Source organism: Chitinophaga sp. W2I13 (assembly GCF_050434005.1).
GTDB lineage: Bacteria > Bacteroidota > Bacteroidia > Chitinophagales > Chitinophagaceae > Chitinophaga.
Genome location: NZ_JBNPWD010000001.1, coordinates 5,287,990 through 5,345,660 on the forward strand (window position 1 = coordinate 5,287,990; position 57,671 = coordinate 5,345,660).

At 48.8% G+C, this 57,671-nt stretch carries 53 protein-coding genes and 1 tRNA gene (2 of these 54 only partly in view); 27 read left to right on the forward strand and 27 right to left on the reverse strand.

Annotation, left to right across the window (positions count from 1 at the left end):
- From QFZ48_RS21840 to QFZ48_RS21875, 8 genes are all read left to right on the forward strand, one after another.
- Window positions 1–912: the final stretch of a SusC/RagA family TonB-linked outer membrane protein gene (locus QFZ48_RS21840; RefSeq protein WP_429063617.1), read on the forward strand. The gene continues 2,046 nt to the left of window position 1, outside the view; 912 of the gene's 2,958 nt are visible here — the last part of the coding sequence; its start codon lies off the left edge, out of view; its stop codon occupies window positions 910–912.
- 18 nt (window positions 913–930) lie between these two features.
- Window positions 931–2,571: a RagB/SusD family nutrient uptake outer membrane protein gene (locus tag QFZ48_RS21845; protein WP_429063619.1), complete on the forward strand. Its 1,641-nt coding sequence runs from the start codon at window positions 931–933 to the stop codon at window positions 2,569–2,571.
- Window positions 2,571–4,802 (forward strand): glycosyl hydrolase family 28 protein, encoded by a 2,232-nt coding sequence (locus QFZ48_RS21850; protein WP_429063620.1) that lies wholly within the window; start codon window positions 2,571–2,573, stop codon window positions 4,800–4,802. The genes QFZ48_RS21845 and QFZ48_RS21850 overlap by 1 nt, the downstream gene beginning before the upstream one ends.
- Window positions 4,792–5,964: a glycoside hydrolase family 88/105 protein gene (locus QFZ48_RS21855; protein ID WP_429049772.1), complete on the forward strand. Its 1,173-nt coding sequence runs from the start codon at window positions 4,792–4,794 to the stop codon at window positions 5,962–5,964. Before QFZ48_RS21850 ends, QFZ48_RS21855 begins: the two co-directional genes overlap by 11 nt.
- Before the next feature lie 7 nt (window positions 5,965–5,971).
- The gene (locus tag QFZ48_RS21860) at window positions 5,972–7,435 is read left to right on the forward strand and encodes a tagaturonate reductase (RefSeq protein WP_429063622.1); all 1,464 of its coding nucleotides are present in this window, start codon (window positions 5,972–5,974) and stop codon (window positions 7,433–7,435) included.
- Window positions 7,436–7,454: 19 nt separating this feature from the next.
- The gene (locus QFZ48_RS21865; RefSeq protein WP_429063623.1) at window positions 7,455–9,110 is read left to right on the forward strand and encodes a UxaA family hydrolase; all 1,656 of its coding nucleotides are present in this window, start codon (window positions 7,455–7,457) and stop codon (window positions 9,108–9,110) included.
- Window positions 9,111–9,129: 19 nt separating this feature from the next.
- Window positions 9,130–10,533 (forward strand): glucuronate isomerase, encoded by a 1,404-nt coding sequence (uxaC, locus tag QFZ48_RS21870; RefSeq protein WP_429063625.1) that lies wholly within the window; start codon window positions 9,130–9,132, stop codon window positions 10,531–10,533.
- A 104-nt stretch (window positions 10,534–10,637) separates the two neighbouring features.
- Window positions 10,638–11,165: a DinB family protein gene (locus tag QFZ48_RS21875; RefSeq protein ID WP_429063627.1), complete on the forward strand. Its 528-nt coding sequence runs from the start codon at window positions 10,638–10,640 to the stop codon at window positions 11,163–11,165.
- Here the strand turns inward: QFZ48_RS21875 and QFZ48_RS21880 are convergent.
- Window positions 11,160–12,134 (reverse strand): GlxA family transcriptional regulator, encoded by a 975-nt coding sequence (locus QFZ48_RS21880; protein WP_429049759.1) that lies wholly within the window; start codon window positions 12,132–12,134, stop codon window positions 11,160–11,162. The genes QFZ48_RS21875 and QFZ48_RS21880 overlap by 6 nt on opposite strands.
- A gap of 142 nt (window positions 12,135–12,276) precedes the next feature.
- Here QFZ48_RS21880 and QFZ48_RS21885 point away from each other — a divergent pair, with 142 nt between their 5' ends.
- From QFZ48_RS21885 to QFZ48_RS21905, 5 genes are all read left to right on the forward strand, one after another.
- Window positions 12,277–12,765: a DinB family protein gene (locus tag QFZ48_RS21885; RefSeq protein WP_429049757.1), complete on the forward strand. Its 489-nt coding sequence runs from the start codon at window positions 12,277–12,279 to the stop codon at window positions 12,763–12,765.
- A 14-nt stretch (window positions 12,766–12,779) separates the two neighbouring features.
- Window positions 12,780–12,992 carry a hypothetical protein gene (locus QFZ48_RS21890; protein ID WP_142688030.1) on the forward strand — a complete coding sequence of 71 codons (213 nt, stop codon included), beginning with the start codon at window positions 12,780–12,782 and terminating at the stop codon, window positions 12,990–12,992.
- Window positions 12,993–13,121: 129 nt separating this feature from the next.
- Window positions 13,122–13,592, forward strand: coding sequence for a RidA family protein (locus QFZ48_RS21895; RefSeq protein WP_429049754.1), 471 nt, complete (start codon window positions 13,122–13,124; stop codon window positions 13,590–13,592).
- A gap of 21 nt (window positions 13,593–13,613) precedes the next feature.
- A complete protein-coding gene (locus tag QFZ48_RS21900) occupies window positions 13,614–14,687 on the forward strand; it encodes a dipeptidase (protein ID WP_429049752.1) in 1,074 nt (357 codons plus the stop codon).
- A gap of 236 nt (window positions 14,688–14,923) precedes the next feature.
- Window positions 14,924–15,907: an ABC transporter ATP-binding protein gene (locus QFZ48_RS21905; RefSeq protein WP_429049749.1), complete on the forward strand. Its 984-nt coding sequence runs from the start codon at window positions 14,924–14,926 to the stop codon at window positions 15,905–15,907.
- On the opposite strand, the gene QFZ48_RS21910 is transcribed toward QFZ48_RS21905, so the two are convergent.
- Window positions 15,904–16,311, reverse strand: coding sequence for a YrdB family protein (locus QFZ48_RS21910; RefSeq protein ID WP_429049746.1), 408 nt, complete (start codon window positions 16,309–16,311; stop codon window positions 15,904–15,906). The genes QFZ48_RS21905 and QFZ48_RS21910 overlap by 4 nt on opposite strands.
- Window positions 16,312–16,377: 66 nt before the next feature.
- Here QFZ48_RS21910 and QFZ48_RS21915 point away from each other — a divergent pair, with 66 nt between their 5' ends.
- The 3 genes from QFZ48_RS21915 to QFZ48_RS21925 all read left to right on the forward strand — a co-directional run bounded on the left by QFZ48_RS21915 (window position 16,378) and on the right by QFZ48_RS21925 (window position 18,728).
- On the forward strand, window positions 16,378–17,043 hold the full coding sequence (locus QFZ48_RS21915) for a GDSL-type esterase/lipase family protein (RefSeq protein WP_429049744.1): 666 nt from the start codon (window positions 16,378–16,380) through the stop codon (window positions 17,041–17,043).
- A gap of 71 nt (window positions 17,044–17,114) precedes the next feature.
- Window positions 17,115–17,573 carry a YhcH/YjgK/YiaL family protein gene (locus QFZ48_RS21920; protein WP_429049742.1) on the forward strand — a complete coding sequence of 153 codons (459 nt, stop codon included), beginning with the start codon at window positions 17,115–17,117 and terminating at the stop codon, window positions 17,571–17,573.
- A 69-nt stretch (window positions 17,574–17,642) separates the two neighbouring features.
- Window positions 17,643–18,728 carry a Gfo/Idh/MocA family protein gene (locus QFZ48_RS21925; RefSeq protein ID WP_429063628.1) on the forward strand — a complete coding sequence of 362 codons (1,086 nt, stop codon included), beginning with the start codon at window positions 17,643–17,645 and terminating at the stop codon, window positions 18,726–18,728.
- On the opposite strand, the gene QFZ48_RS21930 is transcribed toward QFZ48_RS21925, so the two are convergent.
- The gene (locus tag QFZ48_RS21930; RefSeq protein WP_429049737.1) at window positions 18,729–18,938 is read right to left on the reverse strand and encodes a hypothetical protein; all 210 of its coding nucleotides are present in this window, start codon (window positions 18,936–18,938) and stop codon (window positions 18,729–18,731) included.
- 114 nt (window positions 18,939–19,052) lie between these two features.
- Here QFZ48_RS21930 and QFZ48_RS21935 point away from each other — a divergent pair, with 114 nt between their 5' ends.
- Window positions 19,053–19,538 (forward strand): hypothetical protein, encoded by a 486-nt coding sequence (locus QFZ48_RS21935; protein WP_429063629.1) that lies wholly within the window; start codon window positions 19,053–19,055, stop codon window positions 19,536–19,538.
- On the opposite strand, the gene QFZ48_RS21940 is transcribed toward QFZ48_RS21935, so the two are convergent.
- The gene (locus tag QFZ48_RS21940) at window positions 19,506–19,916 is read right to left on the reverse strand and encodes a helix-turn-helix domain-containing protein (RefSeq protein WP_370907509.1); all 411 of its coding nucleotides are present in this window, start codon (window positions 19,914–19,916) and stop codon (window positions 19,506–19,508) included. The genes QFZ48_RS21935 and QFZ48_RS21940 overlap by 33 nt on opposite strands.
- Before the next feature lie 123 nt (window positions 19,917–20,039).
- Between QFZ48_RS21940 and QFZ48_RS21945 the strand changes: the two genes are divergently transcribed.
- The gene (locus QFZ48_RS21945; protein WP_429049732.1) at window positions 20,040–20,906 is read left to right on the forward strand and encodes a DUF4349 domain-containing protein; all 867 of its coding nucleotides are present in this window, start codon (window positions 20,040–20,042) and stop codon (window positions 20,904–20,906) included.
- On the opposite strand, the gene QFZ48_RS21950 is transcribed toward QFZ48_RS21945, so the two are convergent.
- The 4 genes from QFZ48_RS21950 to QFZ48_RS21965 all read right to left on the reverse strand — a co-directional run bounded on the left by QFZ48_RS21950 (window position 20,903) and on the right by QFZ48_RS21965 (window position 23,763).
- Window positions 20,903–21,604 (reverse strand): alpha/beta fold hydrolase, encoded by a 702-nt coding sequence (locus tag QFZ48_RS21950; protein ID WP_429063631.1) that lies wholly within the window; start codon window positions 21,602–21,604, stop codon window positions 20,903–20,905. The two genes, QFZ48_RS21945 and QFZ48_RS21950, sit on opposite strands and share 4 nt — an antisense overlap.
- 49 nt (window positions 21,605–21,653) lie before the next feature.
- Window positions 21,654–22,262 carry a Crp/Fnr family transcriptional regulator gene (locus QFZ48_RS21955; protein ID WP_429049728.1) on the reverse strand — a complete coding sequence of 203 codons (609 nt, stop codon included), beginning with the start codon at window positions 22,260–22,262 and terminating at the stop codon, window positions 21,654–21,656.
- Between the two features lie 107 nt (window positions 22,263–22,369).
- Window positions 22,370–22,831 carry a PA2169 family four-helix-bundle protein gene (locus QFZ48_RS21960; protein WP_429049725.1) on the reverse strand — a complete coding sequence of 154 codons (462 nt, stop codon included), beginning with the start codon at window positions 22,829–22,831 and terminating at the stop codon, window positions 22,370–22,372.
- 131 nt (window positions 22,832–22,962) lie between these two features.
- Window positions 22,963–23,763 carry an MBL fold metallo-hydrolase gene (locus tag QFZ48_RS21965; protein WP_429063633.1) on the reverse strand — a complete coding sequence of 267 codons (801 nt, stop codon included), beginning with the start codon at window positions 23,761–23,763 and terminating at the stop codon, window positions 22,963–22,965.
- Between the two features lie 102 nt (window positions 23,764–23,865).
- Between QFZ48_RS21965 and lgt the strand changes: the two genes are divergently transcribed.
- Genes lgt through QFZ48_RS21980 form a run of 3 tightly spaced genes read left to right on the forward strand, consistent with a single transcriptional unit; the run spans window position 23,866 to window position 26,580 of the window.
- On the forward strand, window positions 23,866–24,696 hold the full coding sequence (gene lgt, locus QFZ48_RS21970) for a prolipoprotein diacylglyceryl transferase (RefSeq protein WP_429063635.1): 831 nt from the start codon (window positions 23,866–23,868) through the stop codon (window positions 24,694–24,696).
- Window positions 24,689–25,630, forward strand: coding sequence for a CobW family GTP-binding protein (locus tag QFZ48_RS21975; protein WP_429049717.1), 942 nt, complete (start codon window positions 24,689–24,691; stop codon window positions 25,628–25,630). The genes lgt and QFZ48_RS21975 overlap by 8 nt, the downstream gene beginning before the upstream one ends.
- Window positions 25,631–25,677: 47 nt before the next feature.
- Window positions 25,678–26,580, forward strand: a complete 903-nt coding sequence (locus tag QFZ48_RS21980; protein ID WP_429063637.1) for a DUF4846 domain-containing protein — start codon at window positions 25,678–25,680, stop codon at window positions 26,578–26,580.
- A gap of 25 nt (window positions 26,581–26,605) precedes the next feature.
- Here QFZ48_RS21980 and QFZ48_RS21985 read toward each other — a convergent pair whose 3' ends face one another.
- The 5 genes from QFZ48_RS21985 to QFZ48_RS22005 all read right to left on the reverse strand — a co-directional run bounded on the left by QFZ48_RS21985 (window position 26,606) and on the right by QFZ48_RS22005 (window position 34,828).
- Entirely contained in the window at window positions 26,606–27,499 is an 894-nt protein-coding gene (locus QFZ48_RS21985) for a metallophosphoesterase family protein (protein ID WP_429063638.1), read from the reverse strand.
- An 8-nt stretch (window positions 27,500–27,507) separates the two neighbouring features.
- Window positions 27,508–29,304 (reverse strand): RagB/SusD family nutrient uptake outer membrane protein, encoded by a 1,797-nt coding sequence (locus QFZ48_RS21990; protein WP_429049709.1) that lies wholly within the window; start codon window positions 29,302–29,304, stop codon window positions 27,508–27,510.
- Between the two features lie 24 nt (window positions 29,305–29,328).
- Window positions 29,329–32,799: a TonB-dependent receptor gene (locus tag QFZ48_RS21995; RefSeq protein ID WP_429063640.1), complete on the reverse strand. Its 3,471-nt coding sequence runs from the start codon at window positions 32,797–32,799 to the stop codon at window positions 29,329–29,331.
- A 254-nt stretch (window positions 32,800–33,053) separates the two neighbouring features.
- Entirely contained in the window at window positions 33,054–34,118 is a 1,065-nt protein-coding gene (locus QFZ48_RS22000) for a FecR family protein (protein ID WP_429049703.1), read from the reverse strand.
- A 116-nt stretch (window positions 34,119–34,234) separates the two neighbouring features.
- Window positions 34,235–34,828, reverse strand: a complete 594-nt coding sequence (locus QFZ48_RS22005) for an RNA polymerase sigma-70 factor (RefSeq protein ID WP_370907496.1) — start codon at window positions 34,826–34,828, stop codon at window positions 34,235–34,237.
- A gap of 166 nt (window positions 34,829–34,994) precedes the next feature.
- Here QFZ48_RS22005 and xseA point away from each other — a divergent pair, with 166 nt between their 5' ends.
- Window positions 34,995–36,434 carry an exodeoxyribonuclease VII large subunit gene (xseA, locus tag QFZ48_RS22010; protein ID WP_429049699.1) on the forward strand — a complete coding sequence of 480 codons (1,440 nt, stop codon included), beginning with the start codon at window positions 34,995–34,997 and terminating at the stop codon, window positions 36,432–36,434.
- Window positions 36,412–36,615: an exodeoxyribonuclease VII small subunit gene (xseB, locus tag QFZ48_RS22015; RefSeq protein ID WP_370907494.1), complete on the forward strand. Its 204-nt coding sequence runs from the start codon at window positions 36,412–36,414 to the stop codon at window positions 36,613–36,615. Before xseA ends, xseB begins: the two co-directional genes overlap by 23 nt.
- A gap of 191 nt (window positions 36,616–36,806) precedes the next feature.
- On the opposite strand, the gene QFZ48_RS22020 is transcribed toward xseB, so the two are convergent.
- From QFZ48_RS22020 to QFZ48_RS22030, 3 genes are all read right to left on the reverse strand, one after another.
- Window positions 36,807–37,961: a BamA/TamA family outer membrane protein gene (locus QFZ48_RS22020; RefSeq protein WP_429049696.1), complete on the reverse strand. Its 1,155-nt coding sequence runs from the start codon at window positions 37,959–37,961 to the stop codon at window positions 36,807–36,809.
- Between the two features lie 134 nt (window positions 37,962–38,095).
- Window positions 38,096–40,324, reverse strand: a complete 2,229-nt coding sequence (locus QFZ48_RS22025) for a hypothetical protein (RefSeq protein WP_429063641.1) — start codon at window positions 40,322–40,324, stop codon at window positions 38,096–38,098.
- Window positions 40,325–40,402: 78 nt separating this feature from the next.
- Window positions 40,403–40,519, reverse strand: a tRNA-OTHER gene (locus tag QFZ48_RS22030).
- 241 nt (window positions 40,520–40,760) lie between these two features.
- Between QFZ48_RS22030 and QFZ48_RS22035 the strand changes: the two genes are divergently transcribed.
- The gene (locus QFZ48_RS22035; RefSeq protein ID WP_429063643.1) at window positions 40,761–41,771 is read left to right on the forward strand and encodes a helix-turn-helix transcriptional regulator; all 1,011 of its coding nucleotides are present in this window, start codon (window positions 40,761–40,763) and stop codon (window positions 41,769–41,771) included.
- Window positions 41,772–41,792: 21 nt separating this feature from the next.
- On the opposite strand, the gene QFZ48_RS22040 is transcribed toward QFZ48_RS22035, so the two are convergent.
- The 6 genes from QFZ48_RS22040 to QFZ48_RS22065 all read right to left on the reverse strand — a co-directional run bounded on the left by QFZ48_RS22040 (window position 41,793) and on the right by QFZ48_RS22065 (window position 50,295).
- Window positions 41,793–43,232, reverse strand: a complete 1,440-nt coding sequence (locus QFZ48_RS22040) for a c-type cytochrome domain-containing protein (protein WP_429063644.1) — start codon at window positions 43,230–43,232, stop codon at window positions 41,793–41,795.
- Window positions 43,229–44,161 (reverse strand): sugar phosphate isomerase/epimerase family protein, encoded by a 933-nt coding sequence (locus QFZ48_RS22045; RefSeq protein WP_429063645.1) that lies wholly within the window; start codon window positions 44,159–44,161, stop codon window positions 43,229–43,231. Before QFZ48_RS22045 ends, QFZ48_RS22040 begins: the two co-directional genes overlap by 4 nt.
- A 7-nt stretch (window positions 44,162–44,168) precedes the next feature.
- A complete protein-coding gene (locus QFZ48_RS22050; protein ID WP_429049681.1) occupies window positions 44,169–45,656 on the reverse strand; it encodes a DUF1501 domain-containing protein in 1,488 nt (495 codons plus the stop codon).
- A gap of 6 nt (window positions 45,657–45,662) precedes the next feature.
- Window positions 45,663–48,401: a DUF1553 domain-containing protein gene (locus tag QFZ48_RS22055; RefSeq protein WP_429063647.1), complete on the reverse strand. Its 2,739-nt coding sequence runs from the start codon at window positions 48,399–48,401 to the stop codon at window positions 45,663–45,665.
- A gap of 76 nt (window positions 48,402–48,477) precedes the next feature.
- Window positions 48,478–49,359: a helix-turn-helix domain-containing protein gene (locus QFZ48_RS22060; RefSeq protein WP_429049675.1), complete on the reverse strand. Its 882-nt coding sequence runs from the start codon at window positions 49,357–49,359 to the stop codon at window positions 48,478–48,480.
- 351 nt (window positions 49,360–49,710) lie between these two features.
- Complete coding sequence (locus QFZ48_RS22065) at window positions 49,711–50,295, reverse strand: pentapeptide repeat-containing protein (RefSeq protein WP_429063649.1); 585 nt, start codon at window positions 50,293–50,295, stop codon at window positions 49,711–49,713.
- Between the two features lie 124 nt (window positions 50,296–50,419).
- On the opposite strand from QFZ48_RS22065, the gene dinB reads away from it, so the two are divergent.
- The gene (gene dinB / locus QFZ48_RS22070) at window positions 50,420–51,538 is read left to right on the forward strand and encodes a DNA polymerase IV (RefSeq protein ID WP_429049670.1); all 1,119 of its coding nucleotides are present in this window, start codon (window positions 50,420–50,422) and stop codon (window positions 51,536–51,538) included.
- Between the two features lie 20 nt (window positions 51,539–51,558).
- On the opposite strand, the gene QFZ48_RS22075 is transcribed toward dinB, so the two are convergent.
- The 5 genes from QFZ48_RS22075 to QFZ48_RS22095 form a co-directional block, all read right to left on the reverse strand.
- Window positions 51,559–51,966 carry a contact-dependent growth inhibition system immunity protein gene (locus QFZ48_RS22075; RefSeq protein WP_370907483.1) on the reverse strand — a complete coding sequence of 136 codons (408 nt, stop codon included), beginning with the start codon at window positions 51,964–51,966 and terminating at the stop codon, window positions 51,559–51,561.
- A 332-nt stretch (window positions 51,967–52,298) separates the two neighbouring features.
- Window positions 52,299–52,610, reverse strand: a complete 312-nt coding sequence (locus QFZ48_RS22080) for a hypothetical protein (protein WP_429049667.1) — start codon at window positions 52,608–52,610, stop codon at window positions 52,299–52,301.
- Window positions 52,611–52,704: 94 nt separating this feature from the next.
- A complete protein-coding gene (locus QFZ48_RS22085; protein WP_429063650.1) occupies window positions 52,705–53,607 on the reverse strand; it encodes an NAD(P)/FAD-dependent oxidoreductase in 903 nt (300 codons plus the stop codon).
- Between the two features lie 72 nt (window positions 53,608–53,679).
- The gene (locus QFZ48_RS22090; RefSeq protein WP_429063651.1) at window positions 53,680–54,516 is read right to left on the reverse strand and encodes an ankyrin repeat domain-containing protein; all 837 of its coding nucleotides are present in this window, start codon (window positions 54,514–54,516) and stop codon (window positions 53,680–53,682) included.
- A gap of 91 nt (window positions 54,517–54,607) precedes the next feature.
- On the reverse strand, window positions 54,608–56,368 hold the full coding sequence (locus QFZ48_RS22095) for an ABC transporter ATP-binding protein (RefSeq protein WP_429063652.1): 1,761 nt from the start codon (window positions 56,366–56,368) through the stop codon (window positions 54,608–54,610).
- A gap of 135 nt (window positions 56,369–56,503) precedes the next feature.
- Between QFZ48_RS22095 and QFZ48_RS22100 the strand changes: the two genes are divergently transcribed.
- Together QFZ48_RS22100 and QFZ48_RS22105 are read left to right on the forward strand one after the other, a co-directional pair.
- A complete protein-coding gene (locus QFZ48_RS22100) occupies window positions 56,504–57,025 on the forward strand; it encodes a DUF4251 domain-containing protein (RefSeq protein WP_429049658.1) in 522 nt (173 codons plus the stop codon).
- A 494-nt stretch (window positions 57,026–57,519) separates the two neighbouring features.
- Window positions 57,520–57,671, forward strand: partial view of an HAD family hydrolase gene (locus tag QFZ48_RS22105; protein ID WP_370907477.1) — the start only. It continues 469 nt past the right edge of the window; only the first 152 of its 621 coding nucleotides appear in the window; the start codon lies at window positions 57,520–57,522; its stop codon lies beyond the right edge, outside the window.

A 57,671-nucleotide genomic window follows, 5' to 3' on the forward strand; every position in this document is an offset into this window, starting at 1 on the left:
ATCATCAACAACAGGATCACCGGTAGCATTGATTATTATGACACGCAGACAAAAGACCTGCTGCTGCAACGCACCCTGCCTACTTCTTCCGGTGTGAGCACCGTGGTGCAGAATATTGGTAAAACCCGCAACAGGGGTATTGAAGTGGGAATCAACACTACCAACATTTCAACAAGCGATTTCCGGTGGACGTCCAACATCGTATACTCCCGCAATAAAGAAGAAATTGTAGCGCTGGCAGATGGCAGCACCAACGATGTGGCCAATGGCTGGTTTATCGGCTCGCCGGTAAAAGTATATTACGACTATGAGAAAATCGGTATCTGGCAAACATCAGAAGCTGCGGAAGCTACAAAATTTGGTTACAAACCAGGCGATATCAAAGTGAAGGACCAGGATGGAAAAGGAACGATCAATACATCCGACCGCGTGATACTTGGTGCGCAGGTGCCTAAATGGAGCGGTGGTTTCAATAACGATCTCCGTTACAAGAACTTTGATCTCAATATTTATGTTTTCGCCCGCATTGGCCAGTGGATTAACTCCGAATATGCAGCAAAATATGATCCGCAGGGATTGGAAAACAGTGCGCCTGTAAATTACTGGACACCGGAAAATCCATCCAACGATTATCCCCGGCCCAATGCCAGTCTTTCCAAAGACGGTACGCCTTTTATCAAAACACTGGGATATAAAGACGGTTCGTTCGTGAAAATCCGTAACCTTTCACTCGGTTATACTTTCTCCGCCGATGCTTTAAAAGCGCTGCGCCTGAGCAGTCTTCGTTTATACGTTACCGGTAAAAACCTCTTCACCTTCAGCAAGGTAAAAGACTATGACCCGGAAAGGGGAGGAGATCTGAGCAACCCGCTTACTAAGATGTATGTGGCAGGAATAAATGTTGAGTTCTAAATTTTAAAAAACGTAACAATGACACCCAATATAAATAAGTACCTCATCATATTGTGCCTTGCCGCCGGAAGTCTTGCCGGCTGCAACAAGCAGCTGGAAGAATACAATCCCGGCGGTACTACCACCGATGCCGTATATTCCACACCCGAAGGGTTTGAAACGCTGGTAAATGCAGCGTATACCTATAACCGTTGGTGGTATGGAAAAGAAGAAGGATACAGTATGTCCGAAATGGGGACCGATATCTGGACAAGCGGCACCGGCGATAAGTATCCTGATATGACCAACTACAACAACCTGCAGGCCAGCAATTCCGTGATGAGTGTTTTATGGAAACAGCTGTATGCCGCTATTAATTTATGTAATGCAGGGATCACACGTATAGATGGCGCCGGGTTAACGCCGGAAAGAAGAGCCGTGCGCAGTGCTGAGTTGCATTTCCTCCGTGCCTTTTATTACTGGCATATCGTGGAAACATGGGGGCCTGTCCATTTTACCCTTACCGAAACATCTGGCGTAGTAACTACCGCCAACCGCACACCGGTGGATACCTTCTATGCACAGATTTTCCGCGACCTGGGCGAGGCGGTGAATAACCTTCCTGCTACCACGTCTGACTATGGCCGTGTAACTAAACCCGCTGCTGAAGCCTTTCTCGCCAGGATGTATCTCACCCGTGGCATGAACCAACAGGCCGCCGACCTGGCAGAAAAAGTGATCAGCAGTTACGGCTATACGCTGTTGCCCAAATACGCTGATCTCTGGCGAATGGATAACCTGCAGAATAAAGAAGTGATCTGGGCGGTAAATTATATGAAGAATCTCGTGTTTGATGATCGCACCGATGCTACCCTGTTTCCTAACGGACACTCACGCGGCGCCAATAATGCACACATGATGTTTGCCATGAAGTACGATGATCTGCCGGGTATGCAGCGTGATATCCTGAACCAGCGGCCATTTAACCGTTACATGCCTACGCTGTTCCTGTTAAACCTTTTCAACGAAACTGCGGATGCACGCTACGAAGGTTCTTTCAAACAGATGTGGTATTGCAATAATCTCAAAACAGCACCTGCAGGTATGAAGCTGGGTGATACGGCTATCTATTGCAGCAAATATGTGCTGCCCGCTTCTACTAAATACCGTATATACGACAGGAATGCAGTGTATACAGAAAATGGCGGCGGAAAAGACCGCACCCGTTACGTATCCCTGGATAAATTTGATGACCCTACACGGGCATCCATGAACGAAGAACAAAGCGCACGAGACGCATTTATTATCCGCCTCGCGGAAATGTATCTCATTGCAGCAGAAGCGCAGTTCAAATTGAGCAATTCAGCTAAAGCGGCAGAATATATCAACGTGATCCGCAAACGTGCCGCCATCCCCGGACATGAAGCAGATATGGTGGTAACAGCCGCAGATATGAGCCTCGACTTTATCCTTGATGAAAGGGCACGGGAGCTGGCCGGCGAACAACTGCGCTGGTTTGACCTGAAACGTACCGGTAAGCTCGGCGAGCGGATTGCCTTGCATAACCCGGATGCCAATGCATATTTCCAGTCGTTTCATACGGTGCGGCCTATCCCGCAGGACCAGATTGATGCGGTAACTAATAAAGAGGAGTTTAAGCAGAACGATAAATATAACTAATGAAAATTCTCCAGATACTTTTATTATCATTATTGGGACTGGCGCCAGCCGGTCCCAAACCTACTATATTCATGATCGGCGATTCCACGATGGCCAACAAGCCACTGGAAGATAATCCTGAGCGCGGCTGGGGACAACTGTTCCCGCAATGCTTTGAAAAAGATATCGTCATTAAAAACTATGCGGTCAACGGCAGAAGCACTAAAAGCTTTATTGATGAACGTCGCTGGGATAGTGTGTTAGCGCAATTAAAACCCGGCGACTGGGTGATGATCCAGTTTGGTCACAACGACGGGAAGATCAGTGATTCAACCCGCTATGCTGCCCCGGAAGGCGCGTATAAAACCAACCTGGAGCGCTTTGTAAAGGAAGCCCGTGCTAAAGGCGCACAGCCGCTGCTCATTACACCGGTAGCGCGCCGCAAGTTTACGCATGGAGTTTTGGAAGATACCCACGGTGCTTATCCCGCAGTGGTAAGGTCCGTAGCGAATGCGATGCAGGTGCCGCTGGTAGATCTGCAAAAAAGCAGTGCCGCTTTGCTGGTAAAGGAAGGTGAAGCAGCCTCTCAGAAAATGTTCCGCACCACCCCTCCGGGACATTACAATACGCTGCCGGACGGGATTACAGATAATACCCATTTTTCTGCATATGGCGCTGCTAAGATAGCTGCTCTTGTTGCTGGTGAAATCCGGGAAAAGAAATTGCCGCTGGCCGCTTACCTGGAAACAACGCCCTTTGAAGGGAAATACCGCTATGAGCTGCCGGTAGTGTATGAACCGCATTTCAGGAAAGATACTTTTACCATCACTTCTTTTGGTGCTAAAGCAGATGGCATTACGCTCAACAGTAACGCTATCAACGAAGCTATTAGCACCTGCAGCAATAAAGGCGGCGGGGTAGTGTTAATACCATCCGGGCTGTGGCTCACCGGGCCGGTGGTGCTCAAAAATAATGTGAACCTCCACTTAGCGAATAACGCGGTGCTACAGTTTACCACCGACTTCGACCAGTATCCGCTTATCAGCACTACATATGAAGGGCTTGCGGCGGTACGTTGCCAGCCGCCGGTTTCAGCAAATAACCAGGAAAATATAGCCATTACCGGTAGTGGTATTCTTGATGGCGGCGGCGATGCCTGGCGCATGGTGAAGAAGGGAAAGCTCACTGCCACGCAATGGGACAAACTGGTTGCTTCCGGCGGACTGGTGGGGGAAGACAGTGCTACCTGGTATCCTACCCGGTCATCTTACCTGGGAGCGAAAGCCAGCCTGCCAGGCGTAATCAAGCCAGGCAGTAAAATTGAAGACTACGCCGGCATCAAAGATTTTCTCCGGCCCAACATGGTGAGTATTGCCTCCTGTAAAAATGTATTGCTGGAAGGAGTTACCTTTCAGAACTCACCGGCATGGTGCCTGCATCCGCTGCTTTGTGAGAATATTACCTTGCGTGGTATTTATGCCAAAAATCCCTGGTATGCACAAAATGGCGACGGGGTGGACCTTGAATCATGCAGTGGCGCACAAATCCTCGACTGCACCTTTGATGTAGGCGATGATGGCATCTGTATTAAATCCGGCCGTGATGAGCAGGGACGTAAAAGAGGCAAGCCCACTGAAAATGTAATGATACAAAACTCTACCGTATACCACGCGCATGGCGGCTTTGTAATAGGCAGCGAAATGTCTGGCGGCGCCCGGAATATTTATGTATCCGACTGTTCGTTCCTGGGCACCGACATCGGGTTGCGTTTCAAAACTGCCCGTGGTCGAGGCGGCATCGTGGAAGATATTTATGCGGCCAATATAAACATGAAAGATATCCCCGGGGAGGCCATCCTGTTTGATATGTACTACGCTGCAAAAGACCCGGTGCCGCTGGCAGGGGAAAAGAGAGTGGCCCCGCGTGTGGAAACGCTGCCAGTTACCGAAGCAACACCGCGGTTCCGCAATTTTTATATTAATAACGTAACCGGCAATGGGGCAAAGAGAGCAGTGTTCATACGCGGCCTGCCGGAAATGCCGGTCAGCAATATCCACCTCAGTAACCTGGTGATCAAAGCCGATGAAGGCATACAGTGCCAGGAAGCTGAAAACATACACTTCAAAAATGTGTATCTTCTTACCGCTTCCGGCAAAGCGGTGCTGGATACCCGTAATACAAAAAACATTACAACAGACAGTTGCCGTTACCGTGATACTAAAACCAAATCAACAGAAGACCATGCGTTTTAAAACATCAATACTATTCGCCGCACTGTTGCTCACTGCTACACTTTCACAGGCCCAAACCGGCGCGGCCGGCATGGCGGCTACGGTCATGCGTATATGGAAAGACTCACTGGAAATGCAGCCCGGCAGGCCGGTTAGGTGGTCGTACGACCAGGGCGTGATCCTCGAAGGATTTACCGGCCTGTGGAAAAGAACAGGCAACCAGGAATATTTCCGGTACATACAAAAGAGCATGGATCATTTTGTGGACGCTAACGGTAACATCCATACGTACCAGCTCACGGATTACAATATTGATAACGTTAAAAACGGCCGGATACTGCTAACGTTGTATAAAGCCACTAAGGACAATAAGTATAAGATTGCTGCAGATCACCTGCGGGAGCAGCTACGCGGACAACCGCGCACCAACAACGGCGGCTTCTGGCATAAGAAGCGCTATCCTTACCAGATGTGGCTGGACGGGCTTTACATGGGAGAACCTTTTTATGCTGAGTATGCCGTGCTTACCGGTGAAAACAGCGCCTTCCGTGATATTACCCGTCAGTTTGTACTCATGGAGCAGCATGCACGGGATTCCCGTACGGGCTTATTATATCATGCCTGGGACGAATCAAAGGAACAGCGCTGGGCCAATAAAACCACGGGGCAGTCGCCGCACTTCTGGGGCCGCGCAATGGGCTGGTATGCCATGGCGCTGGTAGATGCGCTGGAATATTATCCGGCCGGTGATCCTGGCAAAGACAGTCTCATTGCCATTTTAAACCGCACCGCTGCCGCCGTGAAAAAATACCAGGATGCCAAAACCGGTTGCTGGTACCAGGTGCTGGATAAAGGCGACAGCACAGGAAACTATGTAGAAGCCTCCGCTTCCTGCATGTTCGTATATGCGTTGGCGAAAGGCATGCGTTTAGGCTACCTGCCGGCCAGTTACCGTGGAGTAGCACAGAAAGGATACAAGGGAATCCTGAAACAGTTTATCCGTAAAAATCCGGAAGGAGATATCACCCTGAGCGGTACGGTAAGCGTAGCAGGACTTGGCGGAGATCCCTACCGGGATGGCAGCTATGCCTATTATCTCAGCGAAAAAGTAATTGATAATGATCCTAAAGGCGTAGGCGCGTACATTTTAGCTGCCAACGAAATGGAAATGACGACTAAATAATGCGGATATGAAACTTTCTAAAGAATTACTGGCACGGCTGCACGAAAATGATGGGCTGCAGGTTCCGGCGGAAGAATACTTTACGCTGCCGGAAAAGGTGCTGCAATTTGGAACAGGCGTATTGCTGAGAGGACTGCCCGGTTTCTTCATAGATAAAGCCAATAAACAGGGATTGTTTAATGGCAGGGTAGTGGTGGTGAAGTCAACAGATAAAGGCAGTACCGCTGCTTTCGATGAACAGGATAACCTTTATACACAGTGTATCCGGGGCATTGATGGCGGTAAAGCGGTATCGGAAAATATTATCAATGCCAGTATCAGCAGGGTGCTCACAGCCGCTACCCAGTGGAACGATATTATGGACTGCGCTGCCAGTCCGCATATGCAGGTAGTAATATCCAATACCACCGAAGTAGGTATTGTGTATGTGGAAGAAAGTATTCATGCAACGCCGCCGGCATCCTTCCCCGGTAAATTGCTGGCCTTCCTGTATCGCCGTTATCACCATTTTAAGGGAGATATCACCAAAGGAATGGTGATTATTCCTACAGAACTGATACCGGATAACGGCAGCAGGCTCCGGGAAATACTGTTGCAGCTGAGCACCTTTAACCAGCTGGAAGAAGGATTTGTACACTGGCTCGTTAACAGTAACTACTGTTGTAATTCATTGGTGGATTGCATTGTACCTGGTGCGGCCTACCTGGCAACCGGTTATGAAGATGATCTCCTGATCATGACAGAAGTATACCGCTTATGGGCCATTGAAACCAGCAGTGATCATGTGAAGAAGATATTATCCTTTAGTGAGGCAGATGCCGGGGTGGTATTATCGCCCGACATCAATGTATTCCGCGAACTGAAGCTCCGGTTGCTCAATGGGACACATACGCTTAGCTGCGGACTGGCCTTCCTGGCTGGTCACGATACGGTGAAGGCGGCCATGAATGATGAGGCAATGGCTGCCTATATGGAAGGACTGATGATGCATGAAATTATACCTGCTATAACAGATATCCATATACGAAATGATGCGGCCATCCGTTTTGCCGGCGCTGTACTGGACCGCTTCCGCAACCCGGCGATCGAACACCGGTGGTTAAGCATTTGCAGTCAGTATACGGCGAAATTGAAAATGCGGGTACTGCCGGTGCTGTTGCAATATCACCGGCGTACAGAACATGTGCCTGCGTTGATAGCGCTGGGTTTTGCTGCGCATGCGTTATTTATGCGTGGCGGCAGTAGCTATACCATCACGGATGAGCATGCCGCCTGGTATGCGGCGCAGTGGCAGCAGCATACGCCGGAGGAAGTAGTGAAAAATTCTTTCAGCAACGAGGCGATATGGGGCTGTAACCTCACTGTCATTCCCGGTTTCGCACAGTTGGTAACTACGATGCTGAAAGCGTTAATGGAACAGGGGGTAGCTGTTTATCTTGAAAAAATAGCAGGAGAAATAACAGTATCGTAAAAAAAACAAGGACAGATAAATGAAGCAGAAAGTATTAAAGGTGCATCCACACGATAATGTGCTGGTAGCACTGCAGGATCTGGAAAAGGAAGAAATGGTGGAATATAACGGCGCCGTATATACGATGCAGGAAAAGATTCCTGCCAAGCATAAATTTGCGGTGGCGTCCATGAACGAAGGAGATGCGATTTACATGTACGGTGTGCTGGTAGGTCGTGCGCAGCGCACTATCAGTGCCGGCAGCAGGATTGCCGTGGAAAATGTGCATCATGCAGCTAGCAGCTACGAGCTGGCTGCCCAGCGGAAAACCACCTGGCAACCACCGGATGTTTCCCGCTGGCAGCAAAAGACTTTCATGGGGTATCACCGTGCCGATGGGAGCGTAGGTACGGCTAATTACTGGCTGGTGATCCCATTGGTGTTTTGTGAAAACAGGAATGTGGAAGTATTGAAAGAAGCGCTGCTGCCGGAACTGGGATATGCCCGCCCGGGTAAGTATGCTGCCTTCACACGTTCACTTGCCGCAAAGCAGCAAACCGGCGCCAGCCCTGCACAGATCCTCGAAACCGTGTATACGGAAGAGGCACCGGGAGCGCAGCATAGCCGCGTATTTGAAAATGTGGACGGCATTAAATTCCTGACACATGATGGCGGTTGCGGTGGTATCCGCCAGGACGCGCAAACGCTGTGCGGCCTGCTGGCAGGATATATCACCCATGCTAACGTTGCCGGTGCTACGGTGCTGAGCCTGGGTTGCCAGAATGCGCAGATCAGCATGTTGCAGGACGAAATCAGTAAGCGCGACCCCGGTTTTTCAAAGCCGCTGTATATACTTGATCAGCAGCAAACAGGCGCAGAGAGCCAGTTGATCGCTGATGCCATCCGTCAAACGTTTGCCGGCCTGATGATCGCCAATCAATGTACCCGGCAGCCGGCGCCATTAAGCAAGTTATGCATCGGGCTGGAGTGCGGCGGCTCGGATGGCTTCTCCGGTATCTCTGCCAACCCCGCTATCGGCTATACGTCCGATCTGCTGACGGCCCTGGGCGGCTCCGTTATTCTTGCTGAATTCCCCGAACTCTGCGGAGTAGAACAGGAAATGAGCGACCGGTGCCGCAGCGTGGAAGACGCCACCCGGTTTATCCGGTTGATGCGTACCTATCAGCAGCGTGCAGAAGAAGCAGGCTCCGGGTTTGATATGAATCCATCTCCCGGAAATATAAAAGATGGACTGATTACCGATGCCATAAAATCGGCGGGGGCAGCCAAAAAGGGAGGCACTTCTCCTGTAGCCGCCGTACTGGATTACCCCGAAAAAGTGCAGCTGCCGGGATTGAACCTGCTTTGCACGCCCGGTAACGATGTAGAATCCACTACTGCGGAAGTGGGCAGCGGCGCTAACGTGGTACTGTTTACCACGGGGCTGGGAACGCCCACCGGCAACCCTATTGCACCCGTGATCAAACTGTCCAGCAATACAAAGCTGTACCAGCGAATGAATGATATCATTGATATTAATACCGGTACTATTATAGACGGTGAAGAAACCATTGCTGAAGCAGGAGAACGTATACTCGACTACGTTATACAGGTGGCCAGCGGCGCCATTACTGCAAAATCTGTCCTTAACGGCCAGGATGATTTTATTCCCTGGAAAAGAGGGGTGTCATTGTAATACTTAAATATTTTTACGGATGAGAAAAAAATTCATGGATGAAAATTTCCTCCTGAATAGCGATGCGGCAGAAAGGCTCTATCACGACTACGCCAGGGATATGCCCATCATCGATTACCACTGTCACCTGCCACCCGCGCAGATAGCCGCGGATACAATGTTTGAGAATATCACACAGGCTTGGCTATACGGAGATCATTATAAATGGCGCGCTATGCGCACCAACGGCGTACCGGAAAGTTACTGTACCGGAAATAATACGGATTGGGAGAAGTTTGAACAATGGGCAGCCACCGTGCCCCATACTTTGCGTAACCCTTTATATCACTGGACACACCTGGAACTGCAACGCTATTTCGGGGTCACTGATATACTGAATCCGGCCTCTGCAAGGCAGATCTATGATACCTGCAATCAACTGCTGCAAACGCCGGAATACAGCGTGCAAAACCTGCTGCGCAGCAGGAACGTATCGATCGTTTGCACTACCGATGATCCGGCCGACAACCTGCAGTATCACCGGCAGTTGAAACAGGAGGGTTTTGAAATCCCCGTAATTCCCGCTTTCCGCCCCGACCAGGCCATGAATGTAGAGGTGCCGGAAGTATATAATCGTTACCTCGAAAAACTGGAGCAGGCAGCAAATTGCAACATCAATACCTATGATGACCTGTTACAGACCTTGAAAAGCCGGCATGATGTATTTGCCGCGCATGGCTGTAAAGTGTCTGATCACGGTATTGAGGAAATTTATGCAGATGATTTTCTGGAGAAAGATATCCGGCAGATCTTTTTGAAGATACGCGGTGGTCAGTCGCTCACCTACACCGAAATCCGGCAGTTTAAATCGGCGTTGCTGCTGGAACTGGCGCTCATGGACTGGAAAGCAGGATGGGTGCAGCAATACCATCTTGGCGCGCTGCGGAATAATAATTCCCGCATGATGCGGCAGCTTGGACCCGATACCGGCTGGGACTCCATTGGTGATTTTTCCCAGGCGCGTGCGCTGGCTAAATTCCTCGACAAACTGGATAGCCAGGATAAACTGGCAAAAACGATCATTTATAATCTGAATCCGGCCGATAATGAACTCATGGCTACCATGACCGGCAACTTCAACGACGGTTCTGTAGCGGGGAAAATACAATTCGGCGCTGCCTGGTGGTTCCTGGATCAGAAAGACGGCATGACGAGACAAATGAATGCACTCTCCAATATGGGACTGATTTCCCGGTTTGTGGGCATGCTTACGGATTCCCGCAGCTTCCTTTCCTATCCGCGCCACGAGTATTTCCGTCGCCTGCTCTGCGATCTGTTCGGTGAAGAAATAGAGCGGGGCGAAATCCCGGACGATATCGATGCCGTAGGAAAGATCATACAGGATATCTGTTACGGCAATGCCAAATCATATTTTGGCTGGTGATTCAAAGGAGTAGAAAGTTCGGCAAACTTTTTTTAAGGCTACTGACATAGGGTTGTCACAACCCTGTGTTTCCTTTGTATTGTAAACAAAAAAATACAACACTCATGGAAAACAACACCTTATCTGCCGCAACTACTACCACCGTTATTACGCCTGATCAGTTACTGAAACACTGGCAGGGCCACCGCGCATTGACCCGCCGGATGATCGAAGTATTCCCGGAAGATCAGCTGTTCACCTTCAGCGTGGGCGGTATGCGACCCTTTTCTGTTTTGGTAATGGAGTTTTGCGGAATGGCCTTTCCGTCCGTATATGGCGTTGTCACCGACGAATGGCTGGGTATCGATGTATTGCTGAAAGATGCCGGCGTGTCGGTGGCCCCTACTACCAAAGCGGAGCTGCTGCAACTCTGGGATGTGATTACAGAGAAACTCAACGAATGGTGGCCTAAAATCCCGGTGGAAGCATTTCAAAAAGAGATCACTGCCTTTGGACAGTATGAAGGTAAATCCATCAGTATCCTGTTTTACATTTTCGACAATGAAATTCATCACCGCGGACAGGGGTATGTATATCTCCGCGCCCTCGGCACAGAGCCTCCGGCTTTCTGGGACAGGGATCAGAATTTATGATCTGGCGGCGTTAAACTTTTCCCGGTATTCAGAAGGGGTCATTCCCACCGTTTTGCGGAATACCTTTCTGAATGCCTTGGGATCGTTGTAGCCCGAGTTAAAGATGACTTCCGCCATTTGCTGGCCGGTTTGCTCCAGCAGTTTTTTGGCGGCTTCAATCCGGGTAAATTGCAGGTATTCAATAGGGGTTACACCGGTTACCTGTTTAAATCTTCTCACAATATTTCTCCTGCTGGAAGGGATGTCCCTGATCATTTCTTCAATTGTACCCACATCCTGGTAGCTGGTTTCAATTCTTTGCTGCGCTGAGGCTACGAGGTCGTCGTGGTGATTACGGGCAGGCTGAAAGGTGCTGAAATAGGATTGTTTGTCGCGGCCCATATCCACGGCAAAAATTTTAGCGGTCTTTATCGCTATTTCAATGCCGCAATGAACTTCCAGCAGGTGAAGCAGCAGGTGGAAGGTAGAAGTGGCGCCACCGCTCGTGTAAATGCCGGAATCATGGGTAACTGTTTTATCCGATAACAGGTTCACAGCCGGGAAAGAAGAGGAAAATTCCCTGCAGGCATCTACATGGGTGGTGGCTATTTTGCCATCCAGTAAACCGGAAGCCCCCAATAAAAATGCGCCGGTACAAAAGCTGGCGATTTCAGCGCCGTTTTTATATTGTTGTTGCATCCAGGGAAGATAAGCCCGGTTTTCTATGATCGACTGGCGGATATCATCCGTAGTAAAAGAGGGTACCAGCACCAGGTTGAAAACGCCTGCTGCATCTGTATGTTGCGACGCATAATCCGGAAAGGCGGCTGCCAGGTGTTCCGTTTCCGGAGTATGTACCAATGTTATTCTGAAAGGTGCAGGCTCACCGTTTTTATAGTAAATCTTATTGACGGTGTCCAGTACATCTGTTATGGCAGCCAGGCTTAAAAGCTTGTAGTGGCGTATAAGCAGGATCCCAATCTGTAGCATATGGTTTTCAGTTTTTAGTTATCTACTCAAACATAACGAATTTGGCGCAAATACCCCCTAATATTGACTCTATCAGCATCTATCCGGACAAAAATTAAGAGGTACCTTACCGTTAGTTTGAGAACCAAAAAAAATAATTTATATGGAAACTGTAAGCACCCGGATGCAGGGCATCCTTCCACTATTTGACCTGCACACAGAATTTTTTCCAAAGGTACTGGATGGAATTACTGATGAAGATGCGCATAAAAGACTGGACACACCCGCCAACCACGTTGCATGGCTCGCCGGCAGCCTGGTACAGCAGCGGTTTGAACTGGCCGGTTTGCTAAAAGTGGAAGCCACATCTACGGCGAATGATCTTTTCAAAGATTTCCAGGGAATAAAGGACTCACAGCAGTATCCATCTCTCGAAATTTTTAAAAAAGACTGGCAGAAAATTTCCCCGTTGTTAAAAACAGCACTGGTAAATGTAACGGATGAACAACTGGATCATGTGCTGGAATTTCCCGGCATGAAAATGTCGCTCTGGGACCTGCTCACTTTTAATATTTACCGGGAAGCCAATTGTATCGGGCAAATTGCCTTGTGGAGGCGGCTGTTGAAATACGAGCCGATGAAATATATGTAATCAAAATTATTACAATGGTAGAAGTATTCGTAACGAATGTAAAACGGGTAGCAGCTGCGAAAGAAATAGTTGCGCTGCTGCTCCGTAATTTTCCGGATAGTAAAATCAATTTTGATCTGGAAGACTGTGATAAAGTGTTACGGGTGGAAGGAGAGAATTTTCATCCCGGAAAAATAATGATGCTGGTAAATGAAAATGGATTCCAGTGTCAGGTAATGGAAGATTAGGAGCCGTCTTAACAGACGGCTTTTTCTTTTGTAAGCAACAAATTTCTACTTTGTGAGGATTGTAAGGTTTTTCTTATCATTGCTGGTCATGGAAAATATTACATTTATAAGCAGATTAAAACAGCAAATATGGAAAACAATCATGCAGAAGAGAAGTTAGCGGCCCTGGGACTGGAACTGCCGCCAGCCCCATCGCCATTGGGTGTTTATAAGCCTTGCCTTATCGATGGCAAATACCTGTATCTCTCCGGTCATGGTCCCGTACAGCATGATAAATCACTGATCATCGGACGGATTGGAGATGCGCTGGATATGGAGCAAGGCAAGCTGGCAGCAAGACAGGTAGGATTAACCATGCTCTCTACCATTAAAACACATGTGGGCAGCCTGGATAAAGTAAAAAGGGTGATCAAGGTGCTGGGCATGGTCAACTGTACACCCGACTTTGAGCGGCATCCCTACATCATCAATGGCTGCAGTGAATTATTTGCTGCGGTATGGGGCGAAGAAAATGGCGTAGGAGTGAGGAGTGCCGTGGGTTTTGGCTCCCTGCCGGATAATATTCCCGTGGAAATAGAAGCTTTGTTTGAACTGTATTAAACATTTGGATATCTGCGAACTATGTTTATAATAGATGCACATTTAGATCTCAGCATGAATGCGCTGGAATGGAACAGGGACCTGCAACAGCCGGTAACCGCCATCCGTGCGAGAGAAGCCGGCATGAACGATAAACCCGACCGTGGCAAAGGGGTGGTGGCATTCCCTGAACTACGGAAAGGTAACATCGGGTTGGTAGTAGCCACCCAGATAGGCCGCTATGTGGCACCGGACAATCCGTTGCCGGGATGGCACTCTCCTGAACAGGCCTGGGCCCAAACGCAGGGGCAGCTGGCCTGGTATAAAGCGATGGAAGACGCCGGAGAAATGGTGATGATCAAAGATAAACAAGGACTGGAACAACACCTGCTATTGTGGAACGATGGTACGCCCAACGACAAAAAGCCCATAGGCTACATCCTCAGCCTCGAAGGAGCCGACTCTATCGTGAACCTCAAGTATCTCGAACAGGCCTACAATAAAGGATTGCGCGCCATAGGCCCCGCACACTACGGCCCGGGGCGTTATGCCAACGGTACCGATGCCACCGGCCGGCTTAATGAACAAGGTAAACAGCTGATCCGTGAAATGGAACGGCTCCATATGATCCTCGACGCCACGCATCTGTGCGATGACGCCTTTTGGGACGCCATGGAATTGTTTAACGGAGCGGTATGGGCCAGTCATAATAACTGCCGCGCCCTGGTAAATCATAACCGCCAGTTCAGCGACGACATGATCAAAACGCTCATCCGGAAAGGCGCAGTTATCGGTGGCGCCCTCGACGCCTGGATGATGGTACCCGGATGGGTTCGTGGTACCTCCACACCCGAAAGCATGGGCTGTAACCTGGAAAAAATGATCGATCACATGGATCATATCTGCCAGATCGCCGGTAACTCACTCCATGTAGGCATTGGCACCGACCTCGATGGCGCCTTCGGTAAAGAGCAATGCCCTTACGACCTCGAAACAATTGCCGATATGCAGCAACTACCCGCACTCCTCACCAAAAGAGGCTACAGCGCTGAAGACATCGACAATGTGATGCATGGCAACTGGCTGCGTTTCCTGCGGGATGCGTGGCGCGATTAGCGCGGAGTTTGTCTTTCTCGCTGATTATACTGATTAATTTGATTTTGTTTTTTGGATTTTATAAAGGATTAAGGGAGATAAAAGCGGATATATTCGCTTTTTATCTCCCTTAAATATTATTAATCAAAAAATCCAAAAAAATCCAAAAAACAAAATCAAATTAATCAGTATAATCAGCGTAATCAGCGAGAAAGACAAAATCCGCTCTAATCCGCTAATTTTATTAATTTGCGCGAATGAATTTTCTCGAAGTCTCAAACATCAGCAAGGAACTGCACGGCGCTTATATTTTAAAGAATGTCAGCTTCACACAACACGCATTTCAGAAAATAGTGATCGCGGGCGAAACCGGTTCCGGTAAAAGCACCCTGATGAAAATTGTGGGAGGCATGGCCCAGGCAGATGCCGGTACGGTGATGTTTGAAGGCAAACGTGTGAAAGGGGCGCTGGAAGTATTGATTCCAGGGCATCCCGGCACAGCCTATCTTTCCCAGCATTTTGAACTGAGAAATAATTACCGGGTGGAAGAAATTCTGTCCTATGCCAATAAGCTCACCGATGAAGAAGCCGCAGAGATCTACGACATCTGCCGGATTTCACATCTGCTCAAAAGAAAAACAGATCAGTTGTCGGGTGGTGAAAAACAGCGCATCGCTATGGCAAGACTCCTCATTTCTTCTCCCAGGCTGTTTTTGCTGGATGAGCCCTATTCCAACCTGGACATGATCCATAAAAGCATCCTGAAAAAAGTGATCAGTGATATAGGCGATAAGCTCGGTATCACCGTGATGCTGATTTCCCACGATCCGATGGATATCCTGCCCTGGGCAGATGAAATACTGGTGATGAAAGACGGGGAAATTGTACAGCAGGGATCTCCGCAACAAATCTATAACCAGCCGGTGAATGAATATGTAGCCGGGTTATTCGGAAAATATAATCTCCTTTCCCCGGGGAAAGCCGCTGTGCTGGACGGATTGCCCGGCATTACACTGAATGGTAAAAGCATCTTTATCCGCCCGGAGGACTTCAAAATTGTTCGTGCAAAAAAAGATGCTTTGCCCGGCAAGATCCGTGATATCGCCTACTATGGCAGTTTCTTTGAAGCCGAAGTGGCGCTGGGAAATGAAGTGGTAACCATCAAAACCACGGATGCCGGCCTGAAAAAAGGCGCAGCGGTGAATATAAGCGTAGCGCCCGAAACCGTTTGGTATATCTAAGGTTTTATTCCCATGATCTTCTTGCCAGCAAACCCGTTGTAGGGCTTGTTTTGCAGCATCACCCAGGTCCTGTCCCAGGATACGGCGTAGTGTATAATCACCACTACTGCCAGCGCAATGCTTTCGCGCAGATAACCCAATGAGTATAATGCCCACGCCGCCAATCCAAACAGGAAAAGTTCAAGTAGCAGTCGCGCTACACCGGGAATAGCTACCGGCGCTGCCTTTGGATCGTTGGGGATGCGGAATACGCCCCACAGTACTGCAGCAGTGAGCGGAAACACCACCACCAGTACATAAGACCACCATCCGTTACCCAGGCGCCAGCCCCAGTAACCCAATATCATCAGCATTAAAATCTCCAGCAGAAAACGTACGGCTAAGTTGACAGGATGGGTATTCATGTAATAGTTTGTTCTAAATTAAATATTTTTCATTTATCTTAAAGCTCGCTGAAAAATTAAATCGTTATGAAAAGATATTTGTTCCTGTTGGGTTTTACATTGCTCCACGTAACCGGATCCCTGTTTGCCCAATCACCCATGCGTTTTGCGAAGGATGTTAATACCATCAAGGAATTTGATAAGATGTATGCGCCTCCGGAACATCCGATCCTGTTTGTGGGCAGTTCTTCCATCAGGAAATGGGACGACCTGGAAAGGAATTTCAGCAGCTATATAGTGCTGAACAGGGGAGTGGGCGGCGCCATTACAAACGACATCACCTATTTTGCCAACGATATTATCTTTCCCTATCATCCCCGCCAGGTAGTGATCTACGTAGGAGAAAATGATATAGTGGATGAGAAAGCCACCGCAGATTCCCTGCTGCAAAGATTTAAAGTGCTGTATACAACTATCAGAAGTAAACTGCCGGAAACACCGCTGGTGTATATTTCTATGAAACCCAGTCCTTCCCGGGTGAAGTACGTGGAGAAAGTGAAGCAGTCGAATGCACTGATCAAAGATTACATCTCCAAAGAAAAACATATCGTATACGTCGATATCTTTTCGCTGATGCTCGACAAAACGGGGAAGTCGCGCGAGGAGCTGTTTCTCAATGACATGCTGCACATGAATAAAAAGGGATACGCCATCTGGGAGAAAGCTGTTCAGCCTCACCTGTTAAAGAAGTAGAATAGCGCCGGAAGGTTTGGTATATAGAAAAAAAAGTATCTTGCCGCCTTATTAACACCTTTTTACAAAACATGATACTGGATACACTGCAGAATGCCCATCTTTACTACCGCCTGGGAGTTAAATTTATCAAGGCTTTTGAGTACCTGGCACAAACAGACCTGGCCGGCCTGGAAAAGGGGAAGTACGAAATCGATGGAAGCAATATCTTCGCTATTGTCAATGAATATGATACCGTAGACGCTTCCACGGAGCAAATGGAAGCGCATAAGAAGTACATCGATATCCAGTATATGGTGTCAGGTTCTGAACTGATTGGCCACGACTTCCTGCGTGAACAGGCGCCTTCCAAAGCATATGATGAAACTGCGGACTACCAGTTGTTTGCAGAGCATCCGATGTTTTTCTCCCGGTTGGAAAAGGGCATGTTTGCCATTTTCTTTCCTACGGACCTGCACATGCCAAACATCAAGGTAAGCACGCCTATGCCGGTAAGGAAAGTAGTCATTAAAATAGCGGTGAGCCTGTAATTTTCTGACGGCCATTGACCGTTTATCTATTCTATTATTAAAAGCTGCACATATTTCCTAGATTTAGGGATGCGTTCTGTTATTTTTACTTTCCTGCTGATGCATGTGTTTGGTTGCATTATGGCCCAACAACTGCGTGTAGCCGTTGCCGGTGTATCACATGGGCATGCGGCTTTTATTCTTGGTCGCCCAAACAAAGGGGACATTCAAATTGCCGGCATCTACGAGCCTGATACGGCCGTCGCTAAATTGAGGGCCAGGCAATATCATCTTCCTGAAAATATCTTTTATACGGATCTCGGTAAAATGCTGGATGCGGTAAAGCCCACTGCAGTGCTGGCATTTGGCTCCATCAAGGCCCACCGGGAAGTGGTGGAGGCCGCCGCACCCCGGCATATTCATATTATGGTGGAAAAACCGTTGGCTACTACCGTGGCCGACGCGGTGTATATGGACTCGCTGGCCCGCCGGTACAAAGTACAACTGCTCACTGATTATGAAACGAGCTGGTACCCTTCCGTAGCCAAAACCTTCCAGTTGCTGGAAGACAGCAGCTACGCCGGGAAAGTGAGAAAGGTGACGGTAAACGACGGCCACCAGGGACCTAAAGAAATTGGCTGTGGCCCGGAGTTCCTAAACTGGCTCACCGACCCGGTGCTGAACGGCGGCGGGGCACTCATGGACTTTGGCTGTTACGGCGCCAACCTCATGACCCATCTGATGAAAAATCGTTTGCCCGTATCCGTTACCGCGGTGGCGCGTCACTTTAAACCACAGGTGTATCCCAAAGTGGAAGATGACGCCACTATCCTGGTGGATTACGGCGATACGCAGTGTACCATCCAGGCCTCGTGGAACTGGAGCTTCAGCCGGAAGGATATGGAAGTGTATGGCGACAAAGGCTATCTCATTGCCGCCGATAAGAATACCCTTATTCAACGCAACAGTGAACGGTCGCCCGCCATCACACGCCGTATAACGGCAACGGATATACCCGTATATGAAGATCCGTTCAACTACCTGATAGACGTGCTGAATGGTAAAGTAACCATGCCGGCAGATGGATTGTATGCACCGGCTAATAATGTAATTGTGGTGCGCATCCTGGCGGCTGCCCGCGAGTCGGTCCGTACAGGAAAAACGATTAAATTCTGATCAAAAAGGCATATTGATCACTTTCCTGCATCCCCTGCCTGGAAATAGGGATCGCGCATTGCCTGCACCGTAAAAGCTGAAGGCGGCAATACCGCAGCCGGCCAGTGTGTAAACATCTCTGTTGTTGTCTTTCTCCCTCAGCTCCGCCGGGAGAAAGACAACGGCTCTTAAATAATATTTACCTGCCATATGCAACCTCGTGCGTTTCAATTATATTGAATTTTTTCTACGCCTGCGCTCTTTTTAGCCGGAAGAAATCGTAACTTAACTATGCAGTAAAAACAGGATAGGCGTGAACGTTATTCCAGATGAAAAACTGATATTATGAGATTTAACTGTTTCTATATCATTTTCCTCCACATAGGTATTCTTTTTTCCGGTATCAGCTCCATAGCCCAAACCCCTTCTTTCATCGACACTTATCAGCAGCTAAGCCGGTTTATGGATTCAGCCCTCGTGCCCATGAAGGGCGGCGCTACCAGCCTCGCTTTTTCACTGAAAGCAGAGGTGGATCATGGTGTGATCACTAAGCTGGATTGCTCCACCAATGTAGCCGGCAACCTGAAGCCCCGCCTTTTCAGGCTGGAAGAACTGGATATTAAATGGAATAAATTTACCGGGAAAAGCGGTAAGTATCATGTGATCATCCCGGTGTATTTTATAGTAGAGCACAACACCGGTAAAATACAACTCAACTCCAAAACAGAGTTCACCAACGGATTTTATTTTGATGACGGCGACCTGTTCGATAACAAGCCCCTGAATAATTATTACTTCTTAAAGCCCATTTACCTGCAACGCTACCTCTGAGGCAGCCGCATGCTGCAGCCGGTATTGGGACGGCGTAACGCCTTCAAACCGTTTGAAAAATTTAGTAAAATTGGAGTTGTCGAATGTTAGCTTGGTGGCAATTTCCGTCACCGTGAGCGATGGATTCTGTAACATCTTCCTGGCTTCTTCCATTAATCTCATTTCAAAAAAGTAGCACGGTGCATGACCGGTGTGTAACTTAATAGTATTGCTGAGATGCACCGGGTGAATATACAACTGGCGCGCAAAATCCTTGATATGATACATCTGGTCTATGCGGCCATCCATCACCTGGTCGATGTGTTCATTCACCGCAGCAATAAAGTCAGCAGTAATTGCTGCTTTCCTGGTCTGATATTTCTGAGGAAGTACGGGCATGGTATTTTATATCTTACCTAAAGATACTAAATCAGGTTATCATGTAACCCGTCACAACCACTTTAACATTTCTGAAAGGTTACCTTTTCTGCGTCTGTTGTATAAAGGTTAAATTCTCCTGTTATGCGCCTTTCACTCTATTACCTGGGTATACCCCTGCTGGCTCTGTGTGCCTGCCAGGGAGGTATGAACAAAGAAATGAGAGACTATGCAGCTACTGCTGATTCTACGTCTTTCTCCAACGACATCACAAAATTGAATTCCGCTTCCCGCAAAAGAGTAAAGTCCGCCGATGTGCGGTGCCGCGTCAGTGACGTGTTCCAGGCTACCTCCCGTATGGAGCAACTGGTAACACGCCTGGGCGGAATTGTAGTGGAAAGCAACCTGCAGAATGAATCCGTACAACATTTCAGCGTGCCTTATTCCACCGACTCGGTGAAGAGTGTTCAGCTGTACACGCCCACTGCCAACCTCACACTGAAGGTACCAGTGGAACACCTCGACTCAGTAGTGTATTCACTCACTGCCACCGCAGGGTTTATTGATCACCGTGTGGTGAAAGACCAGGATATGACCCTGAAGTACCTGGCCAATGCGTTGAAGAATGAGCGCCAGGAAACACAGGAAGCGCAGCTTAGTAAGGTTACACCTGCAAAGAAAGGAACCACGCTGGATGTGGTGGAGTACAAAGACCAGAAAGCCGCTGCTGCCATCGACCGGCAGATGGATAACCTCGTAATCCTCGATGATGTGGCTTATTCTACTTTCACGGTGCAATTGTTCCAGCCACAGGTAACCGATGAGCAAGTGGTCATCAATCCGGACCGTGTAACCCGCGCCGGCTTTGGCACAGAGCTGTTGGTGGCCCTGCGCAATGGCGCTGAAATTTTCCGCAACATCCTGCTTTTCTTTATACAGTTATGGCCTTTCCTGCTGGCAGGTGCATTGGGCTGGCTGGCCTACCGCAAATTATTATTACGTAAGCATTAACCTGCAGTAAGGAACGTTCCCAGTATTTTATTGAACTCCGCCGGCCGCTCCATCATGGGCGCATGACCACACCTGTCTATCATCACCAGGGTGGCATGCGGCAGGTAACGTCTGAATTCCAGGGCTACTTCCGGCGGAGTAATTTTATCTTCCGTTCCCCAGATCAATAATGTTTGCACAGGAATTTCCGGTAGTATCGCCGCTACATAATTACGGTTGGCAGATTTCGCCATCCTTACAATGCAGATGCATTTCTGTGCATCAGTAGTAGTTTGAAATACTTCTGCCACCAATGCATTGGTAGCAACTGCAGGATCGTAAAAAGTGTAGGCCACCCGTTCTTTTATATATGCATAATTGCCCCGCTTAGGATAACTACCCATGCTGGTATTTTCATACAAACCGGAGCTGCCCGTGAGGATTAACCTGGCTACCCGTTCAGGAAAGCGGTGTGTGTACAGGATGGCTACATGCCCTCCTAATGAATTGCCCACCAGGATCACGTTTTGGAGCCCGGCCTCCCGGATGTATTGATCAAGAAAATCGACGAGGTATCCCAGCTGGTCGCCGGTATGCGCACTGTAAATCGGAAGAGGTGGGATGTGTATATCGTAATGCGGCTGAAAATGTGTAACAACGCCTTCCCAGTTACTAAGTCCGCCGAAAAGTCCGTGCAATAAGATCATGCTTTGTTTCATATCTTTTTTGATACAAAACTATTACGGGAAAAATTGGGCGGCCGTGATCTCAGTCACAAAAGTTACGGGTCCGGTCCAGGAGGAACAACCGTGCCCTGCTCAGCGCTTCCCGGCTGATATACAGGTACCGTGCAATATTGGTGAGTGATACTTTTTGTATGATGGCGGGGCGCCGTTCCAGCAGGAACCGGTAACGCTGCAGCGGACTTTTTAAAGAAAGGATGTACTGGTGTTCGGACTGCTGTTCCAGCAGTTCCTGGTACAGCTGCAGGTTTACATGCAGCAGGTTCATGTGCAGGTCGTACAGGGGCTGCAGCTTTTTGATATTTATTCTCAAAATTACGGCGTCTTCCACGGCAATAATGCTGATAGCGGAAGGCGCTTTTCTATTATAGCTTTCACAGTTGGCGAGAAAATCATCTGCAAAGCCGAATTTTACGATCTTCTCATTTCCTTCTTCATCCAGGATAGCGAATTTGAACATGCCGGATATAACAAAGGCGGAGTAGCGGGCTACTTTGCCGTATCTCAGGAAGGCGTCTCCTTTTTTTATGTGCTTTACGGAGGCAATGTTATCCAGCAACTGCCACTCTGCCTGGGTTACTACCGGGTATTTTTTCATGAGCCGGTCATACCAGGCGGGCAATACATGATCCATAGCGGCATTGTTTGCCTGCAAGATAATGATTCACCGTTATTTTTCTTTCCCAAAAAAAAGCAGCAGGGATACATCCCCTGCTGCAGGTTGACGATATACTAGTTGTCTTACTTAGCCTGGTCCCGTAATGCTTTTATCTGGTCGTGCGAGCGTCTCAGCTCTGCTTTTTGTTGTGTCAGGAGTTCCTTGATGTAAGCGGGCAGCGTTTCATGTTCTATCGCATCTTTATAGGCCCGTTGTGCAGCGTCTTCCCCGGCTTCGCAGTTGGAGAGCACTGTTTTACGGTCATGGCCGGTGAATACTGCTTTTACATCCATCCAGGCACGATAAAGTTTGCCGCTGGCTGTGGTACCGGAGTCCATTGTTCCGCCGTTGGCCTGTACTTCATTACCGAGTGCATTTCTGAGCTGGTGACTTTCCGCAATCATATCGGTAAAAAGAGGTCTCAGATCAGCATTACCTTCTTCCAGTTCCTTCAGCGCTTTTTCATAACCTGCAATGCGATCGTTGTTGATGGCAATCAGGTCGTTCAATACCTCGTTAGTGGCAGTTGGTGTGATAGTTTCCATGGTAATTTTTTTTAGATGTACCAGGTATCCACCATAAAGCATACCAGTACCGGCAGGCAGTGGAATGATGCTACTGGCAAGGGAGAAGCGGTAAAGTGCTTTTAAAAGGTAAAAAAAAAGTGTAGAAGCGTTTAATCATTCTGTGGCAGAACTTCGCAGATATTGCGGACAGAAATGTGGTACACGGCCGTTTCCTCAAAACGGGAAGCTACCACGATCTGCGTGCCGTTAGCGTGCTGGTCAAAAAGTTCCTGTACCAGCGCGGGGCTGTTATTATCCCTGGAAAGATGGGCCAGCAGGAGATGACTCATAAAAGGAGGCCGGTAGGTAGTAAATATTTCCAGGGCCTGTTTATTGGATAAATGTCCTTTCCCGCCCCGGATACGCTTTTTCAGGTAATAAGGATATCTGCCTTTGTCCAGCATCTCTTCGTCGTAGTTCGCCTCCAGGAACGCTGCATGGCATTGTTGAAAATGACGGATCACATGCTCGCAGGGAGCGCCGATATCGGTAAAGATCCCGATGGTCACCGCGTTGCCGGCTACAATAAAACTATGGGGCTCGGAAGCGTCGTGGTGTTTGGGAAAAGCGGTCACCGACAGGGTACCAATCTGTACCGGTTCATAGGGGTTAAACGACATCACCAGCTGTTCTTCCAGGGTGAGGCCGCCATGTATCATTGTCATGTTGGTAATATATACCGGCAGGCGGTATTTTTTTGCCAGCACAGTTACGCCCCGGATATGGTCGATGTGTTCGTGTGAAATAAATATCGCTTTTACCTTGCTCATGGTAAGTCCCAGGCGGGCCATCCGTTTTTCGGTTTCCCTGCACGAAATCCCTGCGTCTACCAGCACGGCTTCACTGTCGTTCCCGATGTAATAACAGTTTCCGTTGCTTCCCGAATTCAATGATGTAATAAATAGCGACATGTGGGCAAAGGTAAAATTTCAAGTCGAGATTTGCTGAGATGGGTATTTTAATCTGCAACGTTGTTGCAGATTATTTTATTTGTTATATTTGTTTTATTATGTTTGCAGGACATAACGAACCTGATCCTGATGCTCTTTTTACGCTGGGGTGTTTCCCCTGAAATTTTCCGTATCGGCGGTTTTGCGCTGCGGTATTACAGTTTGGGCTTTATGCTGGCTTTTGTGGCCTCGTATATGATATTGCTGTATGTATTCCGGCGGGAACGGCAGTCGCCCGAAATGCTAAACCGGCTGCTGGTATATATCATCACCGGTACGTTGGTGGGGGCGCGCCTCGGCCATTGTTTGTTCTACGACTGGGCATACTACGGGGAACATCTTTGGGAGATCATCCTGCCATTTACCTTTTCGGGTGGTCAGTTTACTTTTACGGGCTACCAGGGACTGGCCAGTCACGGCGCGGCCATCGGGATTGTATTGGCTTCCGTACTTTTCAGTTACCGTTTCCGGGTGCCGCTTATGTGGCTGCTGGATCACCTGGCGCTGGTAGTGCCGCTGGCAGGTGCGTTTATCAGGACCGGCAATTTCTTTAATTCCGAAATTATCGGTACGCCAGCTACGCTGCCCTGGGCCGTGGTATTTACCAGGGTTGATGATATACCGCGTCATCCGGCCCAGCTGTACGAGGCGCTGGCATATCTCCTCATCTTTGGATGGCTGTGGTTTTTGTACCGGAATCGCCCGGAGCCTGGTAAACTGTTTGGCTGGCTGCTGACGGGTGTATTCAGCGCCCGCTTCCTGATCGAATTTGTGAAAGAAAACCAGGTGGCTTTTGAAGCTGGCCGCCTGCTGGATATGGGACAGTTATTAAGCCTCCCATTGATTGTGTTGGGTATTTATTTTTTAATTTTTTATAAGCAGAGATATGGATAGGGATGAGCGTATCAAGGTGTATATATTGACCGGGTTCCTCGGAGCGGGCAAAACCACTGTGCTGAATAGTTTGTTGCGACAGTTCATCGGGTATAATAATATTGTGATTGAAAATGAGTTTGGAAAGGTGAATATAGATGCCGGTCTGATCACCGAAAAAATAGACCAGCTGTATGAACTCACCAGCGGCTGCATTTGCTGCTCCCTGGATAACGATCTGCTGGAGGTGTTGGGAAACATCCTGCAAAAAGAAGAGCGGCCGGATCATGTATTTATTGAAACCACCGGTATTGCCGATGCAGGCAACATCATTGGTATGTTCCACATGCCCGACGTGCAGCGGCATTACGCGCTTACGAGCACCGTTTGTGTAGTGGATGCGGAAAATATTTTTGAAAGATTGCAACAGGTGCCGGAAGCCGGTAAACAACTTTCCTGTGCAGACGTAATCATCATCAATAAAATAAAGCAGCTGGCGCTACCGCAACTGATTTATCTTTCCCAACAGCTGGAGCAAATGAACCCGCTGGCGTTTATCACCACTTCAGAAGATGGGTCTGTTGCCCTGAAGGAATTGCAATTCCCGGAGAAGCCGGTAGGCGCCGCTGTTTCGGCTGTTGCGCCGGTGAAGCATCCGCATAAAGTGAACACGGTATTGTTTGAATCGCCGGAAGCCTTTGATCTGAACATGCTGGTATTTGTACTGGATTTTCATTTCAATGCTTACCCGGACCAGCTATACCGTATCAAAGGGTATATCCGGGTAAAGGACACGCCTGAAAAAATGCTGGTACAATCTACCGGGAAGTACCTGCACATACAACCGGCAGGAGAGTGGGGTACTGCCACTCCATCTTCCACACTGGTATTTATCGGGAAAGAATTAAAAACACCTACTATCCACCGGATACTCACACCGGCGCTGAGAAAATAATTTTATGGAAAAATCCGGTACCGGCATCTTTCCTGAAATTCATTGTTATGATCAGCGCCCGGAGTTTTACCACATTACTGATAGTCATCCTTACTTTACCCGCCACTTTCGTATATGCCTGGCCGTTGGCAAGCGCATCGTCCGTACCAGCGGCAACTATCCCTAATCTGCTGTTTTCAAATGGAGCAATGCCTCCTGCGTCTGTAGGCGGTCTGCCGCTTCCGGCGGGATTTACACGCGTGCCGCAACCGGCCGGCAGTTTTGGCGCCTGGCTGCGGTCCATGCCCCTGAAGCAGGATAACAAAGTATATCTTTATAACGGGCATTTAAAGGGTAATCAACAGGCACAATATGCCGTACTGGATATTTCTACCGGCAACAAAGACCTGCAGCAATGCGCGGATGCCGTGATCCGCCTGTATGCAGAATACCTGTATCAAACCAAACAGTTGGGAAAGATTGCTTTTCATGCCACCGATGGCACGCTGATGGATTACAACAGCTGGATGCAAGGCGACCGGTTTATGTTAAAACAAAACCGCCTGGTGAAAGTAAGAAAGGCCGCGGCATGCAGCGGGCCGGCCTGTTTCAGCAATTACCTCGAAACCGTATTCTCCTGGGCAGGCACCTTATCGCTCAGCAAGGAGCTACTACCGGTAAAGGATACACGTAAAATACTGCCGGGAAATGTGTTTATTAAAGGTGGTTCCCCTGGTCATGCAGTGATTGTAATGGATGTGGCGGAGAATGCTGCCGGTGAAAGAATTTTCCTGCTGGCGCAAAGTTACATGCCTGCGCAGAACATCCATGTACTGAAAAAATCCGGGTGGTGCCACGCCCTGGTACCCGGCCGGATTTACAGGAAAACTGCTGACACCGGAATGGGTGTTCGATGCCGGGGAGCTGGCGCAGTTCCGCTAAAAAAATATGCCTGTTTACAAAGATTGTAAACAGGCATACACTTATTTAACCTGGTCAGGCATGTGGGAAATATTCATTTTCCACTTCACCATCTGCATATAATTTCAGGATAGCGTAACCGGGAGGCGTTTCAAAGTAATAACCTTCGCCGGCAGATTCCTTATCGCCTTTTTCCCACCAAAACCCGCTCATGGCGCCATTGCAGCAATAGCGTACGCCATTGTACACTGCGTTGTCGGAAAGATGATTATGCCCGCTGAGGCATACCTTTACTTTATCGCGGTGTTTGAAAAAGAGCGCTTTCAACCGCTGATGATCGGAGTGGCCGCCACCTACCAGGATGGGGGTAATTCCAAGGATCGGGTAGTGCGACATCAGCAGCGTAGGCGTTCCGGCAGGCAGCTTTTGCAGGTCCTGCTCCAGCCACTGGTACTGTTCTTCGTCCAGTGATATTTTTTCATTGTTGCCATCCAGGATAATGAAGTGCCATCCTTTGCGGGTGAAGCTGTAGTAGCGGTGCGGAATGTTGAGCCGCTTTACCACATAGTCTTTGCCATACATGCTGTCGTCTTTGGAGGGCGCCTTCCACCAGGTATCATGATTGCCGATACAGCTGTAGAGATCATATGATTTCAGAGTGCTGATGCATTCATCCCAGATCTGCCAGAGTTGTGTAACCCTTTCCCTTTTTACGGTATCGTAGGAGGCGTCGAAGATAGAGTCGCCGCCATTGAGAAAGAAGTCCACCTTTTTGGTTTTTATTTCCTCCAGGCATTTTTTAAATCTTGCGGGTGCGTTGAGGTCTTCACGTATATGCACATCCGTTATATGCGCCACGGTGAGTACCGGTGTACGTTTGCCGCTTGCAGCCGCCTTTACCGCGGCCGGTCCCAGCAGCGTGCCGGCTGCCAGGAGCCCGGTGTGTTTGAGGATATCTCTTCTGTTCATATTCATGTTTATTGCCAGTCGAAAATCTGTTTCAGTGCAGGATTCAGCGCTACCTGCGTATAGGGTACCGGGCGGTAGTAATACTTGGGCTCCGTGAACTTGCGCAGGTTGGTTTCCGTTACCAGGGTGCCGCCTGCAACGCCATTTTTCAGGTATACGGTTACGTTTTCCCCGATGCTGCCGGCTTTATAGTAAACCAGCGTGATACCGAGGGAATTCTTTTCTTTTTTATCTTCTGCAGGAATATCTGTGCCTTTATCTATCAGGATAATATCTTCCACGCCATCGCCGGTAAGATCAAATTTACCTAAGCCGGGGAAGTACATGCCTTCCGGGATTTTCTCCAGCAGTTTACCGGCATGCCATCTCATAAGGTCGTCATAGCGGTAACCTTCCATGGCGAACTCGATTCTTTTTTCGCGGCGTATTTCCAGCAGCACACCTTTCATGGCGCCGGTTACATCCGGGTATTTTGCGGCCTGTACGGGATCGGGGGCCGCATTGCTGGTGGCCAGGTTCAGTGCAGGCATACCGGCGCGTGCGCGCAGCAGGTTTACCGACTGATCGAGGTCGGTTTGTGTGAGCGTATTCAGTTCCGCTTTGGCTTCTGCAAGGGTAAGCAGGGCTTCGGCGTAGCGGTACACGGGAAAGTCCACGCTATTGGCAATCACATTGTCGTTGCTGTTAATATATCCCTTCAGCTGGTGGTAGCCGGTGAAGTTTTTATTCAGCCGCTGAATATACGGCCTGGTATCGCTGACGCGGGCGAAGCCCGGTCCTGCAAGGGTTTGGCGCATACGCGGGTCCCGGTTCTGGAATTCGGCTACAAAGGTTAGCTTATCATAACCAGGGATATCGGTGAAGCGTTTACCATCTTTCATCAGGTAGGTTTGTACCAGGTCGCGGGAAACGGATTGTTCATAATCCCCGAAAACGTTCCCGTTGATATTGCCGCCACGTCCTTTGTTCAAATCGTAAATATTGGTGAGGATTACTTCCTTGTTAAGCAGGAGATCCTGGCTGGAAAACAGGGCGGCATAATCCTGGTCGGGTTTACCGGTGTTGTAAATGGTAAAGTTGCCGGAGTTGATAATATCCTGTGCCTGTACCCGTGCGCTGTCGAGGAAACGTGCGGCGGTGCCTGCGAGGTTCAGTTCCGGGTGATATTTACGGTAGGTACCTTCAAACAGGGCAATACGGGCGTAGAGCATTTTAGCTGCCCACAGTCCGGGTGTGCCGGCAGGTACGCTGGCCCGGATGTGTGTAGTGGCAAACACGAGATCGGCCATCATACTGTCTACCACCATGGTGCGGGGATCGCGGGCTTTGAGCAGGTCAGCATCGCCGGGATTCAATGTCCTGCCATACCAGGGAACATCAGAATAGCGGGCGATTTTATTAAAGTAAAACCGGGCGCGGTAATACCTGGCCAGCCCGGCATAATGATCTTTGATGTCCTGGGTAACAGCGGCCTTGTTGTAATTGTCGAGGAAGTAATTCACGTCACGGAGCCTGTTCCACTCCCAGCCGCTGGTAATGGTTTGAGAGCTGGGTGAACCGATCATGATATTTTTTATTTCCACAGCAGCAGTAGTAGCAGCGTTGTCGCTGTTCTGATCCCCGAGGTATTCATCGGTGCCTGCCTGGTTAAGAAGTCCGTTCACATAGAGGGAAAGGTCTTCCTCGGTTTTAAAGAACAGTTCAGGAGAAATAGCATCCTGTGGATATCGATCGAGGAAATCCTTTTTGCAGGAAGCGCTGATCACCATTACCCCGATAATTATGTAGCTCGTAAATTTTTTCATGTTGCAATGTTTAACGTTCCGGTTTTACAGGTCAAGATTTAATCCTACTGCATATTTGCGCTGGTAAGGATATGCCCATCCATAGCCATCAATAATGGATTCCGGATCCAGGTATTTTTTGATGGAGGAGAATTCAAAGATGTTTTCACCCGTTACGTAGATGCGTAAACGATTGATGTGATAACGCCTGGTGAGTGATGCAGGCAGGGTGTAACCCAGGGTGACATTCTTGATACGCAGGTATGCTGCATTCAGCATGTATTTGGATTGCGGAATATCCAGCCCTTTTTTATCATTGTTATCTGCGAGCCACGATTGTAACACCGGGAAGTACGAATTGGTATTGGCATCTGCCAATCCTGCTTTGATATAGGATTCGCTATGCTGTGCGCGGGTAGCTTCGTTGTCGGCGGTAGCCCGGTAATAGTCGAGGTTCCAGGGGTAAATGCTGGCGTATGGCTGTTGGTACGGGCCCCAGAATAAATAGTGATGCGGGTAGTAGTCCATTTTCCCGATGCCCTGGAGGAAAACCGAAAGATCGATGCCATTCCAGTTCATGTCGAGGTTTACGCCAAAGCGGTAATGCGGGCTGGTATTACCGATCACTTTCAGGTCTTTGGGATCTTTGACAGAAATACCCTGTTCAATTTTGCCGTTACCGTCCAGGTCTATGTACTTAGGCCATCCTTCTACGATTTCGAGGGCGCCCCAGGGGATGATGGCAGATTGATCCAGTTTATTGATCTCATCTTTATTTTTAAAATAGCCATCGTTGGTAAGTCCCCATATTTCGCCATAGGTTTGACCTTCCCAATACCTGGAGCCAAACAGTTGCTGGTCGTTCTTAAAACGGGTGATCTTTGTTTTATCATCTGATAAAATAACTTTTATTCCGAAGCCCAGTGGTTTGGAAGCCACGTTAAAGTCGTTGCGGTAGCCGAGGCTCAGTTCCCATCCGCGGGTGGACAGATCGGCCACGTTTTGGTTTGGAGCGCGGGTACCCAGTACGGCGGGTAATTCCTGCCCTGCGGCCAACATGCCGGTGGTGTTACGGATAAAGTAGTCGAAGCTGGCCTGGAATTTATTCTGCACAAAGCCCATGTCGGTACCCACGTTGGTGGTGGTTACTTTTTCCCAGGTGTAGTTGGCCGGATCTACCTGCAGTGATGGTGCGCCGGTAACCACAGTTTGACCAGCATTGCCGCCGATCAGGTAGTCTGATTTTTTGGTGCCCAGGGTTTGGAGATAGCCAAAATAAGCTACGCTCTGATTACCCAAACTTCCGTAGGATCCCCTGAATTTGAGGGTGGAAATTACCGGCAGCGTATTCCGCATAAAGCTCTCTTCGCTGGCGATCCAGGCCGCAGATACAGAAGGGAACATTCCCCAGCGGTTGCTGGAAGGGAAGCGGGAAGACCCATCGTACCGGCCATTTGCTTCTATGATGTAGCGGTCTTTAAAAGTGTAATTAATTCTCCCGAAAAAACTACGGATAGCATACGAATAATATTCCGTACCCACCGCCGGATCACCACTGGTAAGCGCGATGTAGGGGAGGGAAGAAGAGATCAGGTTTTGCTTGGATGCATTGATCAGCTGCCACTCATAACTTTCCTGGTTGTAACCGGCCAGTAAAGTGATGTTGTGTACTTTGCCGAGGGTTTTGTGGTAATTGGCAAAGAGGTCTATTACATCATGACTGATAGTTCCGTTATTCTCCGTCACCGCGCCGTTACCACCTTCCTGGCGGACATCGTCTGGTCCGTAGCCGATCTTATATTTTTTCTGGTCGATGTGGTATTTCCAGAGTTCTCTTTTGATGCTGGCATCGCCGGTGATGGTGAGTTCATTGTTAAGGAAAGAAGCTACGCCGCGGATGATATCCTGGAAACCAAAACGGGTTTGGGTGTTGCGCCCTCCGTCTACCAGTTTGGCAGCTAAATTTCCTGCGGCGGTGTTGGCCCAGGTGCCGTCCGGATTTACGGCTACCTGGGTGGGTTGCAGGTAGTATACGTCCGTAATGTTATAGGCTGGCGCGTCGGCTTTTGTCTGGTAGATGTTCATATTATTATCTACCTGTAACCATTTGATAGGTTTGAGGCTGATCTTTCCACGCAATCCGTAACGTCCCCAGTCGTCTTTTGCCAGTTTATTCAACCCGTTTTCTTTGGTATAGTCGGCAGAGAGCAGGTAGCTGATGGGTAATTTCTTCGCTGTTTCTGCGCTTCCGCTGAGGGAAATAGCGTGATACTGGGAAAAATTATTTTTACTGAAGAAGTAATCATTCCAGTTGTTGCTGCCCATGTACGCCCATTTGGTAGGATCGCTCGGATCAACGCGGGTATCAGGCAGGGAAGGGTTTTCGGATCTTTCTTTTGCCCATTTATAATACTCGTCGGAATAGTTTACATAGTCCCACGGCGTATTATCGGTAGCTGTTTCCAATACGCGTGAGTAAATATAGGGATCGGTGATAGCGTCCGGCATAATGGTGCGGCGCGACATGGCGAAGTAGTTACTATAGCTGACGGTTTGTTTGCCGCCGGTGGTACCTTGTTTGGTGGTGATGAGAATAACGCCGTAGGCCGCGCGTGCACCGTAAATGGCGGCAGAAGCGGCATCGCGTAAAACGGAGATGGACGCGATATCTGCGGGGTTGATGCGTAACAGGTCGTCCATTACTGCGGCAATACCATCGATAACGATAAGCGGAGCAATATTACCGTTAGAAGAAGCGATACTGGCCACACCCCTGATGTTGATGGTAGGCGTTTGTCCGGGCCGGCCGCCAGGGTAGCTGATATTCAGCCCGGGACTGAGGCCCTGCAAGCCCTGCATCACATTGGCAATGGGACGGGCAGCCAGTTGTTTACCGGAGATCTGGTCGATGGCGCCGGTTACGTTCAGCTTTTTCTGCGTACCATAACCTACCACAATCACTTCTTCCATAGAATTTTTTGAAGGTTCCATGGTGATGGTAAGGGTTTCGCGGCCGCTGAGTGACACTTCCTGCTGATCAAAGCCTACGTAGGTAAGCACGAGGATGGCATTTTCAGGTACCTTTAATTCAAAGTCGCCTTTTACATCCGTAACAGTGCCTATGGACGTGTTTTTAAGCCTTACGCTTACGCCTGGCAATACCTCGCCGGTAGGATTCACTACGTGTCCTTTTACCAGGTTGTCTTTACTCACCACCGCCTCCGGGGCAATCACGATCAGTTTGTCGGACATTTTCCGGAAGTGAAGGGAGGTATTGTTGAGGATTTCGTTCAATACTTTGTCGATAGACCAATCTTTTGCATCGATGGATATTTTATGGTTTAACGGAAGATTATCATCGTTATAAACAAACCTGTAATGGCTGTTCTTCTCCAGCAGGGTGAGGGCTTTATCCAACTGCACCTGCGTGAGCTTCACTGTTATGGTGGATTGAGAATGTACCTTTGCGCTTACGTGTAAACAGGCAACGGTGACAAGCAGCATAGAAAGCTTCATAAAAATTAACAGTTTATACAACCTCCGGCCGGGCGGAAGCCAATTGTCCACTGTACTTTTTTTCATACATTTGTTTTGTTGGTTAATTAATTTGTTGATGGAAAGTTTACCCAATACAAAGCTGTTAACCGATATTTACACGGGGAATGGTGCGAACATTTCCCGTTTTTTTTCGGTTTTAAGCGGTCCTTGATAAATTAGTAATTACTCGTTGTTCAGACTGTCAGTTTGATTTTTTTACAGGTGAAGAAATGTTAGTCAATCCATATTTTGCCTTCTGCATCTTTATGCCATGAAAACGATAGGGTTGTTTCCAGGGCATTCAATACTTCTTCCAGGCTTTCTGATTCGAAAACACCAGTAAAGTAGAGTTGTTTTTTACGGTTGTCACTAAAGTTGATTTCCACCCCATACCACTGCTCCAGCATATATACTACTTTGTCGAGCTGCATATGTTTAAAGGCCAGTTTGTTTTGTACCCAGGCCGTTTCCGGAATGATGCTATCTCTTAATGTGGTGAGTTTGGTTTTATATACGACGACAGGGATATTTACTGTGGTGGTGTTTTCTGTTGTTGCGGCTGTTTGCGGGTGTACAGGCACTGTCAGTTTTTCGTTGGGCTTCAGCGATACTACCTGGCTGGAAGCATCATTCAGCACCACTTCCACGGAGCCTTGCACGAGCGATGCTACTGCACTGTCTTCCTGCGGATAGGCCCTTACATTAAAGGAAGTACCGAGTACTCTTACATTAAAGGCTTTCGTATGAACGCGGAAGGGGCGTTCCGCATCGGCGGTTACCATGAAAAAGGCTTCTCCTTCCAGGGTAACTTCCCGTGGCTGATGTGCGGCGAATTGTTGGGGATAGTCCAGTTTACTGCCGGCATTGAGCCATACCCTGCTACCATCGGGTAACAGCACCTGTGAGCGCATGCGTTTGTCGGTAACCAGCTGTGATAAAGCCGGTGGCAGTTTTGCTTTTTGTGTGTACCGCCAATATCCGCCCAGGGCGAAGAGCAGGAGAAGTCCTGCTGCGATGCCGCTGTACAGCAACCATCTGCGTCCGCCTGCGGGCGTTTCCTCATAGGGCGTAGTGTCGGGCAGGTTTTGCAGGCGTTGCTGGTGTTTTTCCAGTTGCAGCTGCACCTGCATTGGTGTGTATACTTTACCTGCCGGTGCCCAGTTTTGCGCAAACACTTCCCGGATGTAGCTGGCATCCGGGTATTGCTGCAGCAATTGTTCCAATGCAGCAGCTTCTTTTTCAGTTAATTCGCCGGCCATTTCGCGGGCCAGCAACGCATAAAGTTTTTCCTGATCCATAGTGTCAGTGAAGAACAAAAAGGCGCCTGTTTTAGTGTAGGAGGCAATTTTGTTCCTGCATCTATAAGAAGGACAAACTAAACAGTGAAAGTTCCCTAAAGGAAATCAAAAAAAAATTATGAGTCCAGCCGGAGGTAGGTTTGGGCGGTTTCGTCGGAGAGGTCGAAGCGGATGGCCTGGGATATTTTTTTAACGGCGATGGTGAGTTGTGCGTCTACCGTTTTAGTGGAAATATTCAGTAGCTCTGCTACTTCGCGGTAGCTGAGGCGGTCTTGTTTTATTAAGCGGAAAATCAGCTGGCAGCGGGACGGCAGGCTGCGGATGGCCCTTTCTATTTTTTGAGATACTTCGGCGGATACCATCCCGTTCTCTGCATCGGGGGCAATGGCCAGCATGTCTGTATTCAACGCATCCAGTGAATGATGCTGATGTCTTTTCTGTTGGCGGAGCGTGTTCAGGGAAAGATTTTTAGTGCTTACATAAAGGTATACCACCGGGTTTTGTACATGCGACAAATCATTCCGCTTTTGCCACAATGAAAGAAATACATCCGACACAATTTCTTCTGCCAGATGGAATGATGAAACAATGGATGCAGAAAAGTGTATCAGCCGGGCACATAATGCTATGTATAGTTCATTGTACGCCTGGATACTGTTGTCATAGCAGACCCTTTCAAAAAGCCCTTTTATCTGCTCATTTTCTCTCATGGCGCAAAAATATATAAATCGGAATAAGTCTGTTATTAAGTGTTTGTTACGGTTTTGGTTGATCCGGCATTCTTTTCATAACTCAATGGACAGCAATATATACATTTCCCCCGGTATTCCATGAGAGGGTTCATAATAAACGTTTTACTTATCTTTACCTATTAGCATGACCGATTCTCCATCCATAAAGTTATCTGTTCTTACCGGGAAAATCCAGCAGGCGCTTCAACAGGTGTTTGCGGAGCAAACTTATTGGGTAGTGGCAGATATCACCAATCATTCTTATTACCAGCAAAAGGGATATCATTATTTCGACCTGGTGGAAAAAGAAGAACATGCGGGTGGTATTGTGGCCAAAGTTTCGGCGGTTGCCTGGGGAAATGGCGCTATCCGGGTAAAGGAATTTGAAATTGTTACCGGGCAGCAGTTTAAGAACGATATTCACGTATTGGTAAAGGTATCTGTAGGATACCACCAGGTGCATGGATTACAGATCACGCTGCTGGATATAGATACCAGTTTTACGGTGGGATTGCTGGAGCAGCAGAAGCAGCAAACCCTGTTGCGGCTTACCACTGAATGCGCCGATTATATCCGTAAGTCGGGCGACCGCTACATTACCCGCAACAACCAGTTGCCGTTGCCTGCTGTGATCCAGCGGCTGGCGGTGATTACATCCGGCAACTCCGCCGGGTACCAGGATTTCCGGCACACACTGGAGCACAATCATTTCGGGTATACCTTTAAAATCGACAACTATTTCACCGTAGTGCAGGGGGAAACAAAAGCGGAGCTGGTGCAACAGCGGCTGATAGACATCTACCAGCGCGGGGTGCCATACGATGCTGTGGTAATTATCCGTGGGGGCGGTGCGCAAACCGACTTCCTGATCTTCGATACTTTTATCCTGGGCAGGGCGGTGGCAAAGTTCCCTATCCCCGTGATCACCGGGATAGGGCATCAGAAAAATGAAACCATCACGGATATGATGGCGCATACCGCCACCAAAACGCCTACCAAAGCGGCGGAGCTGATCATTGCGCACAACCGGTTGTTTGAAGAAGCGGTGGTCAATATGCAACAGAATATTATCATCCGTTCGCAGCAGTTGTTTTCCGCGCATTTCCAGGCATTATCTTATCTCAACAATGCCATCATTAACCAGTCGCGCACACTGCTGGCCAATCATAAAGAAGCGTTGCATGCGCGTAACAACGTGGTGCTGCATACTTCGAAGTCGATATTGCTGAACCGCCACCGGGAGCTGATGACTGTATCCAACGCGGTGTTATCCAAACCGCGGATCATTGTTTCCAACCGGCTGAATGACCTTAGCAATATGGTAGGTCGTTTCCGTTCGTTCAGCAGGCTATTTATTCAAAGCAAAAGGGGGCAGGTAGCGCATTACGACTCCCTGTTCAAACTGATGAGTCCTGCCAGTATCCTGAAACGCGGCTTTGCCATTGTATACCAGGACGGGCACATTCTTCCCGATGCAACCTCCCTCCAGCCGGGAAGTCATATCACGGTGCTGTTGCAGGATGCATCGCTGGAAGCAACTATTACTGAAAAAAATACTGTACATGAGCCAGGAACTGACATATGAAGCTGCCTATAATGAATTGCAGCTGATCGCTGAAGAAATAGAGAATGAAGCTGTTTCGGTAGATCTGCTGGCAGAAAAGGTAAAACGGGCGGCTATTCTTATTGAATTTTGCCAGCAAAAATTACGCGCCACCGAAACGGAGGTGAATAATATTATTAAACAGATGGAGGGGAATAAGTAAGCTTCTTACCAGGTAGCCATAGGGGTAAACCTGCTTCGCAGTGGCTTAGGACATACCTGGCGCATGCCTTATTCACGGAGGAAACACGGAGGTGATGTGGAGGTGACGTGGACTTGATCTGGGAACCTTCTGCTGTAAAGGATTTGAGGCCGGTGAAGCGATGGTGTTTAGACAGAAAAGCTGCCTTCTCCCTAGAAAACCTCGTTAATGCCAAAGTAAAAACCCTGCTGATCTTTTCCCCTGCCATAATCCAGCCGGATATTGACTCTTTTTTTAAACTCCCAGCGGTAGCCGATGCCATAGCTGACCAGTGACTGGCGGAATTCAAACTCATTGAAGCGGGGAAACACGTTGCCGCCACCTACCCATAGGGCCAGACCGCTGCGGTTGTAGATCTTCTGGCGGAGTTCCACCTGTGCGGCCACGTAGTTTTTGTCGCGGAACCGGCCTTCATAATAGCCCCGGAGACGGCTGGAGCCACCGGCTTCACCGAGCAGGCTCCAGGGAACATCGCCACTGCGTTCTTCTGCATACAGATCGGTGGCCAGTACGGCGCCTTTCCATAGTTGTTTGTACCAGTCGAACTGCAGATCCAGTTGCGAAAATACGGCTTTATTGCCCATGAACGAGGGGAAGAAACGGTATCCCAACCGTATATACATGCCTTTGTAGGCATTGGGAATAAAGTCGCGGGTGTCGTATACAATAAATGGGCCGGCCCCGATGCCGAGTACCTTTCCGGGAACCATCAGGGGTTTGCCGCCGGCAGTATCCAGTTTTTTGGTTTGTACGTTCTGGATTTGTGTGCAGAGGCCCACGAACAGGTTTCCGTTCACGTTGATGCTGAAGTCGGCCTGGAGTTTTTCTGTGAGCTGCACGTATTCCGTATAATCATCTTTGCGGCTGCCGGCTTCATAGCCGATGCCCCAGTATTTATTGGGCCGGGAGCTGAAGGAGGCTTTTAACGCCAGCCGGAACCGGTCGTGCGGAAATATAGTGGTGTTGCTGATGCCGATTCCATAAAAGCCGGTGAGGGCGCCGGAGGCGTACACGGCGGCGTTGGAAACGGGCAGCAGGGAGTCGTTTTTATCTGTTTTGTATTGTGCGGCCATCATTACGGCCAGTCCGAAGCTGGTTTCGGGAGTGTATACGGGGCCGCCGATGAAGCTGAGATCTACCTTCTTCTTTTTCTTTTCTACGTTGGTATGCTGGAGGTAATACTTGATGTTATCAAAAAAACCTTTGGGCGCTGAGATGGTGGCTGTTGAGTCTGCCGTGCTTTCCTGCTGGGCATACCCTACAGCAGGCGTAACCAGTAGCAGTAGTAGTAAAATCTTTCTATCCATGTATGACAATGGAATGAATATAGGACGATTTTCAGAAAATTGACGTGGGGGTATGCAAAAAGTGTGTTAAAACATATAACGGACAGCAGCACGGGGCTGGCCCGGCTGCTGTTGTTTTATAGGGGGAAAACAAATTAATCGATGAGCAATTGTGTCACGGCGGCGGTATTCAGGGCCCATTGCATGGTATACACTTCGTCGGCGTTTGTGTCGCTGGTCAGTTGTAATTGCTGGGCCTCCGCTTTGGCGGCTAACAGCTGGCCAATGCTTAGTTTGCTGTCCAGTTTTTTCAGGATAGCCTGTACATTGGCGGTGCTGAGGTCCTGTATCATCTGGCCATCGAAAGCCATTTCCAGCCAGATGATTTCCCGTGCGGCTACGTCCAGGACGCCGAATACGAGTCCTTTGGTTAATCCGCCCGTAACGCGCACCATATGATCCACGCAGGATGGGTCGTAGGCTACCCCTTTCGCGGATACCTTCATCGGGTGTTTGCTGTTCATCCATCCCAGTACCAGGTTCACGGCGATGGCGCCCTGGCTGTAGGCATTGCAGGTGAAAGTAACATACTGTGCGCCGGCCTTGGCCAATGCAGGAATGTCTATTTCAATGTATTCCGCTGTACCTACTTTTTCCGGTATCGAGCGGATATCCCCGCTATGGATACACCCGGTTGTTTTCAGATATTGGAAGGAGCAGGTATCTGTACGGTTGTTGTCGTAGGCAATACGGCAGCTCAGGTCCATATCCAGGTGCTGGGCGGCTAATCCTTTACCCCATTGCATGAACAGGATGATTTTATCGCTTTCCACTTTAAACCGGGTACCCATTAACGCGCCTGGCAGGTCTTGTACCTGTTCGCTGCGGTCGCCGATAGCCAGCGGTATTTTAAACAGCTCCGGTGCAATGTAGATGCTTTGAGCAGTGGTGGCCACTGCGGCAAAGCGTTTCTTCATGGCCAGGATGCAAAGGTCAGTTACTGCCTGCTGCATTTCCTGCAACTGCTCGTCTTCATAGATGTTCATCTGCCGGTTGGCAAGGATGCTTTTCCCAATACCTCCCAGTGGTTTTACCGCACGGGTGGTGGATTTATCAAAATAATACCCTGCGTACATCTGTAAGGTCAGCAACAGCCGGGCCGGCACTTTATCCGTAATTTCCGCAAAGGCGGCGGTCACCGCTTCCGGTCCGAACCACAGCATGTTGGCAAACAGCGAGCGGGCAAAAAGACCCGGACGTTGTTTCAGCAGCTGCAGCGTGGTAGCTTCATCATAGCGCAAACGGTAGTAGTTCACCCGTTCCTGCCACACGGTATAATCCTGGCGGTAGAACCGGTCCATCAGTTCACGCAGTTTACCAAACCCTTCACGTTTGCTGAATTCCGCCAGGCGCAGGGCGCGGATGAAGCGTACCCACATCCCGCGTTGCGGGTGCATGGTTTCGCACATGGTAGTTATGTCCATTTCCAGGTTGTTCAGCCAGCGCGCGGCTATCAGTCCCTGCTGACGGCTGTATTTCAGTTTCAGGGCCGCAGCCGTTGATGCCGTTTGTACCGTAGGGTAAATATCCGGGCGGACCTGCCGCTGGTTTTTGGTTTTCCGTTTAATGATCACACCGGGTTTGATCAGCTGGAGGAACCCCGTATGTTTGTACCACAGGTAACGGAGTATATCCGTTGGCGTAGTAAACAGTTTCCCTGCCTGTTCCGCTTCATCTTTTTCGATCAGCACATCTATTACGGCTATTACGGTTTCTTTCATCCCGATTTTTACTGCTGGCAGCGGGAAGGTATGCATCAATGCCTTCAGGCTTTCCACCTGGGTAGCATCCAGTGCGGTTTTGGAGGTCAGCAGATCTTCCAGGTATTGGGCCGCCAGTTGGTCATCCCAGCGTTTCAGCACGCGGATCTTACTTCCCTGGCCTATGTTTTCCAGTTCGCCGGTTTCAAACGGTGTACCGCAGTAAGGACAGCCGTTATATCTTTCCAGCGGAAAAGTATTGGGAGGAATGATATGGCCGCATTGGAGTGTAGTACCAGGACCGTTAAATATATTAGTGAAATAAGTGACCAGGTGATCAACGAATGATTCATTGGTAGGCACCTGCCAGTTTTTTATCAGCGGGGTCCAGTTGGTGTTTACGCCCATCACTTCCCGGAATGTTTCCAGGATCGTAGCCTGGTAAGCCGGTGTGGTATGGTTCAGTGCATGCAGGAGATCTTCCGTTACGCCGAATCCCAGTTTAGCGAGATTGGCCACCAGCAAGCCGGCTGCAGGGGTGATCTGTGAGGTGTTTTCCTCCACCACTGTTTGCGGAATGTAAATCGCCTGTTGTGTTAATCCTGTTCTTAATAAAGTGTTCATTGTAATGGTAATTAATAATCAGATAATTTTGCTGCTGTTTATCCAAAAATGAAGTAAGCAACAATTGACCTCGATTCGTAAAGCAGGCTGGATTCGAACCAGCAACTCCGGATTGGAGTCTGGAAGTAAGTTTCAATTGACCCTTTGGTAATTTTAAAACTAGCGACCGGTGTTCAACCATTGAACTACTGCTTTCCCATCTTCTGCGTTAATTATAAATGTGCTTTAGGTTCGTGAAGTAACATTTATTTGACCGCTTCCGATGACACAAAGATGCGCATGTATCTGCGCAGTATAACTGCGCACTTTAATATTTATTGAAAAATAATTTTAAAGAGTTGGTTATCTGTGGTTTGTATTTCCTTCTTTCTAAAAAGAAAAAATACTACGCAGGTATAATGCGCAGTATTTTTGTTTCTTTGTACAAATTATTAGTATGTCCATCAATAAACTGGCGTTGATCCGGTACAAAGCCATTGATGAGTGCCTGCGTAACCGTTATCGTAAATGGACGCTGGAAGATCTCATTGAAAAAGTAGCGGAGGTGTTGTATGATCTTGAAGGCATCAGCAGCGGGGTGAGTAAACGCACCATACAGGCGGATATTCAGCTGATGCGCAGCGATAAACTGGGTTATAATGCGCCTATTATTGTGAAGGACCGTAAGTATTATGCTTACAGTGATGCGGCCTATAGCATTACCAATGCGCCCATTAACAATGCAGATGTAGATAAAATGAAAGAAATAGTAGCGGTGCTGAAACAGTTTAACGGCTTCAGTTATTTCGATGATATGAGCGACATGATTGCCCGGCTGGAAAACAACCTGTATAAATCTACGGACGCACATCTCAACTGCATCCAGCTGGAAAATAACCATCGGCTGCTGGGCTTATCGCATATCAACCCGCTTTACCAGGCAATCCTGCATAAAAAAGCCCTCCTGGTAGAATATAAATCTTTTAAAGCCAGTAAAGCGCAGGAGTTTATCTGTTATCCCTACCTGCTGAAAGAATACCGTAACCGCTGGTTCCTTATTACGCGGAATAAACGCACCCCGCAGCTGGTTACCCTCGCGCTGGACAGGATCATCAGCATACAGGAATTACCGAAAGAGCAATTTATGGCCTGGGACGGAATGCCCTTTGACGAATATTATGATAACCTCATTGGCGTTACCAAAACGGAAAAAGATCCTGCACATAAAGTAGTGCTGCAAATTGATAACAAGCATGCACCTTATGTGCTTACAAAGCCGCTGCATCATTCGCAGGAAATATTAAAGGAAGATGAACAGGCCACCATCGTGAGTATCGACGTGGTACTGAACTTTGAACTGGAGCGGGAAATCCTGGGATTCGGGGAACATATAAAGGTACTGTCCCCCAAATCCCTGGCTAAAAAAATTGCATTGCGACTGGCACAGGCCGCGCAGGAGTACGAATAACGCGTATGCCTGCACGATAATTTACCCGCTGATTTTATGATAGATGACTGTGTCAGAAGCCAGTTGTTGTAAACGGTAACCACCGGTATCCAGTTTCAGTTTGGGTAAAGCTTGCTGGAGTTGCCGGAGCGCTGCCGGTGTAAAGCCTGCCTGGTATACATATAACTGTTGCAGTTTTTTATTTTGCTGCAGCGATAATAATCCTTCTGCATTTACCGCCGTTCCGGCGAGATTCAGATACCGCAATTCCCTGCAGTTGCCCAGCTCTTTTAAGCCATTACCTTTAATGGCAGTATTCCTCAGATCCAGGCGGGTGAGCTTCTTCAGCTGACCGAGCACGGCCAATGCGCTGTCGGTAATGGCCGTACCGGAAAGGTCCAGCCAGATCAGTTGCTCCTTTAAGCCCAGCAACAACTGCATATCACGGTTGCTGAAGCCGGCGGCATTGATGGCGTCTACAGTGAGGTAATGACTGCCAGCGCCCACCGGCATTACTTTTACTTTTAGTGCTTCCAGGGCAGCCATCTTTTGTTCACTGGCCGCACCGGTATTTTCTTCCGGAACAAATTCCTGTTTATCCAGTGGGGTAGCGGGTTGCATTCCTTCCAGCACCGCCATGATCCGGGGCGTTTTTTCCAGCTCTTTTACTGTTTTGCCCGCAGGAGCGCCTTCCGCTATCCACCAGTGCAACAGTTCCAGTTCCTGCGGCGTTACGGACGGTTTGCCTTTTGGCGGCATCCGGTGTTCGTCTTCTTCAGGGAGTATCAGACGTTTGAATAATTCGCTTTCTTCCGGGAGACTGTCCTTTAGCACTGGTCCGTGCTCTCCGCCTTTACGGATGAGGGCAATGGATTCCAGCCGCAGACCGCCTTTCAGCTTCTGTTCATTATGACAGCCATAGCAACGGTTGGTGAGTACCGGCCGCACCAGGTCTTCATACAAACGGGCATCGCCAATATTCGTATAAGCGGCGGCGTTAGTCACTGCTTTGTTCATGCCGGTGATCCGCTGTAACGGGGCGGGCATGGCCTGGGTGAGGTAGTCATCGCCGTGGGTAAGACTACCGCCGTAATGCCCGGCGGCGCCCAGCAGCAATACCATCAGCAGGGCAGCAGGCAGTTGCAGGCGGGGAAAGCGGTGTTTGTTTCTTTCCAGCAGGTACAACCCGGTGCTGATAACGGCTACGCCTATACCGAGATATTTATGCGTTTGCAGTAATGTTTCTTCGTACCCTCCATCGAGAGACAGGAGGTAGCCGGTGAGGCAGCTGAGTATGGCTGACAAGGCAGCCGCCAGCAATACTGCCGGCAGGGCTGTTTGTACATGCCGCCACTTTTCCCTGCGCGCCAGCAGTGTTAATATAAATGCAATAATTAAAATGCCGATAGGCAGGTGTACCAGTAAAGGATGCGAACGTCCAATAAACATACTCCAGCTGCCGCTACTGATCAATAATCTCATGGTTTGCTGTAACGTTGTTTTAGCTGGTTCATCATAAATACATTAATATCCCATTGATCGGCTACCGGCTGCCTGGTATAGGGCAGGGTAGGCAGGTAATCGGCCGGACCAAACTCCGTGAGGAAGGTAAGCGGTTTGCCGGCGGCCTGGTGCCGTTGCACGATCTGATCCCACCAGCTGAAATGTGCTTTCACTGCGGCGGCCCATTCCGGCGCGCGGGGATCGTTCACCTGCGGTCCTTCCGGATGCCCGATGCGGGCGTGTATATGGCCTGCGCGTGCCAATGCTTTGGCTACTGTAGCCTGTTGGTCCTGCAATAAGGTTTCGTGTACATTGCACCAGTGTGAAATATCGAGGGTAAGGCGCAGGTCGGGTTTTGCATCGATGAATTTACCGGCAATATGTGCTGCAAACAACATGCGTGAGCGGTGTGTTTCATGGTATACCGGAATGCCTGTTTGTTTAGATATCCGGTTGGTCATATCTATTAATGCACTGTTTTGTTCAAAGGAAAAATAATCTCTTCCGGAGTGGCAGTTGATATACAGCGGTTTGACTTTATTATTGCCGGTGGCTGCTTTCAGCATGGTTTCAAACTGCTGCGCATGTTTCGTATAGTCGCTGTCGTAACCCGCGCATAAATAACCTACTTCCAGTCCGTGTTGTTCCACTGCGGCAAATAGTTCCTGTTGGGCGGCAGTTTCGTTGGGCCACCATATTTCGAGTCCGTCGTATCCTGCCTTTTTTGCCTGTGCGCAAAAGTCGTTGATGCTGCCGTTGTAGCCCCAGTTGGTGGCCAGTACAATAAGGCGGTATCCGTCTTTTGCGGCGGCGGGTATTCCTGTGGCAAATGCCGGCAGGGAAGGGATACATAATGCGGAACCCAGTATGGCTGATTGTTTGATAAAATTTCTCCTGTTACTGTTCATGTACGGTTTAGCTTAGTATGGGTGTAATTACTTTTCCGCCGGTGTCTGTAAGGCGGAATGGCCGGCCCTGGAACTGGTAGGTGAGCTTTTCATGATCGAAGCCCAGCTGTTGCAGGATGGTGGCATGAATATCGTTGATGGCTACTTTTCCTTTCACGGCTGCATAGCCTATTTCATCGGTTTCTCCGTAGGAAAATCCTTTTTTGATACCGGCGCCCGCCATCCACATGGTGAAGGCTTCTACGTGGTGATCGCGGCCCAGGAAGGGCATGTCTTTGCCGTCCCTGTTTTCCTGCATAGGTGTTCTGCCAAATTCGCCACCCCATACTACCAGGGTTTCATCCAGCAAGCCGCGTTGTTTCAGGTCCTGCAGCAGTGCGGTAATGGGACGGTCAATTTCGCGGCATTTATTACGGAAGCCGTAGTCGATGGCCAGGTTTTCATCTGTACCATGACTATCCCAGCCCCAGTCGTACAGCTGTACAAACCGTACGCCTTTCTCCACGAGCTTGCGGGCCAGGAGGCAGTTGTTGGCAAATGATTCCTTGCCTGGCTGTGTGCCATACATTTCATGAATATAATCCGGTTCCTTGTTGATGTTCATTACTTCGGGTACGGAGATCTGCATTTTATAGGCGAGCTCGTACTGTGAGATGCGCGACAGGGTTTCCGGGTCGCCAAAGGTGGTGTATTCCTGTTTGTTGATTTCGTTGATGGCATTGATAGATTCCTTGCGCAGGTCGCGGCTCATGCCTTCCGGATCGGTGAGGTACAGTACGGGTTCTCCCTTGGTGCGGCATTGTACGCCCTGGTATACGGAGGGAAGGAAACCGCTGCCCCATACGCTTTTGCCGGCGTCGGGAGTTTTACCACCGGAGGTAAGTACTACAAAGCCGGGGAGGTTATCGTTTTCGGAACCGAGGCCGTAAGTCACCCATGAGCCGATGCTGGGCCGCCCGAGCCGCGCGCTGCCGGTTTGCATGAGCAGTTGAGCGGGGCCGTGGTTGAACTGGTCTGTTTGCACGGCTTTCAAAAAGCTCACGTCGTCCGCCATGGTAGCGAAATGTGGCAGGTGGTCGGACACCCAGGCGCGTGATTCCCCGTGTTGGGAGAAGACGGCCTGTGGTCCCAGCATTTTAGGAACGCCGCGGATGAAGGCAAACTTTTTACCTTCCAGCAGGGATGGAGGACACAGTTGATTATGTAATTTTTGCAGGGCGGGTTTATAGTCGAACAGTTCCAGCTGGGAGGGTGCCCCTGCCATGTGGAGGTAGATCACGCTTTTTGCCCGTGCGGGAAACTGTGGTACGCGGGGCGCCATTGGGTTGCCCGCGAGGTCCAGCAAGGTTTTGGTGCTGCTGCCGCAGCTGGCCAGGAAAGAGCTGAAGGCGGCTGCGCCCAGGCCTTTCACACAGTCCGTGAGGAAGTGGCGGCGGGTGAAATACCGCAGTGTTTGATCGTTTGCTTCCTTTATCAGTCGTGCATGCTTAGTCATACCGGATCAGGATTTAGTCAGGAATTCATCCAGGTTCATAATAGCGTTGGCTACTACGGTGAGTGCTGCCAGTTCCGCTTTTTGTGGTGTATTATCTTTGTGTTGCAACAGTTTGTCGGCTTCCGCGGGTTTTTGTTTGTATTCCGCGAGTGCCTGTTTATACAGTGTTTGCAATACTTTCAGTTTATTTTCAGGCAATGGTTTGTACATAGCGGTCTGATAACCCCAACGGATACCCGCAGTGGCGTCGTTGCCGCCATTTTTCAGCATATGCCTGGCCAGTGAGGCAGCGGTTTCCACATATACCGGGTCGTTGAGGGTAACCAGTGCCTGTAGTGGCGTGTTGGTGCGGATGCGCCGTTGCAGGCATACTTCGCGGCTGCTGCCGTCGAAGGAGAGCATGGACGGATAGGGGCTGGTACGTTTTTGGAAAACATATACTGCCCGGCGGTACTGGTTGCCGTCGTCGGCAGTTTTCCAGTAGGCGCCGCTCCAAACGGATTGCCAGATGTTATCGGGTTGATATGGCATGATGCTGGGGCCGTGTAGCTGAGGGTTGAGGAGGCCGCTCACGGTGAGTGCCTGGTCTCTTACTTCTTCTGCTGTAAGCCTGAAATGCGGGCCCCTGGCGAGCAGGCGGTTAGCCGGATCTTTTTCCTGCAGTTCCGGTGTGCTGGCAGAGGATTGTTTATAAGCGGCAGATAATACGATTTCGCGCAGCATTGGTTTTACATGCCATTTGTATTTGTGCATAAACTGGTAGGCCAGGTAATCGAGCAGTTCGGGATGCGACGGGGTGAAACCCTGTGTGCCAAAGTCTTCTATGGTTTCCACGATGCCGGTGCCAAAGATCTGTTCCCATAAACGGTTCACCATTACGCGGGCCGTGAGGGGATTTTTTGTATCGGTGAGCCACATGGCGAAACCTAGCCGGTTGCGTGGCGCTTTTGCGGGGAATGGGTTCAGGGAGTGTGGTACATCCGGTGTAACTGCTTTCCCTTTTACCATCCAGTTGCCGCGTTCAAACACGTTGGTGACGCGTGCCATTACCGGCGGATTTTCTATCATCACCGGTACGTCGTCTGGGTTTTGGTTAATGAGTGTTAACCAGGTGTTGTTGATCTGATCATAACCTGGTTTTCCTTTACCGGGAATGTCGTCGCGGTAGGCGAACCATTCCACGCTGCACACCGCATCTGCGGGGTTGAGGGAAGGGTTGCGGAAAATGAGGTAAAGATCATGTGTGCCTGTTACCGGTGGCAGTGGCATACTGATGGCGAGCCGCCCGTTGGTGGGGGCCAGTGTATGTTTGATAATGGTGCGGCCATTTAAGCTGTCGAGTCTGAATTCTACGGAGCCGCCTTTGCTGCCGGTCCAGTAGTTCATGAGCAGTTGTGTTTTGCCTTCCAGGTTTTGTTTGGGAAGGCGGCAGCTGCCGTTATTCCGGATGCCCATGTATTTGGTATCCAGCAGGGCGCCGTTGATATAGTTATCGGCAACGTGGGCGTGTACTTTTGGTTCCAGTACTTTCAGGAATTCCTGTATATCTTTTGCCTGTTGGGTGGTACCGTTTTGCGCTACCCAGTCGCTTACCTTTTTTACTTCTGCCGTACTAACGCTGTCGTACAAACGAAGTTTAGGATGTTCCATGTGGGTATCTTCATCACGGGTATTATTAAGGAAGGCCATCAGTTTATAATAGTCTTCAAAGCGGAAGGGGTCGTAAGGGTGGCTGTGGCATTGCACGCATGCGATGGTAACGCCCTGGAATACATCCATGGTGGTGCTTACGCGGTCCATTACGGCGGCGGTGCGGAATTCTTCATCCTGGGTACCGCCCTCGTCGTTGGTCATGGTATTGCGGTTAAATGCCGTAGCGATGAGCTGGTCGCGGGTAGGATCGGGGAGCAGGTCGCCGGCCAGTTGTTCGATGGTGAAGCTGTCGTACGGCATATCGCTGTTAAATGCGTCAATCACCCAGTCGCGGTACCGCCATATTTTCCGGCTGTCGTCCCTTTCGTAACCTTTAGTATCGGAGTAGCGGGCGAGGTCGAGCCACATGGCGGCCCAGCGTTCACCGTAGTGTGGCGATTGCAGGAGGCTGTCCACTATTTTTTCATAGGCGTGTTCGTCGGTGCTGGCGGCAAACTGCTGTGCCATTTCAGGTGTTGGCGGCAAACCGGTAAGATCGAGGCTTACGCGGCGGAGCAGGGTCATTTTATCTGCTTCCGGGGAGGGCTTCAATCCTTCCTGTTTCAGTTTTTCCTGTATGAAGTGGTCTATTTCGTTGCCGTTGGTAATAGTAATATCAGGTACCGGAACATTTTTGGGAGATATATACGCCCAGTGTTCTCCCCATTCCGCGCCCTGTTTCACCCAGCGGGTGAGGATATCTATTTCGGCGTTGGTGAGTGGTTCTCCTTTCTGCGGCATCCGTTCTTTTGGATCTTTGCAGGTAAGGCGGCGGATAAATTCGCTTTTTTCGGGATGACCGGGAATGATGGCGGGTTTGCCGGATTTGGTAATGCCAAGGGCTTCTTCCCGGAACAGCACACTGAATCCGCCATTTTGTTTTACTCCTCCGTGGCAACTGATACAATGCTTGTTAAGCACTGGTTTTACCTCGGTACTGAAGTCTACTTTTTTATCGGTATGGCAGGCGGCAAACAGCAGGCCTGCCCCCACTGTTATGGTGAGGCTCACTGTAATCCTCAACGTGGAGAAATGGAACATTGTTTTTTTCATTGACGTCCGTAAAAATAAGCCGGGACCATCGAATAGTGGCTAGATGATATGCTGATTATGATGGATTATCTTACGGTCAGAACTTCCTTTCCCTGTACTGATTGGGTGATACACCCATCACCTTGGTAAACATCCGGGAAAAGTAATAAGGATCTTCCATGCCAAGCAGGGCGGCTATTTCTTTGATACGTGATTGGGTGAAGAGCAGGTACTGGCAAGCCTTTTGAACCTTCAGCTGGTTGAAGTATTCGATGGGAGAGAAGCCCGTATTGGTTTTAAAGAGATAGGAGAAGTGCGATTGGGAGAGGTTTACCGCCTGTGCCATCTGTTGCAGGGTAAGCATCTGATCGAGGTGTTTATTCATATAATCGATGCACTGGTCAATGGCATCGTGTTGCTGGGCGGGCTTTCCGGGCTGTGTGAAATCCGGGTAAATGCAGGACGACAGGAACGACCAGAAATTCATGTTGGACCACACCAGGTTTTCATCGCGGTAACCCCGCTGCAGTTGGTGATAGATCCGTTCAAACAGCTGGATCCGTTCCGGGGAATGGGGAAGGAATACCCGGTTGCCATTCCATTCCCTGACCGCCGATTGTACGATCCCATCTGCGCTGGTACCCTGGAAATGCGCCCAGTAGATGGTCCAGGGATCACTCTCATCTGCGCTGTATTCATGCGCCCATTTGCGGGGCAGCAGGAAGCAATCGCCCGCCTGGATAGTATATACCTCTTTTTTCAACGTGATACTGCCCTTACCCTCCACGCAATAAATCAGGATGTGCTGCTCCGCCCCCTGCGCTCTTTTGCGGTGGTGGAACAATGCTTTCGGATAATAACCAATATCGGTGAGGTGCAAGGGTGTGAGTACCGCTTCCCGGGCACATTTCCTGCTCAGGATATTACGCGGGATCACGATCATCCGCTGGCCCTGAAATCCTTCTTTCTTCCTGATCATAACGCAGCCGGTTTTCTTCCCAAAGTAAGAAAATCCATTTTTATAACAATACTCGGTAGCGGAGGTTGTCTTACTCAGGATTAAACTTATTTCATTGATTACGCTGATTTGATCACTTTGGATTTTTATATGATTAGGGGAGATAAAAGCGGAGACGCGGATTTTGTCTTTCTCGCTGATTACGCTGATTTTACTGATTTTTACTTTTAGATTTTATAAAGGATTTTAAATGATTGGGGAGATATAAGCGAAAATATCCGCTTTTATCTCCCCAAATCTTTTAAAAATCCAAAGTGATCAAATCAGCGTAATCAGTGAAATAAGTTTAATCCTGAGTAAGACAACCTCCGCTTATTCCACGATCTCCACACCCAACCCATCCAGCAGCGACAACGCATCCGGCAAACTGAACTTCGCCTTTCTAATTTTATTGGTGTGTACATCAATGGCATACCGTTGTGCACCCACAAAGTTAGCCTGGGTGAGGTCTGTGTCGGAAAAGCGGGCTCCCGCCAGATCGGTGCCGCGGAAATCCGCCTGCGATAAATTACAGCCGGAAAAATCGGCTTCGTCTGCCTGGCAGTGGAGGAAGATCCCTTTTTTCAGATTCTTACCCGAAAAACTGCAGTAGCTCAGGCGGCTGTGGTGAAACTCTACGGTAAGTGAGTTGCGGGCATTATGCCAGGCAATACCAATGGCTTTGGTATGTTGCAGGATCACTTTGTTGAAAGAAGTTTGTTTGAATTGTATCAATGATAAATCGCATTCTTCAAAGGTGCATTTATCAAAAGTACATTCTTCAAAAACGCATTCCTTCAAACTGCATTTATAAAAATGGCAATCGTAGAACTCCCTGCCCGAGATGGTTTTGCCCTCCCAGATGATATTTTCAAATTTTTTATGTTCGTGCGAAATTTCCTGATCGTAGCCGGACACGGTGAATAGTTTAAGGTGTGAAGGTAGGGATTATGTTTTAGCAGTGAAGGCGTAAAAAAAATCATTTTGTGAGCCTGAATAGCTAAATACTGAATATCTTTATGTTTGCTTCCGGGATGTAGAAATGGAGAACCGTTCAAACAGCATACAACGAAAAATTATTCATATTGATATGGATGCGTTTTACGCATCTGTAGAGCAGCGCGATAACCCCATCTACCGCGGCAAAGCCATTGCGGTGGGCGGTTCGCCGGAAGGCCGGGGTGGAGTAGTAGCCACTGCCAGCTATGAGGCGCGCAAATTTGGCGTACGTTCCGCGATGCCTTCCAAAAGAGCGTTGCAGTTATGTCCTGAGTTGATTTTTGTCCGCCCCCGGTTTGATGCTTACAAGGAGGCTTCGCGGCATATCCGGGAAATATTTTCCCGGTATACCGATCTGATTGAGCCTTTATCGCTTGATGAAGCTTACCTGGATGTAACGGAAGACAAGCAGGGTATCGGCTCTGCCATTGAAATTGCCAAACTGATCAAGCAGGCTATCCGGGATGAGTTACAGCTGACTGCATCGGCGGGCGTGTCTGTCAATAAGTTTGTGGCTAAAATAGCGTCGGACCTCAACAAGCCGGACGGGCTTACATTTATCGGGCCATCGTCTATTGAATCGTTTATGGAAACGCTGGTGGTAGAGAAGTTTCACGGAGTGGGAAAAGTGACGGCAGATAAAATGAAAAGGATGGGACTCTTTACCGGGGCTGATCTGAAGAAATTGTCGGAGCAGGATCTGAAAACCCATTTTGGCAAGGTGGGCAGCTTTTACTACCGGATTGTGCGGGGCATAGATGACCGCGAGGTGCAGCCGCACCGGGAAACCAAATCGCTTGGCGCAGAGGATACGTTCCCCTATGATCTTACCTTGATCGCCGATATGGAAGCAGAGCTGGAGAAGATCGGGAAAACCGTATACGACCGGTTGCAGCGCTATAACCTGAAAGGCCGCACTATTACCCTGAAAATAAAATACAGTGATTTTAAACAGATCACGCGGAATCAGTCCTTTCCGTTTCCGGTAGGAGATTACGATATCATTGTAGACACGGCAAAGCAATTGCTGGCAGCTACTTATCCGGAAGATAAGCGAATCCGCCTGTTAGGCATTACTCTGTCTAATTTCAATGATGCGCCGATGAACCAGGAGAAACTTCCTCCGTCAGGACAGCTTTCGTTGTTCAATTTTGATGAATAGCGAATGTGAAAACAGCCATGTTACATGACCAGGTTGTTACGCCAGAATTCAGGTAAGTCTATTTCTGTTTCAATTTCTTCGCTTCGTTCCTGCATCAGGTCGAGCAGGTTTTTGTGAAGATCGGGATGTTCTTCCCAGAAAGCAGCAGGAACGTCGAGTACAGCTTTCAGCAGGTCGCCAGGATACATACCGGCGGTTACCAGTACATCATTTTGTAATATCTCCAGTGCTAAAGGAACCAGGTAGGAAGGATTAAAGGATTGTCCGATTAAGATCCGCAATTCGCTTGCGGCTAATTTTACTACTGGTACTTTAACTAAGGCAAGACATTTCTGAACTATTCCCGAATCTTGATCTGTGGCCGGTGCCCAACTCTTATTCTCCAACTGCTCCAAAGATTTATATCTCCAGATATCTTTCTTATTCATAAAAATGTGTCTCTCTTTTCGTGCTAATAAAATAATTAATTATGAAGATGATTTCAACGCGCAATTTTTTCTTTTGATGGTGATCATCTGTCAGAACCCGCGGAGTATTGCAGGTGTTGCGGTAGCCAGTCAGCGCCGGCGGTTATAAGAAACCAGGATCAACAGGTATAAATATAATGAATATTGTTGATGGCGAAAGAAAATTTTCCACCTTTAACATTTTATGTAACAAAACGGACCGTTAAATGAACATAAATGGTCGTGCAGGTATGATTTATATATAAATCCCCTGGCTGTTCCGCCGGGGGATTTTCGTATAATCTGTTCCGTTATTATACGGCCCGTTGGTATTTTGGCAGCACCAGCAGTTTCACGATGCTGTGCGCTGTGGCCGACAACACCAGTGCTATCAGGATAAGCAGGGACGCTTTGCCGGGGGTATCAAATACATCGATTACGCCGGAAACATTTTTACCGGCGAAAAGGACGGCAATAACGCAGGCCAGGCCTCCTGTAATCCACAGGGTAATATGCGACCATAGATATTTTTGTTTTTGAAATCCTTTTTTTCCAAATGAGGTAAACAGGAGATAAACGTGGGCCAGGAAGAATAGGGCGGCTAAGACAGTAAGTGTTGTGAGCATTCTGGTTAATTTAGGTAATGGAAAATAATCACTTGTTCTAAAATATAGAATTATTTCCACATGTACAAATGACTGCTCACAACACTGGTCTGTTTTATTCAAATTCACTGATAATGAGTTCCCGGCTGATCATCGCGCCGGCCAGGGTTCCTGCTGCTACTGATATGGCAACGCTCCTGAAAGGATTAGTGGCATCGCCGGCTGCGTATACGCCTGTTACCGTGCTGGCCTGGAATTCGTTCACTACAAGATACCCTTCCGGCGTAAGTTCGCAGCCCAGTGCTTCTGGAACGTTGCAGTGTTGCCGGAAGGCAGGTTTGTGATATAAAGCGTTCAGCGCCTGGGTGCTGCCATCTTTAAAAAGGAGTTCACTTATTTGTCCGCCTGCCTGTTTGATTTCCGTGATTTCTTTTTCATCGACCGCGATCCGGTGTTTCTGCAGTTTTCCGAGTTGTTCCGCGGTGAGTGTGGATGGGCCATTGGTGAATATAGTCAGCTGATTGGTCCAGTTGCGGATCATTTTAGCGTATTCAAAAGCGCCGTCGCCATTGGCCAGGATACCGGTGGGGGTGTCTTTTATTTCATAGCCATGGCAATAGGGGCAATGCAGTGCGGAAATCCCCCAGCATTCTGCAAATCCTTTGATAGCGGGCATTTCATCTTTTACGCCGGTAGCAAACAGGAGTCTTTTAGCTGCAAACTGTTCGCCTGCAGCGGTGGTAACTGTAAAGCTTTCCGTGGTGGAAGTGGCGCCGGTTATTGTTCCTTCCTGGAAACGTACGCTTGGGTATTGCAATACCTGGGCTTTGGCCGCAGCCGCTATGGCGGCGGGTGTAGCGCCGTCCTGGGTGAGAAAGTTGTGGGAATGCGGCGTTTGTCGGTTACAGGGTTTGCCGCTGTCTACTATCAGTACCTGCCGGCGTGCGCGGCCCAGGGCCATGGCGGCCGACAACCCCGCATAGCTGCCCCCGGCAATGATCACATCGTATGTTTGCATATGGTGGTATTTAATAATGATGTAAGAGGACAAAAATAAGATATTGCAACTTTGTTGCAAAATTAAAATGCGTCACACGTAGTCGCCGGCGTTGGCGCGGATAGTGGAAATATGTTCTGCGATGAGGTGAAGGCGGTAATAGTATTTTTCAAAGATATCATCGTACATGCGGTGCCTGTTTTCCAGGAAAGCGTTCAGGGCTTCATAAATAAACTCTTCAAAAGTATGGTGTTCACTCACTTTGATCACGCATTCAAAGACGGGCTCCATGCTGGTGGCAAACTTCGTTTTCACCTGGATATCCGCCATACAGGTGATCATATCTTTATACAGGTGAGGGGCTTTGGCGAACGGAACATAATGGATAGCGGTAAACCCATCTTCATCATACACGTATTTATTCACTTCTTCCGACAATAAAAACTGCACTACCTCCCGGTTATTATTATGACGGGTAGCCAGCAGCAAAGGGGTATCCATACTGGCCAGTACAAAATTGAAGTGGATGTTGTGCTCGATGAGGATCAGCAGTATGTCCGTGATGGCCGCCAGCCGGTGATGTTTGAAGATATAGGCAATGGCAAACAGGTAATCGGGGTTGCTGACGTGAAGGGAGGCACCTTTTTTCAGCAGGTATTGTACAGCCTGCGGCTTATTGGCGCCTACTGCACAGAAAATGATTGGAATAATACCTTCCTTTTTATAATGGATGTCGGCCCCGCCTTCTTCAATCAGCAGTTCTGCTGCCTCAAAAAATATTTCCTGGTATTCCAGTAAATCGCATAGTAGTTGCGACCGTTCCTCCAGTGAAAAAAACGAAAGGTTATATCCGAGGAGGGTGATCATTTCATCTGGCTCCTGACTGTTTCTTAGCTTACGTTTCAGGTCGTACAGTGAAATTTTTTGCATAGCGTTTTCATAGTGTAATATCAGCTGGGAGAGAACCATTACATAGGATGAAAACGTGACTGTAATGATACTGCAATATTAGCAAAAAAAGCTATTTGTTTTCCTGGTGTCTCCAAAGCTCCTGGAAAGCGGCGCTGTTGGCGCGCAGGTAATGGAAAGTACCTTCAGACACAATGCGGCCCTGGTCGAGCACATAGATATAATCGAACTGCGGGAGCAGATGGAGTCTATGCATGGCTGAAATAATGGCTTTGTCGGAGAATGCCTGGAACATTTTTTCGTAGATCATGGCTTCGGTTTTGGGATCCACACTGCTGGTAGGTTCATCCAGGAGGATCACCTGGCTGTTGCGCGCTGCGAGGATGCCACGGGCAAGCGCCAGCCGTTGTTTTTGTCCGCCGGAAAGGTTCACGCCTTTTTCACGGATATCGGAAGCCAGTCCCTGTGGCAGCATTTCCACTACTTCCGAAAAGTGGGCGCTGCTGCACACAGCCATGATTTCATCCGGCTGAAAGGGCAGGCCGAGCGTAATATTATATTCGATGGTATTTTCAAAGATTTCGGGTTCCTGCGGGAACAGGGTGACGCTTTCATTCACGGTAGCCAACGGTAATGTGGCTCCGTTTACCTGTATCATCACGCCGGGTTCGGGTTCATAGAGTCCGCGCAAAATAGCCAGCAGCGTACTTTTTCCACTGCCGCTTTCCCCAATTAAAGCGATCTTTTTCCCTTTCTCCACCAGGATGTGGAGGTCGTGTAGGCGTTGCGGCGCTGCGTTATCCTCATAGGTAGCCGTGTGCGAAAAGCTCAGGGAGCTGATGGTGATCTGCTGCCAGTCGACCGGCAGTTCCGGTGCAGCGTCTGCCCGGTGGTGCTGCGTATAGGCGTCGCTGATATTGCCGGCGGTACCCACCGCGGTATTGTATTGCACTACGTCGGTATATTGCCAGGCAACATCCTGGAACACGCTAGTGAACTGGTTTACATATCCCAGGAGGGTCACGAGTCCCGCTACATAGAATATTTCTCCCGGTACCCAATGCTGGAAAACATAACCTATAGCAATAACACAGTAAATAAGTGAAATCATCATTTCTGCTACAAACCATTTCCATTCGTTGATCACGGTGTTTTTCCGGAAGGGTGGCCATATGCGTTTTATCTTTGCCAGTAAACCGTTTTCCATGCTCTTTTCCAGCCGCAGGGTAATAACGGTCATGATATTGGAAAGGCTATCGAACAGCGTGGCAGATACTACGTGTTCGCCTTCATTTATTTCATTGAGTGTTCTGATAAAGGGGCGGTCGAACCGCAGCACAATCCATATACATAGCACGCCCAGCGCAATGCCGATACTTCCATAGAGGGGAGAAAAATACAGCATGGCGATCATGGAAAACAGCAGTTTACAGATCGCGTGGAGGTACATAAAGCCGCGTTCAAAGAACTCTTTCAGGGCTTCGTATGCTTTTCTGATACGGTTGATCACGGCGCCGCTATGGTTATCCTGGTGCCATTTTACGGGAAGATGGAGGGCCTGGTGATAGCGTTCCTGCAGGAAGTTCCGGCTCAGGTTAAATGCCAGGTGGCGCTCCATTACGCGGGCGGGGCCATGGAAGCACCATTCCAGGAATTTAAGTCCGAAGTAGGCGGCGCCAAAGATCATTGTATACCGGGGCAGATGGGCGCTGTCGCGTTGTATGCTCCCGATAAACCAGCCGAACAGCACCGGGTTCAGGGAAAAGATTACATTGGCCATCAGGAAAAGGAAATAGACCAGCAGGTATTTCTTACGCTCTTTCCGGGCATATTTCCAGGCGGTTTTCAGTAACGAGACATATGGGTTGGGCATGTTTCCGGGTTTAATCATTGGCCCTTAAAAGTAATGTTTTACGCTCAATTTGTATCGCAATGGCGATGAACAAAACGAAGTTCCTTACTGTTATGGTACGATATTAGCACTTCCTCTTACGTAAAAACTTACCATATGAAAAGGTTCTTTGTATTAAAAACAATGGTGCTCCTGCTGATGGGAGCCGTTATATCTACCGGCCTTTTTGCACAGGAAACAAAAGCGCAGCAAAAAGCGGATAAAGTAGCTAAGATCAAATCCCTGATTGACTCGCAGAATTACGTTTTTGTAGCGCAGAATGCCCTGCCCATGAGTGGCCGCATGCGTAATCTTACATCGGAGTACAACGTAATAGTAGCGGCCGACTCCGTAATCAGCTACCTGCCTTATTTTGGCCGTGCCTATACATCGGTGGACTATGGCGCCACCAGGTCGCCGCTGGATTTCAAAACCAAATCTTTCGACTATAACGCCACTCCCGGCAAAAAGGATGGCTGGAATATTACCATTAAGCCCAAAGATCACAGATCAGTACAATCGATGAACCTGAGCATTTCCAGCGAAGGCTATGCATCGCTCCAGGTAACCAGCAGCGACAGGTCGCCGATCAGTTTTAACGGGTATATAACAGAAAGAAAAGTTAAAAAGAAGAAATAACGCAGAGCGGAGGTTGTCTTACTCAGGATTAAACTTATTACATTGATTACGCTGATTTGATCACTTTTTGATTTAAAAGATTTGGGGAGATAGAAGCGGAGGTTGTCTTACTCAGGATTAAACTTATTACATTGATTGCGCTGATTTGATCACTTTTTGATTTAAAAGATTTGGGGAGATAGAAGCGGAGGTTGTCTTACTCAGGATTAAACTTATTACATTGATTACGCTGATTTGATCATTTTGGATTTTAAAAGATTTGGGGAGATAAAAGCGGATATTTTCGCTTATATCTCCCCAATTATTTAAAATCCTTTATAAAATCTAAAAGTAAAAATCAGCGTAATCAGCGAGAAAGACAAAATCCGCGTCTCCCCAAATCTTTTAAAATCCAAAGTGATCAAATCAGCGTAATCAATGTAATAAGTTTAATCCTGAGTAAGACAACCTCCGCACAAATCCTTACATTAGCGTAGCAATAAATTTTTCTGCAGATGGACAACCATGTAAAGATTACGACGCTGTTCCTCGACATAGGCGGCGTATTATTAACTAACGGATGGGACAGGGCCGCGCGTAAACTGGCTATACAAACTTTTGGGCTGGATGCATTGGAAACGGAAGAACGGCATCACCTTACCTTTGA

Bases quoted from the DNA above. Each gene is read 5' to 3' on its own strand.
- xseB (WP_370907494.1), top strand. From the start codon at position 36,412: ATGAGCCAGGAACTGACATATGAAGCTGCCTATAATGAATTGCAGCTG.
- QFZ48_RS21965 (WP_429063633.1), bottom strand. From the start codon at position 23,763: ATGTCGCTATTTATTACATCATTGAATTCGGGAAGCAACGGAAACTGT.
- QFZ48_RS21955 (WP_429049728.1), bottom strand. From the start codon at position 22,262: ATGGATCATGTATTGCCCGCCTGGTATGACCGGCTCATGAAAAAATAC.
- QFZ48_RS21865 (WP_429063623.1), top strand. From the start codon at position 7,455: ATGAAGCAGAAAGTATTAAAGGTGCATCCACACGATAATGTGCTGGTA.
- QFZ48_RS21950 (WP_429063631.1), bottom strand. From the start codon at position 21,604: ATGAAACAAAGCATGATCTTATTGCACGGACTTTTCGGCGGACTTAGT.
- QFZ48_RS22005 (WP_370907496.1), bottom strand. From the start codon at position 34,828: ATGAGAGAAAATGAGCAGATAAAAGGGCTTTTTGAAAGGGTCTGCTAT.
- QFZ48_RS21915 (WP_429049744.1), top strand. From the start codon at position 16,378: ATGAAAAGATATTTGTTCCTGTTGGGTTTTACATTGCTCCACGTAACC.
- QFZ48_RS21900 (WP_429049752.1), top strand. From the start codon at position 13,614: ATGTTTATAATAGATGCACATTTAGATCTCAGCATGAATGCGCTGGAA.
- QFZ48_RS22095 (WP_429063652.1), bottom strand. From the start codon at position 56,368: ATGCCCAACCCATATGTCTCGTTACTGAAAACCGCCTGGAAATATGCC.
- QFZ48_RS21875 (WP_429063627.1), top strand. From the start codon at position 10,638: ATGGAAAACAACACCTTATCTGCCGCAACTACTACCACCGTTATTACG.
- QFZ48_RS22100 (WP_429049658.1), top strand. From the start codon at position 56,504: ATGAAAAGGTTCTTTGTATTAAAAACAATGGTGCTCCTGCTGATGGGA.
- QFZ48_RS22025 (WP_429063641.1), bottom strand. From the start codon at position 40,324: ATGAACACTTTATTAAGAACAGGATTAACACAACAGGCGATTTACATT.
- QFZ48_RS22045 (WP_429063645.1), bottom strand. From the start codon at position 44,161: ATGAACAGTAACAGGAGAAATTTTATCAAACAATCAGCCATACTGGGT.
- QFZ48_RS21855 (WP_429049772.1), top strand. From the start codon at position 4,792: ATGCGTTTTAAAACATCAATACTATTCGCCGCACTGTTGCTCACTGCT.
- QFZ48_RS21995 (WP_429063640.1), bottom strand. From the start codon at position 32,799: ATGAAGCTTTCTATGCTGCTTGTCACCGTTGCCTGTTTACACGTAAGC.
- QFZ48_RS22020 (WP_429049696.1), bottom strand. From the start codon at position 37,961: ATGGATAGAAAGATTTTACTACTACTGCTACTGGTTACGCCTGCTGTA.
- QFZ48_RS21925 (WP_429063628.1), top strand. From the start codon at position 17,643: ATGCGTTCTGTTATTTTTACTTTCCTGCTGATGCATGTGTTTGGTTGC.
- QFZ48_RS22060 (WP_429049675.1), bottom strand. From the start codon at position 49,359: ATGATCAGGAAGAAAGAAGGATTTCAGGGCCAGCGGATGATCGTGATC.
- QFZ48_RS21880 (WP_429049759.1), bottom strand. From the start codon at position 12,134: ATGCTACAGATTGGGATCCTGCTTATACGCCACTACAAGCTTTTAAGC.
- QFZ48_RS21945 (WP_429049732.1), top strand. From the start codon at position 20,040: ATGCGCCTTTCACTCTATTACCTGGGTATACCCCTGCTGGCTCTGTGT.
- QFZ48_RS22080 (WP_429049667.1), bottom strand. From the start codon at position 52,610: ATGCTCACAACACTTACTGTCTTAGCCGCCCTATTCTTCCTGGCCCAC.
- QFZ48_RS21910 (WP_429049746.1), bottom strand. From the start codon at position 16,311: ATGAATACCCATCCTGTCAACTTAGCCGTACGTTTTCTGCTGGAGATT.
- xseA (WP_429049699.1), top strand. From the start codon at position 34,995: ATGACCGATTCTCCATCCATAAAGTTATCTGTTCTTACCGGGAAAATC.
- QFZ48_RS22050 (WP_429049681.1), bottom strand. From the start codon at position 45,656: ATGACTAAGCATGCACGACTGATAAAGGAAGCAAACGATCAAACACTG.
- QFZ48_RS21980 (WP_429063637.1), top strand. From the start codon at position 25,678: ATGATCAGCGCCCGGAGTTTTACCACATTACTGATAGTCATCCTTACT.
- uxaC (WP_429063625.1), top strand. From the start codon at position 9,130: ATGAGAAAAAAATTCATGGATGAAAATTTCCTCCTGAATAGCGATGCG.
- QFZ48_RS22035 (WP_429063643.1), top strand. From the start codon at position 40,761: ATGTCCATCAATAAACTGGCGTTGATCCGGTACAAAGCCATTGATGAG.
- QFZ48_RS21990 (WP_429049709.1), bottom strand. From the start codon at position 29,304: ATGAAAAAATTTACGAGCTACATAATTATCGGGGTAATGGTGATCAGC.
- QFZ48_RS22075 (WP_370907483.1), bottom strand. From the start codon at position 51,966: ATGAATAAGAAAGATATCTGGAGATATAAATCTTTGGAGCAGTTGGAG.
- QFZ48_RS22085 (WP_429063650.1), bottom strand. From the start codon at position 53,607: ATGCAAACATACGATGTGATCATTGCCGGGGGCAGCTATGCGGGGTTG.
- QFZ48_RS21895 (WP_429049754.1), top strand. From the start codon at position 13,122: ATGGAAAACAATCATGCAGAAGAGAAGTTAGCGGCCCTGGGACTGGAA.
- QFZ48_RS21920 (WP_429049742.1), top strand. From the start codon at position 17,115: ATGATACTGGATACACTGCAGAATGCCCATCTTTACTACCGCCTGGGA.
- QFZ48_RS21975 (WP_429049717.1), top strand. From the start codon at position 24,689: ATGGATAGGGATGAGCGTATCAAGGTGTATATATTGACCGGGTTCCTC.
- QFZ48_RS21845 (WP_429063619.1), top strand. From the start codon at position 931: ATGACACCCAATATAAATAAGTACCTCATCATATTGTGCCTTGCCGCC.
- QFZ48_RS21940 (WP_370907509.1), bottom strand. From the start codon at position 19,916: ATGCCCGTACTTCCTCAGAAATATCAGACCAGGAAAGCAGCAATTACT.
- QFZ48_RS22040 (WP_429063644.1), bottom strand. From the start codon at position 43,232: ATGAGATTATTGATCAGTAGCGGCAGCTGGAGTATGTTTATTGGACGT.
- QFZ48_RS21935 (WP_429063629.1), top strand. From the start codon at position 19,053: ATGAGATTTAACTGTTTCTATATCATTTTCCTCCACATAGGTATTCTT.
- QFZ48_RS21850 (WP_429063620.1), top strand. From the start codon at position 2,571: ATGAAAATTCTCCAGATACTTTTATTATCATTATTGGGACTGGCGCCA.
- dinB (WP_429049670.1), top strand. From the start codon at position 50,420: ATGGAGAACCGTTCAAACAGCATACAACGAAAAATTATTCATATTGAT.
- QFZ48_RS22000 (WP_429049703.1), bottom strand. From the start codon at position 34,118: ATGGATCAGGAAAAACTTTATGCGTTGCTGGCCCGCGAAATGGCCGGC.
- QFZ48_RS22055 (WP_429063647.1), bottom strand. From the start codon at position 48,401: ATGAAAAAAACAATGTTCCATTTCTCCACGTTGAGGATTACAGTGAGC.
- QFZ48_RS22090 (WP_429063651.1), bottom strand. From the start codon at position 54,516: ATGCAAAAAATTTCACTGTACGACCTGAAACGTAAGCTAAGAAACAGT.
- QFZ48_RS21860 (WP_429063622.1), top strand. From the start codon at position 5,972: ATGAAACTTTCTAAAGAATTACTGGCACGGCTGCACGAAAATGATGGG.
- QFZ48_RS21905 (WP_429049749.1), top strand. From the start codon at position 14,924: ATGAATTTTCTCGAAGTCTCAAACATCAGCAAGGAACTGCACGGCGCT.
- QFZ48_RS21960 (WP_429049725.1), bottom strand. From the start codon at position 22,831: ATGGAAACTATCACACCAACTGCCACTAACGAGGTATTGAACGACCTG.
- QFZ48_RS21985 (WP_429063638.1), bottom strand. From the start codon at position 27,499: ATGAACAGAAGAGATATCCTCAAACACACCGGGCTCCTGGCAGCCGGC.
- QFZ48_RS21885 (WP_429049757.1), top strand. From the start codon at position 12,277: ATGGAAACTGTAAGCACCCGGATGCAGGGCATCCTTCCACTATTTGAC.
- QFZ48_RS21890 (WP_142688030.1), top strand. From the start codon at position 12,780: ATGGTAGAAGTATTCGTAACGAATGTAAAACGGGTAGCAGCTGCGAAA.